Below are 53,193 nucleotides of genomic sequence, written 5' to 3'. Positions count from 1 at the left end.
CTGGGGCACGCCCAGGCATTGGCCGATATAAGGCTTGAGCAGCCGCTCGCGTTCGCGGTCCGAGAGACTGTCGGCGCCCTTGAGTTCGATGCTCTTGATGGGGAAGCAACGGGTATCGGTCGGCGCAGTCGGCTGGGTCGGTTTCGCCTCCTGGCCGGGCAAGTCCTTGAGCTCTTCCAGACGGCGACGCTGCTCTTCGAGCAAACGGTTCTGGCGCTCGCGGATCAGGTCGGTTTCACCGGGAGTCGGGGCGGCGTGAGCCAGGGTAAGCGGAGACAGGCACAGCAAAGCCAGGCACAACCTCGCCCAATGGGCGGGTGAGAACATGTTCGATCCCTCGATACGGAAGTCACAGCACGCTCGCGAGCTGACCGAAGGTAGGCCTCCAGTGCTGTTTTCGAGGGAGCTAGGCGCTCCAGGCTGCCTCGAAAACCGCTCACGTTGCTGATGCGCAAAACCACGCGCACACAAGACCCTGCATATCGACTTCGGTTCAAGGGTGAGAGAATTTTCTGTTGAAAAAAGAGACGTATCTCACAAGATGCGTCGCAAACCTCGACTGTAGAGGAGCCTCGCAAAGAAGGGGCTGCTGCGCAGCCCAGCGGGAGCAAGCTCCCTCGCCACGGATTTGTCGGCCCGCCCCAGAGAGAGGTCAGCCACCACCGAGCCTGTGGGAGCTGAGCTTGCTCGCGATGGCAGTGGCACATTCAGCATCGTTGCAAGCTGATCCACCGCTATCGCGAGCAGGCTCGCTCCCACAGGGGATTGGCGCCAGACGCAAATACCGGATGCGCCCCGGACAATGTGGGAGCGAGCCTGCTCGCGATGACGGCAGATCAGTCAACATCAGTACGAGCAGTCTCGCTTCCACAGGGATTTTCGACAGGCCTGCACCAAGGAAAGGCCGCGGCGAGGGATCGCATAAACTTTTCTTCACCCTGCGCGCGGCTGTTATTCGGTAAAGTCCCCTCGCTCATTCAAGAAACTAAGGTTTAGCCCGCTCTCCCGCGGGCTTTTTTTTGTCTGCGATTCAGGCGGAGGGCTGTACGTCACCCAGCTCAGGCAGGCGTTGCGCGCCCTGCGATGAAGCCCTGGTCGATACAGGTTGCTCTAAGGCCGCTCGCCCATAGAAGGCCAACGCCATCAGCCAACAACTCAACCAGACGAAGATCCCCGCCCAAAAGGTGTGGGACATGTAGTGCCATCCCTGTAGGACTCGCGTTGTGCCATAGACAAACCCCAAGGCCAGCGCCCCGTACATCAGCGCTTTCGAGTGACGCCAGCGATAGCGGCGTGCGACGAAGTACAGCGCCAGCATGGTAAAGCCACCGGAGGCATGTCCGCCGGGCCAGCAGCGGCCGTCCCCGGCGACCTTCAGCAGGTTGAAGTTCTGATACCACTCCTTGTGTTCGATCTTGCCGGCGTACTGGGTGGTTTCCACCGGGCAGTACACGCTGGTATGGCCCTTGAGGTAATGAATGACACCGGTACTGAGGGAAAAAGCGAAGACGACATAGAGGAAATCACGGCGGTGCCTGTGGGCAAAACGCAGCGGCTTGCTCAGCCTGAGTTTGTCCAACAGGCGCAGCAGCCCTGGGCGCTTCTCCGGCCTGAATATCGGCCAGAAAAACGACAACAGCGCACCGACGATGGCCGCCTCGCCGGTCCAGTTGGGTATCACCCTGGCCCACTTATGGGTGATTTTTTCGAACAAATGCACATGCTCCAACGGGAACACCTGGTGCACGGGGTCGTAGAAGAAATCGCTGATGGCGATGTCGATGCGGGTCATGTCGAACAACAGGAACACCACTGCGGCACAGAGCAGGGGAATTCCGAGATTGAGCCCATAGAAACGGGCGCGAGCAGACGTCAGCATGGGCTGTCCTAATCGTGGGAAAAGTTACTGAAACGTCACCGAGCGCCAGTCAGACGCTTCGATAAAACCGAGCAACCGAGGCGCTTGTGGCTCGGCGGTGGAAACAAACAGCGACGCGCCATAGCCAAACGTCGAGGTCGGTCGCTTGAGCGAGGTTTCCAATGCCTGCATGCATTCGCTATGGGTCACCAGGATCAGGTTGTGCCCGGCCACCTTGTGGGCCAGGGCGTTGCGCAACAGATCACGCCGGCAGTTGATCAGCCAATCGTCGCCAGCGCTCACCTTGTTGAACATGTACCCCGCCGTCTGGGCCGTGCGCGTGGCCGGACTGTTGTAGATGTCGGTGTTGTCCAGGCCCAGTTGCTCGAACCGGGCGCCAAGACCTACCGCGACGGCACGGGCCCGGTCAGTGATGCCGGCAGGATCGTTGAGGCACGCGGCCTTGGAGTGATCGCAGCGCTCGACATGGCGTACCAGTACGATCATTTCACCCTTGGCCCAGCCTTCAGCCAATGTCCGGGCGCCGGCGACGTTGCCATGGGCCAGGTCCGGCACCGCCGCCGGGCTCAGTAACCAGAGGGTCAATGGAATCACCAGCAGCGCAGCGGCCAGGACGACTGCGGCGTTTTGGTAGCGGGCAAACCGGCTTGTCTCGATCGAGCGCGTCAAGCCGAAAAAACTCAGTCTCAGTTCCACATCAAGCCGCCCCGACGGCATCCACCCCAGTCATTCGATGGCGTGACAGTAGAGACGGCGGCGTAGGCAGGCAGTGAAAGGGATGTGAAAAAAAGCTTGATACACGCGCCTGAAGATTCGCTGATGTGCAGGATCCCGGGAAAAAAACTTTCAGATATCGAACCGGCGGCCGATACAGGCCTGTTCTCTATTTTGCTGGCTTAACAACAACAATCTTCCAGCCAACCGACGATCAAGCAGCACAACGTTCCTGGAGGAATTTGATGAATAGCTGGTTTGGCAACATTAGCGTCAACATGAAACTGGGCCTGGGCTTCGGCCTGGTGCTGCTCCTGACCTGCATCCTGGCCGTGACCGGTTGGAACAGCCTGGGCGGGCTGATCGACCGCAGCAACTGGATGAGCGACATTACCCAGCTCAACGCCGGGCTGACCAAGCTTCGGGTCACCCGCTTGCAATACATGCTGACCAACGGCGACGAGACGGCCGCACAGAATGTGCAGACCACCCTAGATGGTTTCGTGGCGCAACAGAACGCGCTGCTGAGCAGCTTCAAGAGCCCGGAAAACGTCAAGCTGCTCAAGGCGCAGAGCGCGACCATCGGCGCTTACCAGACGTCCCTGAACAAAATGCGCAGCGCCTACCGCACTGGCAACACCGCCCGCGACGCCATGGGCGCCAACGCCGAAACTGCCTACAAATTGATCGAAGCGATTGGCGCCGACGTGGCGCAAATGGCCGCTGGCGACGAGCGCTTCGAACAGTTCCAGGCGATCACCCAGGCTAAGCAGGCGTTCATGCTCGCCCGCTATGAAGTCCGTGGCTACACCGCCAACAGCAATGCCGATACGGAGCAGAAAGCCGTCGCCCAACTGGACGCCGCCATCGCTTCGCTCAAACCGCTGAACCTGCATTTCGCCAGCACTCGTCAAGATGAGCTGCGCCAGCTGGAAACCGCCCTGAGCCAATACCGCAGCGCCTTGCAGGCCTTCAAGTCGGCCACTGCCGATGCTGTGCAGGCGCGCAAGGAAATGACCGAGCAGGGCGCGACCATCGTCAACCAGAGCGAACAGCTGTATCAGATCCAGCTGGACCGCCGCGACGCCGAAAGTGCCCAGGCCCGTACACTGCAACTGATCAGTACCTTGCTCGCCCTGTTGGTGGGCATCATTGCCGCCGTGATCATCACGCGACAGATCACTCGGCCGCTGAGCGAAACCCTGACCGTGGTCGAACGCATTGCCAATGGCGATCTGTCCCACAACGTCATCGTCACCCGCCGCGATGAACTGGGTGTGCTGCAACAGGGCATTGCCCGCATGGGCGTGACACTGCGCGACCTTATCAGCGGCATCCGCGATGGCGTGACCCAGATCGCCAGCGCCGCCGAAGAGCTGTCCGCCGTCACCGAGCAGACCAGCGCCGGGGTCAACAACCAAAAAGTCGAGACCGATCAGGTCGCGACCGCCATGCACGAAATGACCGCCACCGTGCAGGAAGTGGCCCGCAACGCCGAAGAAGCCTCCCATGCAGCGGCCGCGGCGGACGGCGAAGCCCGTGCCGGCGATCAGGTGGTCAACGAAGCCATCGCCCAGATCGAACGCCTCGCCAGCGAAGTGGTACGTTCCACCGACGCCATGACCGTGCTGCAACAGGAAAGCGACAAGATCGGCAGCGTCATGGACGTGATCAAGGCCGTGGCCGAACAGACCAACCTGTTGGCCCTCAACGCAGCGATCGAAGCGGCGCGCGCAGGTGAAGCCGGTCGCGGTTTTGCGGTCGTCGCCGACGAAGTCCGTGGCCTGGCCCAACGCACGCAGAAGTCCACCGAGGAAATCGAAGGCCTGGTGGCCGGCCTGCAGAACGGCACCCAGCAAGTGGCGGCCGTGATGAACAACAGCCGCAGCCTCACCGACAGCAGCGTGGCCCTGACCCGCAAGGCTGGGGTATCACTGGAGAACATCACCCGCACGGTGTCGAACATCCAATCGATGAACCAGCAGATCGCCGCCGCAGCCGAACAGCAAAGCGCCGTAGCCGAGGAAATCAGCCGCAGCATCATCAACGTGCGCGACGTCTCCGAACAGACCGCCGCTGCCAGCGAAGAAACCGCCGCCTCCAGCGTTGAACTGGCGCGACTGGGCAATCAACTGCAGATGATGGTCAGCCACTTCCGGGTTTGATCATGAAAGAATGCCCGTTTCCGGTGGGAGACGGGCGTTCTGTGTGAGGAGGGTTCCCCTCACCTCACGCATTGCCCTTTCGTACACACCCTCCGCCCTCGTCCTACCGATTTCTTTTTACCGCTCCTGTACGGTTTTCCCCTGGATAAGCACCTTCAGTGCGAACAGGAGATGAACCACACATGGACGCAAGTAACGACTCGCTGTTGCACAGGCTCGTCGCCTTTCCCAACGGCGAGGACACGGTAAAAGCCAGCTTCAGAACAGCCATGGAGCGCATGGGGTTGAAGTCGGTCTTCGACATCGTGCGCATGGGCAAGGCGCCGTTCGCCCTTGAGTTCGCCAAGCACTGCGACGCGGATGCCGGACAGGCCTACGACCGCGCGGCAAGCTATGCCCAACAGATCGGCCGCCTATATCAGGAGCAGCAGATATCGTCCAGCGATGCCCCGCGTCGCGTTCGGCGTGGCCTTGGGGCGGAAGCGACGTCACATTCCGTCAGCTACCAGTCGCTGTTCAAGGAGAATTGGGATCAGTTCTGCAAGGACGGCGACATCGCAGCCATCGATTCACCCGTGGCTTACCTGCGGGCGCTGTATCTGTTTGCCGGGCAACTGGAAAACGCATCGTCATCACCCCACAAGATCTCTCTGGCGCAACGGCGCCCGGACCTCAAGGAGCTGATGCTCGATCAGCAGAGTGCCTTCGTCGCGCAGCCGATGCTTGGCATCGTCAATGACACCCTGCGCAGCGCCATCGAGACGCACCTTGCCAACTCCGGCAAGACCGTCCATCGGGTCCTGGCGAGCGAACACTATCCTTTCTCCCTGCCCTACAACCTGCATCATCACCAATGCCTGCTCGGGCTGGGCGCAGGCAAACCGACGCTGGGTGAATTGAACTACCGGATAAGCCTGAGAGTGCCATTTTCACCCGGCGACTCCGCTTATGGTCGCGTTTCGCAATCCCGTGTCGAGGCACAAAAACTGCTGTCAGGGCTCAGTCCCGAGCAACAGAAGCTGCTGCTCGCTCCGGCCAGTTCGGATGGTGAGCTCAGCGTCCTGAAAAAAAATTATGGTACTGAAGAGGTCGCTCGCCTGCATGAACTCAAGTTCTTCAAGGAACGCACCGGATTGACCACCGAACAGGTCGAGCAGTTGCTGGCGCAAGGCAGTCACCGCCCACGCAGCTCGAACAACAGCCCATCTTCCACTCTTTCCAATTATGGGGCCGGTTATATCAACGGCCCCGAGACGACACCGGCCTTGGCGATTGTCCAGCCTGCAAATACCCTTGGCGGTACGTCCCGTGAACGTTTCGCCCGCATGCAGCGAATGATCCGGCTGCACCGTTGGACCGGTATTCCAGTGACAGAACTGGACACGCTGCTCGTCAACGCCTTGCGTTCGGAAGACAACGACACGATGACACTCAATGCCAATACCCTGCGCACGCTGGGCGTCTATCGCTATCTGAACCGGCGCCATGGCATCGCCCCGGAAGAGTTCGCTTCGCTGCTGTACGAACTGCCAATTTCCGCTTGCGGTCAGCAAGTTCCATTGTACGACCGGGTGTTCAATCGAACCCAATTGCTCGACCAACCTCAGACAAAACACCTGGACCTAACGGACCCCAAGACGTTCAGCTACCTCGGCGCCGGCCTTGGGCTGGCCATTACCGAGGATTCGCTGCTGTTGCTGGCAAGGCAGATCAAGAAGCATGGCTATTCGTTAGGATACAATCTGCCCACTGTCTCTTCGCTCTATCGCCAGGCCCGCATCGCGCGGATGTTCGGCTTATCCCCCCTTGAGTGCACGATGCTGGCCCGGGTAATGGGCACAAAGCGCTTCTGCGAAACCTTGGTGACCGGGGAACTGAACGCCACGCCGTTGACGTCCCCCGACATTCTCGACGGTCTGATGGATCTGGACTGGGCTGTCGACTGGCTCAAGCAGAACAACCGTGACGTGATGCAGTGGTGCCGCCTCTTCGACACAGCCGAAGATGACCTGCCGCTGAATCAACACCTGGAAAAGCGCCTGGCGGTCCTGCTGGCGGAGGCTGCCAAACCTGGTGATCAGCAGCGCTTGGTGGAAATGCTGCTGCACGACCTCGTTGACTTGTCCGCCGAATACGTCCCTTGCGCGCTGCAAATGGCCGGCACCACTGCTGCGTCGATTGTCGATGCCATCAAGGCGTCGCCGGGAAAAATGCCCCCGTCCCTGGCCTCGCTGTTGCGCGCAGCTCAAGCATGCCAGGAACTGCACTTGAGCAGCGACACACTCCAACGATTGATCAGCACCCCGACGTGGCTGGCTTCAGACAACCAGGGAACGCTGACGCCTCACACGCTGTACCTGCTCGAACGCTTCAGTCATTGCGCTCGCCATCTATCGCAGTCGGAAGCACCGCTGCTGCATTACCTGCAGCTTGCCAACCAGCAGGATCCGGAAGCAGACGCCGACCGCCTGTTGGCCAACCTGCTGAATTGGGACAGTACCGAAGTGAGCCGCCTGACCACACAACTGCCAGAGCGCCGCGCCAGGTCAATGGAAACTGTGGACTGGGTCATGCGCTGCCAGGCCTGCTGCCAGCAGACCGGGCTGTCGGCAAGCCTCCTGCTCAAGGCCGCCGCACTGAACGCCGACAGCGAAACCGCGGACTGGCGCACCGTCGGCGAGGCGCTGATCGCAGCCTGTCACTGACCCGCCCTTCTTCAACATTCAAGGATTGAATATGACCGTTGCGATTAAAAAGCAGCTGGACGAAAGCCTGCGCGATGCGTTGCTGGCGCTGTACCTGAACAAGATCGCGCCCAACGACTCCATGATCCAGAACCTGAAGCTCAGGACCGCCGAGGACCTCTACGAATACTGGTTGCTTGATGTGCTGGTCAGTCAGGACGTGCCCACCACCCCCGTAGCGTGTGCCATTGCCAGCCTGCAGCAGTACATCAACCGCATCCTGATGAACCTGGAGCCCGGCTACCAACCGACCAGTATCAGCGCCGAGCTCAGGCAGACATGGCGCGATGAAATGCATCAGTACCCTATCTGGGCCACTCATCAGAAGCTGCTTTACTTCCCTGCGACTTATCTCGACCCCGCCCTGAGAGCCAATAAAAGCGCCAATTTCGAGCAATTGGAAAATGCCCTCAGTCAGAACCAGATTCAACCCGGCACCGTTCAATCGGCGATCATGGCCTACCTGGTGCGATTCGAAGAAGTCGCCAACCTGAATATCCTCAACGGCTACATCGATGGCGAGGATTTCGCCAACAGCACCTACTATTTCATTGCCAAGTCCCGCACCGAAAACAGCTACTTCTGGCGTTCGCTGGACATGGCCCAGCGCCCGTTCGATGGCACGCCGCCACAACCACCGGCCACCGCGCCCAAACGAGACCAGCCGGATCCATACGCCTGGTCGGACTGGGAAAAAGCCGATGTGCCCATTCCTGAGCATGCGGCCGAACACTCGGTGCGGCCGGTCTGGTTCAACAATCGCCTGTTCGTGACCTGGGCAGAATGCATCCATCAGGATCCCTCGGCCTCAAGCCACGCCCCTTTGGATGTCAGCACCCCTCCAGCGGGCCAAAGTCACCCGCTCTTGCGCTTGAGCTACTGCTTCAAGAAACAGGACGGCAGTTGGAGCACGCCGCGGGTGGGGTTGCAAGGTTATTGCGAGAACAAGACGCTTGGCGGAAAGGACGTCGGAGCGATCAAGGCATTGATCAGCACAGTGGCCGTGCATCAGCGCGACGCACTGTTTCTCGCCTTGTGTGTGTATGAGCCCAAGACAGACTCGGCCATCAGGACTGGCAACCACCTGGCTTTCATCAAGACGACTTGCATCGATAAGAACCTCACCCCTGCGCCGGGTAGCTCAGACACCCGTGCCCCCGGAAAAACATTCCTGGACGCTGCCGCACAGCGTATCCAATCAATACCTTCCACAGATGTCGAGCTTATAGAAACCGGCCTCCCCAGCGACATGGCGCCTACCATGTCGGATTTCGAAGGCGCCTATCGCGATAGGATCCGCATCACCGACGTCAAGAACGGGCCCACGTTCACACTGCGCATGACTGCAACCATCAACCTTACCGGCCTGGGAGCCGGGGGCAATGGTTTTATATCGCGCAATTCAATGCGGCTAAGAATATCTAACGCCCCCAGTAAATCTCCTCACGTGAACAGCTTTTTGGTATTTCCTGCCCAGAGCCTGCCGCAAACCCCTTACATGAAGCTTCATGGAGGGTCATCCCTTCGTTTCCAAAAAGCCCCGTTCAATTTCGACAAAAGCGTCAACGTTTTCTTCACAGACACGGCCGATGCGCTTCGAGACATTGAACACTCGCCCGGTATCAAGCTATCCCTGGATACCAGTCTTGAAGGGAAATTCATTTCCACAGAAGCCGTTAGACACCTGATCAAGGTGGGTCGGCAAACCAACGACAGCTCTCATAACTCGGGAACAGAAAAAATAACTCTGAAAGCTGAGGGTTCCGAGTCGCTTGAAGTCAATGGGGTCACCGTTTTCCGTGACGAACCGTTAGACAAGCAATATGTCGTCTTCCGGCAACCGCCCGTGTCAGGAAGCCAGCCGCTGACCTACGAAGACCTGATCGTCATGGCAGAGTCCGTCCCCTCGGAACATCTGGCGGAGTCCTTTGAGTTCACGTGGCCTTGTCCTGATCTCGGCAACGACGACGCCACCTTCTTTTTGGGTGTGGCATTCGTCCATCCCGTCGAACCGGCAACGAAGATCTATTCCGTTCTCAAGGCTTTCAGGCTGAAACGCCCTGAGAGGCGCCGGCAACCTCCGACCATTACCCACGTCACGACACCCGGCCTGGGAACCACCCAGTACATCGACTTCGCCCACTCCGCGATCAAGAACAGCGACGCCAAAAACCAACCGCGCCCACCGATCCGCTTGAACACCGTATTCGCCGCCGAACTGATCCGTCGCAGCGAGAACAGCCTGGATGAACTGTTCGACGGAGCCACACAACACCTGCCGGAACCCCCGATACCCGGCGACTCGGTCAACGTAATGGATTTTCATGGTGCCTATGGCCGTTACTTCACCGAACTGTTCCTCCATGTGCCATGGCTGATCGCCCATCGCTTGAATGTCGAGCATCAGTACGAGGAAGCCGAACGCTGGCTGCGCTACACCTTCGATCCGGGTCGCAGCAGGGAGGAATGCTGGAGGAGCGCGCCCCTGGTCGATAACAGCGTGCCGTCATACGCCAATCGGGCGCCCCATGATCCGCACCAGATTGCCCTCAGTCATCCCGTGCACTTCTGCAAAGCGCTGTACTTCCTGTACCTGGACATCCTGATCAACCGAGGCGACGCCGCGTACCGCACAATGACGCCTGACGGCCTCAGCGAGGCAAAGCTCTGGTACGTACGGGTGCTCGACCTGCTGGGCCCGCGTCCGGTCGTTCGACTGGCCGCCCCCTGGACGGCCGTCAGTCTGCAGACGTTGGCCGATACCCCCGATGACGGTCTGCGTACCTTTGAATACTCAGTGACCCGCCTGACCGATAATCGTGCACTGTTCATCCGCGAAGGCAGCTCGCGATCAACCCTCCCGGCTATCGACAGTCCGCATCTGCATTTACCGTTCAATCCGCAACTGCTCGAGTGCTGGGACCTGGCCGAAAGCCGCCTGTACAACTTGCGGCACAACCTCGATATCACCGGCAAGCCGCTGCATTTACCGGTCTTTGCCGCCCCTCTGGACTCGCGCGCGTTGATCGGCGCCAGCAGCCTGAACATTACGGACAACGCAGCCCCAAGCCTGCCGAGCGCCAACATCCCGCACTATCGCTTCACCGCCATGCACAACCAGGCCCAGGCGGCGGCGGAAAGTCTCAGCCAGTTCGGCGCCGTCCTGCTATCGCTGATCGAACGCAAAGAACAGGCCCAGTTGCAGGAACGCCAGCAACAGCAGGCCTGGGACCTGGCGAAACTGTCTGTCGACCTGCAACGCCAGGCGCAGAATATCGACCGGCATAACCGCCAGGCGCTGCTGGCCAGTCGGGCGATCGTCCAGGGCCGGCTCCGCCACTATCAACAACTGCTGGAGAACGGCCTCAGTGAAATCGAGACCGAGGCCGGTAAGTTGTATTTGAGCAGCGGCTCCTCGGAATTCGATGCCTCGAAATCACAGGTTGTGGCGGGCGGACTGATGCTGGCGCCGAACATTTTTGGTTTCAGCGTCGGCGGTAGTCGTTGGGAAGGTGCGCTGCACGCGGCCACTGCCATCGCCCAAGGCAACGCTATCCAAAATCGCACCGCCGCCCAGAACCTCGACCGCACGGCACAATTCACCCGTCGCCGGGAGGACTGGGCCCTGGCCAGCGATCAGGCGCGGCTCGAGCTGGCCCAGATTGACGCCCAACTGGCCTCTTCCGCCGAACAGGAAACCGCCACGCGCTTGCAACTGCGCCTGTCTGAATCGAGTCTGAGCCAAGCCAAGGCCAACTACGATTTCCTCAGCAAACGCTTCAGCAAGACGCAGCTCTACCAATGGCTGAACAGCCAGTTCGCCACATTCTACCGTCAAGCCTACGACGCAACATCGGCGCTGTGCCTGGCGGCTGAAGCGTGCTGGCAATATGAGCTAGCGGATTTCAACACACGCTTCGTCCAACCCGGGGCCTGGAATACCACCTATCGGGGGCTTGGCGCGGGCGAGCAGTTGAAGCTGAGCCTGTTGAACATGCAGGCTCACTACCTGCGACGTCACGCGCGAGAGCTGGAAATCCGCAAAACGGTGTCGTTGCGACAACTGAAGGAGCAGGCTCCGAACAGTCCTATCAACCAGGATTGGGCGCAAGTTCATGCGGCCTTGAAGAAAGGCCAGTGCGAATTCGAATTGACCCGGGAATTGTTCGAAGACGACTACAAGGACCAGCAACATTACCTGCGACGCATCAAGACCATCAGCGTCTCCCTGCCGGCGGTTGTCGGCCCTTATGAAAACATCCGAGCCACGCTGACTCAAACCGCAAGCAGCGTGTCCATGTCCCCTGGCAAGCATGCAGACATCATGGAGAGCCGACGCGCCAACCAACAGATCGCCCTTTCGACGGGTGTCGATGACAACGGTCTGTTCACCTTGAATTTCAACGATGAACGCTACCTGCCCTTTGAATACACCGGCGCAGTTTCCAAATGGCAGTTGACGTTTCCAAACCCCGAAAAACAAAAGAATCTGCTTGAGTCGCTGACCGACGTCATCGTGCATGTGAGCTACACGGCGCGGGTAGGAGGAGGTGCCCATGAGTGAACAGAACGCTCTGCCGGTATCCACACCATCACTGCCCAAGGGCGGCGGTGCCATCCAGAGCATCGGCAAGGGTGTGGGCGCTGTCGGCGTCCATGGCAGGGCGACCTACGAGATTGCCCTGCCGATTTCGCCGGGCCGAGGCTTTGCCCCGCCGTTGTCCCTGAGCTACGCCAGTTCGGCCGGTAACGGTGTGTTCGGCATCGGCTGGGCACTGTCATTGCCCAGCGTCGCGCGAAGCACCCGCCATGGCGTCCCGGCCTACACCGAGGACGACGAGATCATCGGCCCCGGGGCTGTGGAATGGTTGCCCGAACGAGATGCCGAGGGAGTCGTCCGCGCGACGCACATCCACCGCTACAACCATCTGGAGCTGGGCAAGCGTTACGCGGTAAGCCGCCACTTCCCGAGAATCGAAAGCCGCTTCGACCGGATCGAACATTGGTCGTCGGTGGGTGACAAAGCCGGCTTCTGGCTCGTACACGGCGCCGATGGCAGCCTGCATGTCTTCGGAAAAACTCTCCCGGCGCGTCGAGTCGATCCACGGGATGCGGACCGTGTCGGCGAATGGCTGCTGGAAGAAAGCCTGAACGCCCACGGCGAGCACATCCTTTACCACTACAAAACCGATACCAACGCCCAGCGTTACCTGAGTCGAGTGAGCTACGGCAACGTCCAGGCCGATGCAGACCTTTACCTATGGCACCCCAGCCGGCTGGAGGCTGTGCAATGGCACTTCGAACTGGTGTTCGACTATGGCGAGCGAAGCACCGGGTACGAACACATGCCGCGCTATGAAGGCGGGCAATGGCTGGCCCGTGGCGACGGATTTTCCAGCTTTGCCTACGGCTTCGAACTCCGCACCGAACGCCTATGTCGCCAGGTGCTGATGTTTCACCGTTTTACGGATGAATGGGGCCCGGATCCGGTACTGGTGCGCCGCTTGCTGCTCGACTACCGCCAGACGCCCCTGGGTTATCACCAGTTGACCAGTGCCCATGACCAGGGATTCGGCGAGTCGCAAACCGCTGATAACCATCCGCCGGTTGAGTTCAGCTACAGCGCGTTCACCCTCCCGCAGGATCCCTCTGCCTGGCAGCAGTGGCAAAACATGCCGGGGCTCGACGAAGCCCCGGCTTATCAATGGGTGGATCTGTACGGTGAAGGCGTCCCCGGCCTGCTCTATCGGGACGAGGCCTGCTGGTACTACCGCGAGCCCATGCGAGCCAAGACTGACAGCGATGACATCACCTACGGCCAATGGCGAGCGTTGCCGCGACTGCCCATGACTGACCCGGCCAAACCCGTGCAGCAATCACTCATGGACCTTACGGGCGATGGTCGACTGGACTGGGTCGTCGCCCAACCCGGGGTGAGCGGTTTCTTCTCCCTGGGACCGGATCGGAACTGGACGGATTTCGCCACGTTGAAGGCATTCCCTCCCGAGTTTTTCAACCCGCAAGGGCAACTGGCCGACTTGATGGGGGCAAGCCTCTGCGACCTGGCGTTGATCGGCCCTCGTAGCGTGCGACTGTACGCCAACCGGCGGGAGAACGGTTTTGCCACCGCCCGTGAAGTGGCCCGCGACGTCGAAGACGACGCCCTCCCGATCATCAGCGCGTCCCCCTGCGAGTTGGTGGCGTTCAGCGATGTCCTGGGCAGCGGTCAGCAGCACTTGGTGCGCATCCGCCACAACGAAGTGAAATGCTGGCCAAACCTGGGCCGTGGACGCTTCGGCCAAGGCATCGTGCTGGGTTCGCCGGACCTGCCGTACGACCGTTTCGATGCCTCGCGGATCCGTCTGGCGGACCTCGACGGCTCCGGCGCCACCGACCTGATCTATCTGCAAGCACACCAGGCACTGATCTTCATGAACCGTGGCGGAAACGGCTTTTGCCCGCCCATCGCCCTGCCCTGGCCCGGAGACATGCGCTACGACCACTTATGTCAGGTCAGCATCGCCGACCTGCAAGGACTCGGCTGCGCCAGCCTGATCCTGAGCACTCCACACAGTGGGCCTCAACACTGGCGTTACGATTTCGTCAGCGCAAAACCCTATCTGCTCACGGGCACGAACAACAACACTGGCGCAGCCAACCGCATCCGCTACCGCAGCTCGGCGCAGGAATGGCTGGATGAAAAAGCCGAAAGAATCGAAGCCGGCCTGCCCCTCACTTGTCATGTGCCTCACGTTTTGCACTTGGTCTCGAACCACACTCAGGTGGACGAAATAACCGGCAATCGATTGTTCCGCCAATATGTTTATCGCCAGGGCTACTACGACAGCCAGGAACGGGAGTTCCGTGGCTTCGGCCTGTTGCTGCAAACCGACCATGAAACCCCTCGCGACGGCACAGACTCGCAAGGCTTCACTGCGCCCTGCCTGAAAATGAGTTGGTTCCACACCGGGCAAACCCCGGACCTGCCCCGGACCTCGTATAGCCAGGCAGACCCGTTGGCCGTCGCGCTGGGCCGCACAGTGCTCTGCGAACATCAGCCGGACACCGGCAGCGACACTCTCGTGGACTCGCCCACCGCTGCAACCGTTGTGGAGATGTCCCGGGCCCTGGGTGGCCGACTGGTGCGGAGCGAGGTCTTCGGCATCGATGCGCACCTGAACCGCACGACGTTGTATTCGGTGGAGGAGAACCGCTACGGGGTACGGTTGCTCCATGCGCCCGAGGGCAAACGGCGCCACGCGCGAATGCTGCCGCTGTTGCTGGAGAGCATCCGTTACCAGTACGAAGGCCAGACCGACGACCCGCAATGCCAGCACACCATCAACCTGCAGTACGACGCTTACGGCGGATTGACCCACAGCCTGGACGTCCATTACGCCCGACGTAAAACCGCCGGCGATCCTCCGCCGTTCAGCGACCCCGATCAGCAGCGATGGTGGCGCGATGCGCATGATCCGGCGCAACAGTTTCATCACCTGACCGAGACCCGCGCCGAATACATCCACCTGACGGCTCCCCAGGCCTGGCGCCTCGGTCTGCCTTATCGCCGACGCAGCCATGCCTTGAGGAAGGCAAAGGCTCCCGCGGCCGATGGAATGAGCACACGGGACATGACCTATGAAAAGCTCAGCGAACTCATACGGGAACCGAACTGGATGTCCGGGAGTGTCCTGACCGGCCTGTCTATCCAACGCTACCGACACGCCACCAACGCAGAGGCCCTGCCAGACGGCACCGCTCATTTCGAGGCGCTGAGCGATCACCTGGAAACCGCCGAGCTGGACGAGATCGCTCTGCGCGCCTTCCATCTGTTGCCGCAGGCCCAGCGCCCCAAAGGAAAGCTGCTGGAAAGAAGCGGTTACCAGCGCATGGAGCTGTTTCTACCCGGAACCCCGCCAGACAAAAATATCTGGTCAATCAAAAGCAACTTTGCGACCTACGCGCCACTGGAGGGCTTCCACAAGGTCCAGACCTTCCAGGCGAGCAAAAGCCACGGCGTGACCGAGTACAGCTACGACCGCTATCACTGCTTCATCACGGCACTCAAGCTGCCTGACGGCTGTGTCACCCGGACGCAATACGACTACCGCTCACTTCTGCCGTGGCGTATGACTGATCCCAACGGCAACACCCAGGAAAGTCTCGCCAATGCCTTTGGCCAAGTGTTGGCCAGCACGTTCTATGGCAGCGAGAACAACAGCGCCGCAGGTTTCAAACCGCTCGCGCAGTTTCAACGGCCGCGCTTCAGCGACCCGACGCGGGCGATCGAACACAGCAGAGAAGCCTTGCAGGACGCGGCCACCGCACTCTACTACGCGCCCTTCAGTTGGATGGGGCAGGTCTCCAGCGCTGCGTTGGCGGACACGGACTGGCTGGCGCGCTGCGTGTTGAACGGTGACCTGCTGCCCAGCGGGCACATCTGTGCATCAGCCCGGGCGCGACTGGCGGAACTACCGGCTCCTGTTGCCGACGACCTGAAGCTGAAAAACGAAATAGCAGCCTCGGTGTGTGAACCGGTGCATGTCGCCGTCCTGGTGGCCGACCGTTATCCCGGCGACCCGCAGCAACAGATCCGCGTCAGCCTGACTTGCTTCGACGGCTTCGAGCGCACCCTGCAAAGCAAGCAACAGGTCGAGGCAGGCATGGCCTACGTCGTCGACACCCAAGGTGCGTTGACACTCAGTGGCGAAAGACCACTGGAACAGACCGCCGCGAGGCGCTGGCGCATCAGCGAGCGGGTGGAATACAACAACCTGGGTTTGCCGATCCGCCTCTACCGACCCTACTTCGCCGACGGGCATCGCTATATCAACGACGTGTCCCTGCGTCAGTTCGGTCATTGCGACCAACAGTTCTACGATCCGCTGGGCCGGCCCTCCCACATGCGACTTGCCAGCCGTGGGGGTGTCGCCCTCCTGCGCCGACATACTCGCCACCCCTGGTACACCTTCGACGAAGACGAGAACGACACCCTGGAAGAGATCACGGCCGAACAGGACCCGACCACCGGAGATGTGGCATGAACCCGCGCCTGCACCGAAAAACACCGACGATCAATGCCGTCGACAACCGAGGGCTGCCCGTGCGACAGGTCGCCTACTGCCGGCGTCATACAGACGAACTCGCCCAGGCGCGCATCACCCGCCAGGCCTTCGACGTCGCCGGACGCCTGGTTGCACAATGGGATCCGCGCTTTTCCAGCGATGCACCGCAAGCCAACCTGACCACCGTCTACAGCCTTTCCGGCAAGCCCCTGCGGGTAGACAGCGTCGATGCTGGCTGGCGCCTGAACCTGCCGGGTGATGCCGGCCAGATCCTGCGTTGCTGGGACCAGCGTGGGCACCGCTGGCGCACCCTCTATGACGATCAGCTCAGGCCAACCGAGATTCATGAACAAGGGCCGCAGGAAGGACAGCGCAGGCTCGAGTGCCTGCGCTACGGCGACAGTTCTCCAGCCGCAGCGGCACACAATCTCTGTGGTGCCCTGACCCGCCACGACGACGGCGCGGGCAGCCTGTTCATCAGCGACTACGGGCTATGCGGCAAACCGCTAGGCCAGGTCAGGCGCTTCCTGGTGGATGATGCTTCCTCTCATTGGCCAGCCGATGAGAGGGACCGTGATGGACTGCTGGAGCCCGGAAATGGCTACGCGACGAACTGGCGCTACGACGCACTGGCCGCCCTCATCCAGCAGTCGGATGCGACCGGGCACCAACAGCGCTACGCATTTGATATCGCCGGCCAACTGAAGTCCGTGAGCCTGCAGATAAAAGGCACCGGGCCTGAGAAGACGCTCATGAGTGATCTGGTCTACAACGCCTCCGGCCAGGTCGAATCCCAGACGGCCGGCAATGGCGTCATCAGCCGTGCCGTGTACGACCCGGCCAATGGCCGACTGATCTCGCTCACTGCCTCAGTGTCCGGCAGCACCTTGCAGGACCTGCGCTACCGCTACGACGCCGTGGGTAACCTGACGCAAATGGAGGACAAGGCCCAACCCGTGCAATTCGGCAGCAACCAGCGGGTCGACGCCATCAGTACGTTCAACTACGACAGTCTCTACCAATTGATCACCGCGACCGGCCGTGAAGCAGCGGGGCAGACCGGCAATCCCAGCCTTCCTGCATTCGGCCGAGTGCCATTCGATGCCCGGCAACTGTTCAAGTTTACCGAGCACTACGAGTACGACGCCGGCGGCAACCTGATCGAACTGCGCCATGTCCGCGACCGCAACCACTACACACGGCGCTACAACCTGTCCGCCACGAGCAATCGTCTCCTGTCCTGGAACACTGGCGACTCAGCTCCTGCCGTGGCCGTTGCTTTCGATGACAACGGCAACCAGCAAGGGCTCGGTCCGGGCCAGGAGTTAGAGTGGAATTCCCGCAATCAACTCGCCAAGGTAACGTGGGTCCGCCGTGAAGACGGACCCGACGATAGCGAACGTTATTGCTACGACAGCAATGGGCTAAGGGTACGCAAGATACAAACCACCCGTGCCGCGACGGTGACGCACACTCGGGACGTCCGCTACCTGCCCGGCCTGGAAGTGCATAGCCGTCACAACGAGCGCCTGGAGGTCATCACCGTGCAAGCCGGCCGTTGCAGCGTGCGCTATCTGCACTGGACCGAAGGACGCCCGGCCGGTATTGCGGCCAACCCGTTTCGCTACAGCCTCGACGACCACCTGGGGTCCAGCACCGTGGAACTCGACGACGAGGGCCGGCTGATCAGCCAGGAAAACTATTTGCCATACGGTGGAACCGCGTGGGCGGCTTCCCGCTCAGCCGTGGAAGCCGATTACCGGACCCTTCGCTACTCCGGCAAGGAGCGCGACGCCAGCGGCCTGTACTATTACGGACAGCGTTACTACGCACCCTGGCTGCAACGCTGGATAAGTCCCGACCCGGCCGGGGCGATCGACGGGCTGAACCTGTATTGCATGGTGGGCAACAACCCATTGCGCTACACCGATCCGAATGGCCACGACAAAGAAGACGTCAACCTCAAGCAGGAGATAGCGGTTTACCCTAATATCCTGTCTGCGATAAACAACCGGGTCAGCACCTTGAACTACCAGCTGTACAACAGCATGAGAACGAAAGACATCACCAAGCGCGTTTTCCAGGCCTACGGCTACAACGCCTTCAAGAACCTGGCCTCGCTGGGTGCCGGCGCCCTGGCTGCGCCAGCCGGGTTGGTCGGCTCATGGGCAGCCATGAGCGGCATTGCGGTGGGAATCGATACCCTGGCCGGCAAAGTAGATGCAACACGGCACCTGCCCGCTTCGGTTTATCCACAAGTCAGCCGACTGGACCCCGAGGAGATCGAGCACGAGGGCAGGACGGCCTTCTACGACCTGAATGCAAAGTCCCGCAAAGCCATAAAGGACCTGGACCCGCGCAATACGACCGGACAAAAGAAACTGTCATTGATGATGACCAGTTTCATCCTGACCAAGGTACTTCGGATTCCCGGCGCATGGATCGCCAACTTCGAAGCATCCACCCAGGCAACCAAGACTTCCAACGGTATACCGGGACAAAAGATCCAGCGCTTGGACAATGCACTGCTTGAACTCGATAAGCATCTGGAACATGACGCCAAGGCCATCGATGCAGCATTCGATACGCTTGGGGTGGAGGAGTTTTATACCCATGGCGCGAAGGGATTGCTGGATCGAACCCTGGACCGGATGAGCAATACGACGGGCACCGCCAGCGCTCGAACAGTGCGCCGTACCGAAATACAGCAGCAGATCCGCGTCACTCGGGCAAACATACAACACGGACGGGAACTGCTGTTCAGACTCAACCAATACAACCAATCACGGGGCCGATATGCGATTGTCTAGCGTGCGGGAGGCAAACCCTGGGTCAATCAATCCAGCAACATCCGCTACGCGGCAACGCTTCAGGTACTGATCGCATCGATGAACACCGACCGACTTCCAAACGGATCGACCATCGCCATGTCCTGGCTGCCCAGGGCATGGCGTGGGTCCGTGGGCGACGAAGGCAATGGCCTGGCGAGCCATTGCGCCTGATTCATGAACCTGCCTGTCCCGCTCTCGCCAGGAACCGCCCTTCCCGGCGCCCGTTCGCCTGCCCATCGCTGTAGCTCAGAACGCCGTTGATCCACACTCCATCGATACCGTCGGCAGCCCGTTGCGGCTCTATGAAATCTGCGACATCGCGAATGGTGTGCGGATTGAACAGCACCAGATCCGCCCAATGCCCCTCACGAATTTCACCGCGTTCTTTCAAGCCGAAGCGCGCCGCGGAAAGCCCCGTCATTTTGTGCACGGCGGTGTGCAACGGAAAAAGCCCGACGTCACGACTGAAATGTCCCAACACCCGTGGGAAAGCGCCCCACAAGCGCGGATGGGGAAATGGGTCTTCGGGCAAACCGTCGGAACCGATCATCGACAGCGGATGCGCGAGGATCCGTCTGACATCGGCTTCGTCCATGCCGTAGTACACCGCGCCAGCGGGCTGCAAGCGTCGCGCCGCTTCCAGCAATGACACACCCCATTCGCGGGCAATGTCGACAAGGTCGCGACCGCCCATCGCTGGATGAGGCGTCGACCACGTGATGGTGATGGGATGGGCATCGGTCACTTGCTTGAGATCCAGCGTCGATGAGCTCGCCGCGTAAGGGTAGCAATCACAGCCGACCGGATGGTCTCCGGCGGCTTTTTCCAGGGCTGCGAGCACCTGCGGACTACGCCCCCAATTGCCGACACCGGCACATTTGAGGTGGGAAATAATCACCGGGCTCTGTGCATGGCGTCCGATCTGGAAGGCCTCGTCCATGGCCTCGAGCACCGGTTCGAATTCGCTGCGCAGGTGAGTGGTGTAGACCGCGTCATAGGCCTTCAACTCTTCAGTCAATTGCATGACTTCATCGGTAGACGCTGAAAACGCGTTGGCATAGGCCAGGCCGCTGGACAAACCCAATGCACCGTCCTCCAGGCTTTCGCGCAATTGCTGACGCATGGCGGCGATTTCTCCCACGCTGGCCGTGCGCAACAAATCGTCCATATGGTTACTGCGCAACGCCGTGTGGCCCACCAGCGCAGCGACGTTGACTGCCGGAGCCGCTGCTTCCACCGCGCCACGATAATCGCTGAAGCGTGGGTAAACGAACGCCTGGGCGCTGCCGAGCAGGTTCATCGGGTCCGGCGGATCACCCCGCAGGCGCACCGGTGAAGCACTGATGCCGCAGTTGCCGACGATCACCGTGGTCACACCCTGGCTGAGCTTGGGCAGCATTTGCGGTTGGCGGATGACCATGGTGTCGTCGTGGGTGTGCACGTCGATGAATCCCGGCGCCAGCACGCGACCAGCGGCGTCGATCTCAGCCATCGCCCGGGCTGCACCCAGGTCGCCGATGCGTTCGATGCGCCCGGCACGAATCGCCACATCGGCGGTGTAGCCGGGCGTGTCGCCGCCATCGATGACCAGCGCATTGCGGATAAGGGTGTCGTACAGCATGTCAGTCTCCCAGCGGCAGGTCATCGTCGCCGCCGCGGTAGTCGTCCAGGGCGAGCTTGACTCGCCGCAGGCGCTCTTGATTATCTTCAGGGTTGGCCAACGCAAGCTCAGTGGCAAGCACATCGATAGCCAGCAGCATGCCGTAGCGTGCCGCCGTGGGCTTGTAGATGAACGAGGTCTCCGCGCCTTGCAGGGGCAGCACGACGTCGGCCAGCCGGGCCAGCGGGGAATCGGCCCGGGTGATTGCCAGGATCGCCGCGCCGTAGCTTCGCGCCAGTTCAACGGCACCGAGCAGTTCCGGGGTGATGCCGGTGAGCGAGCAAGCGATGACCACATTCGCCTCGCTCAACGAGGTGGCGGTGATGCGCATCATCACCGGGTCGCGGCACACGGCAATCGGATAGCCGAAACGTACCAGCCGCACCTGCAACTCTTCACTGCACAACGCCGACCAGCCACCGAGCCCGAACGCATGGATCATGCGTGCCTTGCCGAGCATCCGCACGGCATCGGCGAATCGTGTCTCTTCGAATGCCGACAGATGCTGACGCAAGGTGGACTCGATATCGCCAACAATCTGCCCATAAAACGCCGATTGCTCGGGCGCGCCTGCGGGGTCGAGAAAACGGCTGCCGACACCGCTGGCCTGGGCCAGTTGCAGGCGCAGATCCCGCAAGTCGCGACAACCGACGGTCCGGGCGAAACGCGACAGCGTGGCGCTGCTGACGTCCGCACGCCGGGCCAGGTCGTCCAGGCTGGCGGAAGCGGCAAATCCTACGTCGTCGAGCATCAGCCTGGCGATTCTTCCCTCGCCGGCGCTGAAGGAATCCTGACGGGCGCGGATCTGGTAGAGGATGTCCATGACGGTTCCTGTGTGGTTGCGTGGCACTCAGAGCAAACGCGCGAGCCCAAGGGTCAGGCCGAAGGCGACCAGGGAGATCAGCGTTTCCAGCACGGTCCAGGTCTTGAAGGTTTGGGCAACAGTCATGTTGAAATATTCCTTGATCAGCCAGAAACCGCCGTCGTTGACGTGGGAAAAGATAACCGACCCGGCCCCGGTTGCCAGCACCAGCAACTCGGGATGGGGATAGCCCAGGCCGATCGCCACAGGCGCGACAATGCCCGAGGCGGTCGTCATCGCCACCGTGGCCGAGCCGGTAGCGACACGCATCAACGCGGCGAACAGCCAGCCCATGACCAGTGGCGACAATTGGAATTCCTGGGCCAGTCCGACGATCTGTTGCGTGACCCCGGCGTCCACCAGGATCCGGTTCAAACCGCCCCCGGCCCCCACCAGCAACGTAATGCTGGCAGTGGGTGCCAGGCACTCGTTGGTGAACTTGAGGATCGACTCACGGTTGAAGCCCTGGGCCAGGCCGAGGGTCCAGAAGCTGAGGACGGTGGCCAGTAACAGCGCAATCACCGAGTTGCCGATGAACAGCAGGAACTGGTTGAAGCCGCTGCCCGGCGTAGAGATCAGGTTGGCCCAGCCACCGATCAGCATCAGGATCACCGGCAGCAGGATGGTCCCCAGGGTGATGCCGAAACCCGGCAGTCTGGCGCGGGGTTCGCGGTCGAGAAACTGTCGCTCCAACGGGTTCTCTGCCGGTAGTTGGATGCGCGGGACGATGAATTTTGCATACAGCGGGCCCGCGATGATGGCGGTGGGGATGCCAATCAGGATCGCGTATAGCAAGGTCTGCCCCACCGAGGCCTGGAACGCCTGCACCGCCAGCATCGCCGCCGGATGCGGCGGCACCAGGGCGTGGACCACCGAAAGTCCGGCGACCATCGGCAACCCCACCATCAGGATCGACACGCCCACGCGCCGGGCGACGGTGAACGCGATAGGCACCAGCAGCACAAAGCCGACTTCGAAGAACAATGGCAGGCCGACCAGGAAGGCGATGCACACCATCGCCCAGTGGGCGTTGCGCTCGCCGAAGCGCTCGATCAGGGTCTGCGCCATCCGCTCCGCACCGCCGGACTCGGCCATCATCTTGCCGAGCATCGTACCCAGGGCCACCACCAGCGCGATGTGCCCCAGCGTCTTGCCCACACCGGCCTCATACGCCCCCACCACCCCCGACGGCGGCATCCCTGCCAACAGCGCAAGGCCGATGGAGACCAAGGTGATCACGATGAACGGATTGAGCCGGTAGCGGGCGATCAGGACGATCAGCGCAATGATGGCGATGGCCGCGTAGACCAACAGCCAATAACCGAAAGCAGGTGCCATGCGGTACTCCTTGAACAGGGTCACGTCTATGAGTTGTGAAACTCATAAATCATTTCGAGGCATGATCTTCAAATACTTTGAAAATAAATTTCGTGTACGAACAAGACGTGTCGCTGACAGGCATTGCGACCCAGCGTCGATGAAAATCCCATAGCAAATTTTCATAGCTTGGCACCGGCCCCTGTGGGAGCGAGCCTGCTCGCGATAGCGATGTGTCAGTCAACCTCAATGCAGATTGACCAGGCGCCATCGCGAGCAGGCTCGCTCCCACAGGGAAATTTCCGTACTATCGCCTTCTGCTTTTTGCACCACGTCCCCCGGCCCCTCAACCGGCGCCCAGTCAGGTAAACCATGAAACCAGCACGCCTTCGCGCCGACGTCCTCGCCGGCCTCACCACTTCTTTTGCCTTGCTCCCCGAATGCATCGCCTTCGCCCTGGTGGCCCACCTCAACCCACTGATGGGGCTGTATGGCGCTTTCATCATCTGCACCCTGACCGCACTGTTTGGCGGCCGGCCTGGCATGGTGTCGGGCGCGGCGGGGTCGATGGCGGTGGTGATCGTCGCGCTGGTGGTGCAACACGGCGTGCAGTACCTGCTGGCAACCGTGTTGCTGGGTGGGTTGATCATGGTGGCTTTCGGGCTGTTGCGGCTGGGCAAGCTGGTGCGCATGGTGCCGCACCCGGTGATGCTCGGCTTCGTCAACGGCCTGGCGATTGTCATTGCGCTGGCCCAGCTGGAGCATTTCAAGAACGGTGAAGCCTGGCTCAGTGGCGCACCGCTGTACTGGATGGCGGGCCTGGTGGCGCTGACCATGGCCATTGTCTACTTGCTGCCACGCCTGACCCGTAGCGTGCCCCCAGCCCTGGTGGCGATTCTCGGGGTCGGCCTGGCGGTCTACCTGCTCGGCCTGCCGACCCGCACCCTGGGCGACATGGCGCACATTGCCGGTGGCTTACCCGACTTTGCCCTACCGGATATTCCCTGGAACCTGGACACCCTGCAGATCGTGCTGCCCTATGCGGTGATCATGGCAATGGTTGGGTTGCTGGAAACCCTGCTGACCCTGAACCTGACCGATGAAATCACCGAAAGCCGCGGTTATCCGGACCGCGAGTGCGTGGCGCTCGGCGCGGCGAATATCGCCTCCGGCCTGTTCGGCGGCATGGGCGGTTGCGCGATGATCGGCCAGACAGTGATCAACCTCAGCTCTGGCGGACGCGGTCGCTTGTCCGGTGCGGTGGCCGGGGTGATGGTGTTGCTGTTCGTCTTGTTCCTGTCGCCACTGATCGAGCGCATCCCGCTCGCTGCGCTGGTGGGCGTGATGTTCGTGGTGTCGCAGCAGACCTTCGCCTGGGCCTCGCTGCGGGTGATCAACAAGGTACCGGCGAATGATGTGCTGGTCATCATCGCGGTGACCGTCATCACCGTGTTCACCGACCTGGCCGTGGCAGTGCTGTGCGGCATCATCGTCGCGGCACTCAACTTCGCCTGGCAACAGGCCCGGGAGCTCTACGCCGACACCCATCTGGAGGCCGATGGGAGCAAACTCTATCGCCTGCATGGCACGCTGTTCTTTGCCTCGACCACGCCGTTTCTCAACCAGTTCGACCCGGCGAATGATCCGACCCAAGTGACCCTGGACTGCCGTCACCTGCGCTTCGTCGACTACTCGGCCATCGCCGCACTGAAGACCCTGCGTGAACGCTACGGCAAGGCCGGCAAACACCTGCGGGTCTTCCACCTCTCGGAGCGCTGCAAGCAGATGCTCAAGCGCGCCGGCGTGCATCACGACTGATGCAACTGTGGGAGCGAGCTTGCTCGCGATAGCGGTCTACCAGCGGACTCAATATCGACTGGCCCGGCGCCTTCGCGAGCAGGCTCGCTCCCACAGGGGAAGTGTGCTGGACCGGGATAGTTTGGTCACCGCAGAGCAACTGTGGGAGCGAGCCTGCTCGCGATAGCGGTCTACCGGCCAACTCAAGATTGCCTGGCCTGACGCCTTCGCGAGCAAGCTCGCTCCCACAGGGCGAAGTGCTACGTCTTACACCATCTCGTTGAGAATCCACTCCACCACCGACGTCCGCGTCGGTGTCCAACCCAGCAGTTCGCGGGCATGCCTGCCTCGCACGCGGCTGTTGGAGCCCAGGCCGTAGTTGGCCATTTCATAGCCCCACTCGGCCTCGGCATCGGCCAGCGGCCAGTCCTGTGGTTCGCCAAGGTTCAGTGCACGGGCCATGGCCGTGGTCATGTCGAGGAACGAGGCCTCGCCGCTTTCGACGAAGTAGAACGTACCGGGCCGGTTGCGGGTCAGGGCAAGCCGGTACAACTCCACTACATCCTCGATGTGCACGTTGGACCAGATATTCCGCCCCGGCCCGACATGCCGCACCACCCCGCTTTTACGAGCCTGCTTGAGCAGGCGCGGCAGTTGCACGCTGTCGCGTTTGACACCCAGGCTGTGGCCGTAGATCAAGGTGTTGCAGATCACCGCCGAGTTCACGCCATCCTTTGCTGCGTCAAGGACGAGGTTATCGATCGCGACGCGGGCAGCCTTGTCGACGGTAGGCTCCGGCAGGTTGTTCTCCTGGTAGATGTCAGCACTGGCAAGACCACCCGAAGCATCGCCGACAATGCTCGAACCGCTGGTATGCAGCAGAACCTTGTTCGAGCCCCTGAGCCCCTCGAGCAGCGCTTCGACCGCGCCACGATGGTCGCTGCTGGCGGCGTTGATCACCGCATCGGCGGCGCGGGCCTGTGTGGTCAGCAGCGCGCTGTCCTCCAGGGTACCGATCAGCGGGTTGATACCCAGGGCGGTGAGTTCGCTCGCTTGCTCGGCGCTGCGCACCAGGCCATTGACTTGATGCCCGGCCCGAACCAGCCCGGTGGCGATGGAACCGCCGATGAAACCGGCAGCGCCGGTGACGAATACGTTCATGGAATAACTCCTTGGCAGGATCAGTGATGGAACGAGTATCGAAGACTGATCCTTGGCGAAACAGTCCACATTGCCCAAATCACTCTTGCCTTGAAGTCACGAATCAACCTGCAAATCCCGCGAGGCGTATTCGGCGAGCTTGTCCTGGATGAAGTCCAGAAAACACTGGATGCGCAGCGCCAGTTGAGAGTTGCGGTAGTAGACGGCGTTGATCGGCTGGCGATATCCGCTGTTCGCTTCGGCCAGCAGCACCTTCAATCGGCCGGCACGGATGTCGTCACGGGTCATGAAATCCGACAAACAGGCGATGCCCTGCCCTTGCAGCGCCAGGTGGCGCACCGTTTCGCCACTGGAGGCGCTGATGGCCGCCTGGATGGGCCAGCGGTCGCCGTGAAGATGGCGCAAGGGCCATTGGTTGAGGCCATCGTTCTGGGCAAACCCCAGCAATGCATGCCCAGTCAGTTCGGCGACGGTGGAAGGCGTACCGTGCTGTTTCAGATAGGCGGGGCTGGCCAGGATGTGCAACGGGCTGCAGCCCAGGGGGCGGGCATGTAGCGTCGAATCGGTGAGCGCGCCGATGCGGATGGCGATGTCCGTGCTCTGCTCCAGCAGATCAATGATCAGGTCGTTACTGTTGAGCTCGAGTTGGATGTCCGGGTAGAGCCTGCGGAACTCGTCGATGTGCGGCACGATGGCATGCAGCATGAACGGTGACGCAGCATTGATCCGCAACCGCCCCGAAGGCGTTTGCTGGCGAGAGGACAAGCGCTCCTCCAACGCCTCCAGCTGGTCGAGAATGCCTTTGGCCTGTTCGAAGAAATACCGCCCCTCCTCGGTCAAATCCATGCGCCGGGTGGTGCGGTTGATCAGCGTGGTGTCGAGCTTGGCTTCCAGCCGGGACAGCGTGCGGCTGACCGCCGAGGGCGTCTGCCCGACCTGCTCGGCGGCGGCGGAGATCGACCCGCACTCGATCACGCAGACGAAGATCTGCAACTCGTCGGATCTGGCTTTCACAAATGTCCTCTCATGGAATGCACGCTCAATGTGGCGAGGGAGCTTGCTCCCGCCGGGCCGCACGGCAGCCCCACAGATCCTGGGAGCGCTCCGCACTCCAGCGGGAGCAAGCTCCCTCGCCACGTGCATCGTCGCGGTCAACTAAGTCCCGATAGTAGCCGGATTACCGCGAAAGGCCGAACACCTCGATCAAATGCTGTTCATACCGCGCCACATCGCCCTCGACGTTCGGGCGCTTCATCACGTCCACGCACAGGAAGGTCGGCAAGGCGGCCATGCCGAGGAACTGGTTGGCCTTGTGGAAGGGGAAGTACACCGCATCCACACCCTTGCCTTCGAAGAAGTCGGTCGGATCGTCGAAGGCCTGCTGCGGGGCGTTCCAGGTCAGCGACAACATGTATTGCTTGCCCTGTATCAGGCCACCGCTGCCGTACTTCTGCGAGGCGTCGGAGCGGGTACGGCCGTCGCTGGCGTAGAGACTGCCATGACCTTCGGTGAACACTTCGTCGATGTACTTCTTCACGGTCCACGGCGCGCCCATCCACCAGCCCGGCATTTGATAGATGACGACATCGGCCCAGAGAAACTTGGCGACCTCTTCCTTGATGTCGTAGCCACCGTCAATGAACGTGCTTTTCACGTCCAGGCCACCACGATCCAGCACGCTGAGGGCCGTGTCGTGGAGGGTCGCGTTATAGCGGCCGTCGGAATGAGCGAACTGTTTACCACCATTGAGCAGCAGGACTTTTTTCATGGGGAGCCTCATCGGGTTCCACGACGAGCACCGTCGAAGGGCCGCCGAATGGAAAGGTTGAAAATGATGGGGGGCAGACTACCGATGAGCCTCGCGCGGAGTAAGCGCTGCAGCGGCAAAACTGATTTGATCCATACGCACGAATCAACAGCCGATTGTTGCCTTAGAATTCAATCCACTTTCATTTCAGGAGACTCGCGATGAGCGAACTGCACGGTTTCATCCTCCACGCCAAGACCCGCCCGGAAAAAGCCGAAGCCTTCGAAACACTGTTTCGTGCCTACGTCGAGCCGAGTCGCGCCGAACCGGGCTGCATCGAATATCACATGCTGCGGGACCAGCAGGACCCGACGCTGTTTATCTTTTATGAAATCTGGCAATCCCAGGCCCACCTGGACGTGCATTCGAATCTGCCGCACATGAAGCAGTTCTTCGAACAGCGCATGGACTACCTGGAGCGCGACTTCGAGATCCGCCGCGTCGAGATGCTGAGCCCGTCGTCTAGCCGCTGATCAGCAAGTGGGCACCGAGTCCGCCAAGGCCGATAAAGAACACCCGCCGAAACAGTCCGGCGCTGATCCGCCGGCGCAGCCATTGCCCCAGCCACATCCCCAGCAGTGCCGGTACCAAGGCCAGCAGCGATGCGCCCAGTTCCCCTCCGCCCAAGGCGCCGCGCCACAACAGGCCGGCCGCCAGGGCCAACGTCGACACCGTGAAGGACAGACCCAAGGCCTGGACCAGTTCGTCCTTGCTCAAGCCCAGTGCTTGCAGGTAAGGCACCGCCGGAATGACAAACACCCCCGTGGCAGATGTGATGACGCCGGTCAGCAGACCGCAGAGCGGGGCGAGCCACGACTCAACGCGCCCATCGACCCGCAGCGTCGGCAGCGCCAGCCCGCTCAGGGCATACACCAATAGTGCGCCGCCCAAGGCCCGTACCATCCAAGGCCCGCCGGCCATGCCGATCCACAAGGTGCCAAGGCCAGTGCCGATGAAAATCGCCAGCAGAAGCGGCCACAAGCGCCGGATCAAGGTGTGCAGGTGACCGCCGAAGGCCAGTTGCCAGAGATTGGTCAAGGTGGCCGGGATGATGAGCAATGCGGCAGCCTGCACCGGAGCCATAGCCAGCCCGAGCAAACCCATGGAAATGGTCGGCAGGCCAAGGCCGATCACACCCTTGATCGTACCGGCCAGCAGGAAAGTGGCGATGACCAGCAGGGATAGCGCTGGGCCCAGGGTCTGATAGAAAGCGATGAATGTGTTCATGGGGCTATCCTGGGCCCAGGCGGGTTGTTTTGAAATCTGCCATATACTTAGGCAGCCTCTTGTTCGGCAAGAGGCTGGAGACTTTGTGGGCTAGTGACGCCATCGCGAGCAGGCTCGCTCCCACAGTGAACAGCGTGAACACGAGATTTGTGTACTCCCGAAACCCTGTGGGAGCGAGCCTGCTCGCGATGGCGATCCATCAGACACGACAAAACCCGGCACAGGATTCCCCCATGCACTTCGACCTCACCGACCTGCGCCTCTACCTGAACATCCTCGACACCGGCAACATCACCGCCGGTGCAGCCCGCAGCCATCTGTCCCTGGCGGCGGCGAGTGCGCGGGTCCGTGCCATGGAGGCGTCCCTGGGCACCGAACTGCTCGAACGCGGGCGCCGTGGCGTAACGCCTACACCGGCCGGCAAGGCCCTGGCGCAGCATGCCCGGGTGTTGCTGCAACATGCGGAGCACTTGCAACAGGATCTGGCCGAGTACGCCAGGGGCGTCAAAGGCCGGGTACGGCTGCTGTGCAACACCAGCGCCATGAGCGAGTACCTGCCCGAGTTGCTGGCCACTTTCCTCAAGGACCACCCCAATCTCGACATCGACCTGCAGGAACTGCCCAGCTCGCGCATCACCCATGCCTTGCGCCAGGGTGCGGCAGACCTGGGTGTCGTATCCGACGCAGTCGACACCGATGATCTTCAGACCCGGCCCTTTCGCAACGATCCCTTGGTATTGATCCTACCGTCCGAACACCCGTTGGCCGACGGCCGAGTCGTGAGTTTCAGCGAGACCCTCAGCCATGATTATGTCGGCCTGCCCCCCGCCAACGCCCTGGCGGTGTACCTCGAAGAGCAGGCCCTGCACATCGGGCTACGCATGCGGATCCGTATTCGTGCCGACGGTTTCGATGGGGTGATTCGCATGGTGGCCCATGGCGCAGGTATCGCCATCGTGCCACGGGCCGCCATCGAACGTCGCCCTGCCGAACCCTCGTATCGGTGCGTGCCGCTGCACGAGACCTGGGCACAACGGGCCCTGCTGTTGGCGGCGCGCAATTTCGAGGCGTTGCCGGCCTACGCCAAGGCGCTCGCGGTGCATCTGTCCGAGCATTGATTTGCGTTTCTGGGTAGCTCGATGTCGAGCACAGACAACTGAAAGAACGCAGACGCCTATAGGGTGCCTCTTCAGCTTACGTCCAATGCCCGGAGTCCACATGACCGCACCTATCACCGTCCTGCGCGATACCCATCCGCTGCCCGTACTCGATGCCTGCAAATGGGAAAAGCTCGAAGGCGACCCGCACACCGTCAACCTCAACGCCTACACCAGCGAAGATGGCAACAAGATCATGGGCACCTGGATCTGCACGCCGGGCAAATGGTACGTGGAATATGTGAAGTGGGAATACTGCCACTTCCAGGAAGGCTACTGCATCATCACCCCGGAAGGCATGGAACCCATCCACCTGCGGGCCGGCGACATCTTTGTCATCGAGCCAGGGATGAAAGGCACCTGGGAAGTGGTTGAAACCGTGCGCAAATACTTCGTCTTTGCCTGACGCGGTTCGATACGCCTGCGGCCGATGCGCTGTGCTCGCCCGATGCGAACACAGCGCAGTGCCGCAACCCGCCGCTACACCGTAACGTTGATGGCGCTGATCTTGCCGCTTCGGTACGCCTCCAGTATCTGATGGATGCTGGACCGGGCCTCTCCCCTCGCCGTGAAAATCCCTCCACAGCCGCGGTTCGCGGCGGCATAGCTCTCATCGTCCATCAGGATCCGGTGTGCCTGCTTCAGGTTCCAGAACGGAACACCGGCAAACAGATGGTGGGTCAGATGATAGTTATCGCCATGCATGCCGATGAACAATCTTTCGGGCAGGGTCGGAAAGCGATTGCGCGTCAGCTTCACCTCCTCCTTGTACACACCGAACATGCCGAAGTGCTCGGAAATCTCGGAGAACCAGCCGATCACCTGGAAGGCCGTGAAGTAAGGAATCAGCCAGAACAGGACATAGCCCCATGGACCGGCGAAATAGCTCAACAGCAGCAGGATGAGCCCATGCACCGCCAGAAGCTTCACGCCCTGTAGCGGGTTGGCGAGGATGTCACCGGCACGATTCTTCACCAGGTAGAGGAAGTACTTGTAGGTGTTGACCAGCGTCACGCTCCTGAACAGATGCCGGGACAGGAAATCCAGGCGATCCTGGGCTTCATACAAGCCGGATTCGATGTAGAAGCGATGATCGGGATCCTTGTCCTGATCGCCCAGATGGTGGTGATGCATCTGGACATGGGAGCGACGGTACGCTTCGTAATTCTGGAAGATCGGATAAGCCAGTAAATACTCGCCGACCCACTTGTTGAGCACTTTGCTCTGGGCCAGGGTCATGTGCGCCGCTTCGTGCAAAAGCGATGCGAGAGCGCGCTGTCGAGAGCCGATGAACAATAGCGCCAGCGGATACAGAAAGTGATAGCGATGGCTCAGGAAGATAGCCGAGGCAATGACCATCAAGTCCGCGCCAAGGGCAACCAGCCAGTGCCAGTTATCCTTGTGGTACAGGGGGCGCAAGCGCTGCTTGAGTTCAGGCGAAGGATTAAACCTGGTCATATCGTTCATCAGAATTCCCTTTCTTGATTCAACGTAATCACTGCGGAAACCACGATTCCTGCTTAAAGCTTCGTGCCCCGTGCCGGTTATATCTGCTCCAGCAAAGCGATGAATTCATCAGCCTCGCGAACACTGTTCCGAGCATTGATGGAGATTCGCACGAAGCGCTCATGCCCCTGCTTCAACATGAAGTAAGGAGTATGAGAGGCATACCCCGGCCAACAGTTGACTCCTCGGGCGCGCAGGTAGCCGACGACTTCCGTCGCCGCACAGCGGGCATGAGTAAAAGCGATGATTCCTTGATGATGCGTACCCGGCGCAATCAAGTGGACGTCGGGCATCCGGGCCAGACGCTGGAAAAGACTTCGGTAGAGCTCGGACTCTTCACCGCAGGCACTCGACAGGCGTTCCTTGATCGCCTGGTTCAAGCCCACCACTGCCGCGTTGTTGCGTTCGGCAAACTCGAAACCACGGGCATCGTCGAGACGCCGATGGACCACCCCGGATACATCGACACCGGCCCGGCCCAGATCGGTAAAACGCGGCTGCGCAGAGGCCAGGAAGCGCTCGGAAAGACAGGCGAATCCCGTACCTCTCGGACCACAGAGAAACTTCCTGCCGGCCGCCGTCAATACGTCGCAGCCAATGGCCCGCACATCCAGTGCGAGCATGCCCGCCGACTGACAGGCGTCGACAAAATACAGGCAAGGGTAATCGCGCAGAATGTTACCCACTGCGACCACGTCATTCACGATGCCGCAGCAGGAGGGCACATGGACGATCGAAACCAGCTTGACCTCAGCGCTCATGTTCCGGGCCAACCATTGCAGGTCCAGGTTGCCATCGGCCGATAGCGGCATCACCTCGACCACCACCCCGTGCAGGCGCTGCAACGTAGACAATGCGATCAGGTTGCCCGCATATTCGTAAGGCGTGACCAGGACCCGTTCGCCCTCGGTCCAGGTCAGCGACTCCAATGCGGTCACCCAGGCCTTTGTCGCCCCATCGAACAACGCGATGTAGCGCGCCTCGGTGCCGAGCAACAGGGCGATGTTTTCATAGACTTCGGTGTCCAGTACCGGTGAATGGTTCAGCTCGGTTTCATAGGCGCCCAGCTCGAACTCTTCCTGCAAGTAACGCTGCATCCGATCCAGCGTCTCGCTGGACATAAGCCCTGAACCGGCCGTGTTGAAATGAATCATGAATCCCCCCCGCGCCTGGAGCCCAGGAAGTAGAACAAGCTGGCCGCGACCACACACAGCGACAGGACGTAGAACATGGTCTGGGGCGCATACCACGACAACACCGCCCCACACAGTACGGGCCCCAGCGCCGCCCCCAGGTTGGACAGGTTCTGCGCGCCGTAGTACACGCCCCGCATGTCTTCCGGTGCGATGTAGTCAATGAACAGATATTCCGCCGGGATGATGATGATTTCCCCCACGGTGAAAATGATCATGGCCACCACCCAGGCCATCCAGCCCTGGGCATAAGCGAAACCCAGGAGCCCGGTGATGAAGAACAACATGCCCAGCAGCAACATGCGCAACAGATTGTTCTGATGGATCCTGGAGCCGATCAGGTATTGCAGGCCGATCACCACGCAAGCGTTGGTGGTGACCAGGTAATTGATGATCCGGTAGGTGTTTTCCGGGTCGCTGGTCACGATCAGGTATTGCGAGAGATAGGCGGTGAACTGTCCGAATACGATCGCACTGAGAACGCCGCCGATCGTAAAGCAGACCAGCCGGTAATTACGTCCCAGATGAACCAGCACACGAGCGAAATCATTGTTCGGACGCTCCGCGCTTGCGCCCTGGGGAAGGCGTTCGCCCAACACGCTGTACAGCCCCACGAACACCACGCCGATCATCGCCGAAACTGCAAAGGGCAAGCCGGGGCTGACCTTGGCGAACAACACGCCCAGGAACGGACCGATGGCGTAACCGACATTGGTCAGCGTGTACTTCATGGAAAATACGCTTCCCCTTTTATCGGCAATCACCAGGAAACCGATGCCTGACTTCACGGCGATATCGATCACGGCATAGGACAGGTTCACCATCACAATGGCGATGATGAAGGGCACCAGGCTGGCAACCTGATAGGCCACGGCAAACGCCAGGGCAAACAAGGTGGCCGCACCGAGCAGGATGCGATAATTGGAAAACCTGTCCACCAGGAAACCGCCGTAGACCCCCAGCAGGGAACTGACGATCAACGCACCGCCTACCACCAGACCGATGTCCGTCACGCCCAGGCCGAACACCTGGGAGCAATAGACCACCAGATAAGGCAACGCCAGTGCTCGGGCAACGGTCAGGATAAATGTCGCCGACAGCAGCAGAATCACAGGCCTCGTATAGACCTTGGCCCCGTCCTGCACCACCAGCCCTCCCGAAACGTCGTTCATGCCAGCATGGCCCTGTAGACATCGGGCTCATCCTCACGCAGCAACTCGATGCTTTTCTGAATGGCCGCGCGATCCTGACCGAGGATGAAAACGTGGCCCGGGCAGTTTTCCAGGGATATGGTTTCCTTGAGCATGCCCTCATCCTGGATCTTGATGCTGTGCACCCCGGGGATCGCCTTCCACCGCGCCAGCTCGGGCGCCCTCTGGATCTGGCCGGCCTGCCGAGCGATCAGAAACACGCAGCTCGAATGGAAGTAGAGCCGGGTTCTCGGCCGCTGACGGTAGTCGAGAAAGGCCTGGGGGTTGACCAGCGAGTCGATCCACAGACTCAACTGGTTGTGCCCCAGGGCGCGGGTATAAGCCGACAGATCGATACCGCCCGGCATACGTGCGGCGGTTTCAAGCAGTACAGGCTCATCGTCGACAATCATCAGCTCGCTGTGACCGACCCCTTGGCGGATACCGAGCGCGTCGAGCACGGAAAAAATGTAACGCGACAGGCGTGCGTAGACATCGGCATTGTCTACCGGACACATCAACTGGTTGTAGTCGTGCACTGGCGAATCGCCAATCCGCGTGCGATAGACGCGGATGATTTCGCTGACATAGTGCTGGCCGTCGACACTCACGGTGTTGACGCAATATTCGATATCCACATCGCTGGACTTGCTCGCCGACAGTTCCGACTTGAAATCCGAGTTATCCAGGTACTGCTGGACCAGGACTTCTTCGTTGCTCTCGAGAAAAAGATTCCGGCTCGACTTGATCGCCTCGAATGCCCGCTCGACCTCGCTCTCACAGGTGCAGATATGGATATTGTCGGAGCCGGCGCTTTTGATCGGCTTCAACACCACGGGCAGGATCGTGTGTTCTTTTATCCACTCCTGAATGGCCGCCAACGACCCCGACTTGAAATGCCTGATCGACCGCACGCCGGCCTGCTGCAGCGCCTCATGCATTTCAAACTTGTCGCGCCAGCGAATGGCGTGGCGTGGGTCATTGCGTCGCGTCACATCAAACAATTCGGCCAGGTGAGCGGCCAGCTCCACCCCGAACTCGCAACCGGCCAGCACGAACTGGACCGAATAGTCGGACAAGGCCTGGCGCAACTCGGCATCCGAGCTGTAAAGAATGTCTTCGATAAAATCGGCGGGGCGAAACCAGGGTTTGTAGAACTCGTTGACGTTGGCGGTCGAACGCAGGTGCACGCAGTCGAATCCACGGGAGATGAAGGCCGGCGCGATCAGGCTGCCGATCGAATAGGCATCGACGATCAGGACGACATTTTTCTTGTAGATCACTTGATCGTCTCCCCGGCCTGGCTGAGCGCACGGACAGCGTCCTTGATAATCCCGGCGGCTTTGTGGATATCGTCGCGGGTAATGTTGATATGCGGCATGAAGCGCATTTCCCTGGCGTTATAGGGCAGCCCTCCCACGCCCTGCCTGCGCAGGTAGCCCGCGAACTGCAGCGGGGTAATCCCCAGCGAAGCGATATCCAGGGTCACCATGTTGGTGCCCTTGTAGCGAGCGGGCGCTTCGTCGATGTCGTTGAGCAGTTGATGCAACAGCGCCGCGTGCTCGTGATCTTCGGCCAAGCGCTCGACATGATTGTGCATCGCATAAAGCCCGGCGGCCGCCATCATGCCGGCCTGATGCAAATCGCCGCCGAACCATTTGCGGTATTTCTTGGCTCGCTGTATCAGTTCTTCGGAACCCACCATGATCGAACCGATCGGCGCGCCCAGCCCCTTGGACAGGCACATGGACAACAGATCGGCGTTGTCGGTATACGACGTCACGTCAATGCCCGATGCGATGGACGCATGGAGAATGCGTGCACCATCCAGGTAACGATAGGCGCCGATATCCTGGGCATAGGCAAAGACATCGTTCATCTGCTGCAAAGGAAAGATGGCGCCGCCTTTGCAGCCGAGCGTGTTCTCGATCACCACCACCCGCGGCAGGGCGTAGTTCTGGCTCCAACGGCATTTGGAAGCGTGGAGTTTTTCCAGGTCACTGACTGTGAACAACCCGTTGTCATGGGTTGAAAGCGAAAAATTGACCCCGGAAAACGCCGACGTCGAGGCGGATTCATAGAAGTTGATGTGGTAGGAGGCGTCCAGGAAGATCTCGTCGCCCGGATTGGTCATGGCCTTGATAGCCAACTGGTTGCTCAACGTGCCGCCAGAGGTGAACAGCGCCGCTTCCTTCTGGAAGTATTGGGCACAGTATTCTTCCAGCGCTCGCACCGTCGGGTCTTCACCGAAGCAATCATCGCCCACTTCAGCCTGATAGATCGCCTTGCGCATGCCTTCCGTCGGCTTGGTTACCGTATCGCTTCTGAGATCGATAAACATGAAATGCTCCGTTAATAACCTGCGCCAAAGACAATGCGAGAGGGGTCGTAGAAGTCGGCCAGGGCCTCGAGGACATTGACAGGCGACTCCGCCAGCCGATGCAGGAAATGCAGGTACCAGCTATCGCCGTAGACCGCCGCGATACGACAGGCCAACCCTGCATCCTTGGCTTTGCGCAACGTCTCGGGTTGTACGCCGTGAAGCATTTCCAGTTCTTCGATGCGGGAGTGGAAACCCTCTTCGAAGAGGCGCTTGATCAGGTTTGGATCTTGCGTTGCGCAACTGACCGGAACCCCGGCGTCGAGGATCTCGGCCAGCAGTTTCAAATAGCGCTCATCCAGTTCAGTGCCCCGGGGAAGAGCGACTTCGGGCGCTTCGTTATAAACGCCCTTGACCAGCCTGATCTTACGGCCATGACCAATAAGGCCAGGTAAATCATTCACCGTTCTATGCAAATGCACCTGCACGGTAAGACCGACATTGGAATGATCGGGAGCCAGTTGGGAATACACTTCCAGGATCTTATCGACCGCCGAAGAGTGCTCCATACTGATCATCACGGGAATATTATGTTGCGCTGCGGCGGACAAGATTGCGGTAGCGTTGCGATAAGCAGTTTCCTGGGATATCAGCATGCCTACCGCACTTAAATCGAAACCTAACTGGGGAGTTAATTTGGCTTTAGCGAAAGTCTGGATGGACGTCAGATATTCATCGACAAAAGACTGTACGACGCGCGGGTCATGATTTTCTTCGCCAACATATTCGACACCGAGCCGGTAACCCTTGTTGCAGAGCAGTTGCAGCTTGGCGGGGAGCCCTTCCAGACTCGGCGAGACTATATATCGCTGGGCGGCCCGTTCGAATAACCTGAAGAACAGCGAGTCTTTGCTGAAAGCGTCTCGACACTCTTGATTCAACGCCAACTTTTTAAGGCCGGCAGAGGTAAGTACGCATGTATCCTGCGAAGGCATGGGTATCGCTCCTTGATATGTATCGCTCGTCCTGAGCGCCGAGTATTGTGCAATGATTTATTTCTGTCAACACTCCATAAACACAATAAACCCGACTTAATTCACTGGAGTTCCATGGATATGAAACACAGGAATAAGCGGGACGCGTTATACATTAAACCGGGTTTATTACAGCTTCACTAAAGCAACAGCATCGTGGCGAGGGTTATTCATCCCCGCCACGATGCAGCGCCTCACGCGCTTATTGAGGCTTACGATAGCTGTTAACGATGGCTGAGAAATCCTTGCCGCCCTCGCCTCTCTGGCTCATCGCCTGATACAACTGCTGCGCCACTGCGCCCAGCACCACAGGTTGGTGAACCTGCCTTGCGGCTTCGGTGGCCAGGCCCAGATCCTTGAGCATCAGGTCGGCACCGAAACCACCAGTGTAGCCACGGGAGGCGGGTGCCGTTTCGATCACGCCCGGCCATGGATTGTAGGTATCCGAACTCCAGCAACGTCCCGTGGAACTGTTGATGATGCCGGCCAGCACCTGGGTGTCGATCCCCAGGGCGTCGCCCAGGGCCATGGCCTCGCTGACCCCCACCATCGAAATTCCCAGTAGCAGGTTGTTACAAATCTTGGCGATCTGGCCGGTGCCGACTTCGCCGCAATGGACGATGTTACGGCCCATCTGCGCCAACACCGGCTGCAAGCTGGCGAACAACTCGGCGGTGGCACCGACCATGAAGGTCAACGTGCCGGCCGCCGCACCACCGGTGCCACCCGAGACCGGCGCATCGGCCATGGCCACGCCTTGTTTGGCGGCAGCGGCCGCAACGTCGCGGGCGGTCTGCGGGTCGATCGTGCTGCAATCGACCGCTGGCGTGCCGGCGGCGATGCCGGCCAGCACGCCGTCCTCACCCAGCCACACACTGCGCACATGGGCGGCGGCCGGCAGCATGGTGATCACCAGCGCCGCGCCTTGGGCAGCATCGCGGGGCGAGGCGCTGACAGTGCCGCCCAATGCCGCGAGTTCGGCCAGCACGGTCTGGTTCAGGTCGAACAGGTTCAGCGAATGGCCGGCCTTGAGCAGGTTGCGCGCCATGGGCGCGCCCATGTTGCCCAGGCCGATGAATGCGATGTTCATTGTCCGACTCCTTAGCGCAGATTGATGGTGGTGTTCACACCGTCATTGACGCTGTCATCATCGAACCAGCGCGCGGTAACGGTCTTGGTCTGAGTGTAGAACTGCACCACCTGTTTGCCGTACGGCCCCAAGTCACCGAGTTTCGAACCTCGGGAACCGGTAAAGCTGAAGAACGGCACCGGCACCGGAATCGGGATATTGATCCCCACCTGGCCGACGTCGATTTCACTCTGGAACTTGCGCGCCGCCGCACCACTCTGGGTGAACAGGCCGGTGCCATTGCCGAATGGGTTGGCGTTGACCAGGGCAATCGCCTCGTCGAGGGTGTCGACTTCCAGCACCACCAGCACCGGCCCGAAAATCTCTTCGGTGTAGATCCGCATGTCGGTGGTCACGCCGGAAAACAGCGTCGGCCCGACGAAGTTGCCCTGTTCGAAGCCCGGCACGCTGACGCCCCGGCCATCGAGCTCCAGCTTCGCGCCCTGCTGCACGCCACTCTCGATCAATTCGAGGATCCGCGCCTTGGCCCGCTTGGAAATCACCGGACCGATGTCGGTGCCCGGCTCGCTCCCGGCATTGACCTTGAGCTTCTGCGCCAGCGCTTTCAGTTCCGGCAGCCATTGCCTGGCCGCGCCCACCATCACCACCACGGAGGTCGCCATGCAACGCTGGCCCGCCGCGCCGAAGCCGGCACCCACCAGAGCGTTGAGGGTTTGTTCGCGGTTGGCATCCGGCAGCACCACCGCGTGGTTCTTGGCGCCCATCATCGACTGCACGCGCTTGCCATGACGCCCCGCCAGGTCATACACATGGGTGCCGACCGCCGTCGAGCCAACAAAGGAAACGGCTTTGATGTCCTTGTGGGTGCAGAGCGCATCCACCACATCCTTGCCGCCATGCACCACGTTGAGCACCCCAGCCGGCACACCGGCTTCGACCGCCAGCTCGACCAGCAACATGGTTGACAGCGGATCCTGCTCCGATGGCTTGAGGACAAAGGTGTTGCCGCAGGCGATGGCCATGGGGAACATCCACAGTGGAATCATCGCCGGGAAGTTGAACGGGGTAATGCCCGCACAGACACCGATCGGCTGGCGCAGCGTATAGGTGTCGACGCCACCGGCAACGTTCTCGGCAAACTCGCCCATCTGCAGGGTGCCGATGGAGCAGGCGTGCTCGACCACTTCCAGGCCACGGAAAATATCGCCCTCGGCGTCCGCGAGGGTCTTGCCCTGCTCGGCGCTGAGCACGGCGGCGATGCGCTTGGAATGTTCGCGGATCAGCGCCTGGAGCTTGAGCATGATGCGCATCCGGGCACCGATCGGCGTCAGCTTCCAGGTCTGGAAGGCACGTTGGGCAGCAGCGATGGCGGCATCGACTTCCGAGGCGGTGGCAAACGGGACCTTCGCCAGCACTTGCTGGGTGGCCGGGTTGACGATGTCGTGCCATTCGCTGGAACGGGATTCAACCCACTCACCGTCTATCAACAGCTTGACGGTCTGCAGGGTGGTGTCACTGGGCGTGAGGGAAACGTTCATGCTGGCCTCCGGGATTGTTCTTATAGAGAGCGTTGATTCAGCAGAAACCAAGGCGCAAAGACACCCTTGGTGATGAGACGATTTTTGGAGTATAGATGTGCAAACTTCTAATAAGAACGCACATAAAAACCGGTCCATCATGCAAAAAAACATCACCTCCCTCGGTTCGCTGAACTGGGACGACCTCAAGTTTTTCCTGGAAGTGGCCCGCACCCGCAAGGCCAGCACCGCGGCCAAGCGCCTCGGCGTCGACTACACCACGGTGTCGCGCCGCATCGGCTCGCTGGAAGCTTCGTTGGGCACGCTGCTGTTCGAGAAATCCCGGACCAACGGCTTCGTGCTGACCGCCGAAGGCCAACGCCTGCTGAGTTATGCCGAATCGATCGAAAGCACCCTGCACATGGCCTGTGAACAGGTATCCGGATCGGGCGTCGCGCTGTCCGGCCACGTGCGCATGGGCTGCACGGAAGGCTTCGGCAGCTACTTCATCACGCCGCAATTGAGCCACTTCGTCGACGCCTATCCCGCCATCTCGGTGGACATCCTGCCGCTGCCGCACTTCATCAGCCTCTCCAAGCGCGAGGCCGACATTGTCATCGCCCTGGAGCGCCCCGAACATGGTCCCTACGTGTGCTGCAAATTGTGTGACTACCGGCTGCAGCTCTACGCCACCCAGCCCTACCTGGACAACCACCCGCCCATCCAGCGTCCGTCAGATCTGAGCAAGCATTCGTTCATCAGCTATGTGGACGACCTGGCGTTCAGTTCGGAGCTGCTCTACCTGGCAAACGTGCTGCCCGACGCCAGCGCCCACCTGCGCAGCACCAGCGTGATCGCGCAGTTCGTGGCGGCGCAGCAAGGGCGCTCCCTGGCGATTCTGCCGTGCTTCCTCGCCGCCCAGGATCCACGGTTGCTGCCGGTACTGCCGGAGGACATCACCATCACCCGGCAGTTCTGGATGTACTGCCGGGAGGATTTGAGGAAGCTGAAACGGATTACGTTGTTGTGGGATTACATCAGGGAGGTGACCGAACAGAATCAGGCGCTGCTGATGGGTGAGAGTCGGGAGATGGTGTTTGCCGATTAGTCGGCAATGACCACGATGGCCACGCGACGGTTCTCCGTCCGGCCTTCGACCGTGTCGTTGGAGGCCACCGGTTTGCTACTGCCCAGGCCGCGGGATTGAACGTTCTCTTCGCGCATGCCAACGCCGACCAGCACCTTGCTCACGCTATTGGCCCGACGTATCGACAGTTGATCGTTATAAGCCTGGGAACCCGATGCGTCGGTATGACCATCGACGCGTACCCGTTCGATTCCAGCGCCCAGCAGCGCCTTGCCGATTCGCTCGACGATCTCGGTGCTGGCTTCATTCAGGCTTTCCACGTCGCTGCCAAACAGCACCTTGCCCGACAGGCCGAACGCCCAACCCTCGTCGGTCAGTTTGAATCCTTGCTCCTTGAGCACGGCAATCTGCGCAGGCGTCAGGCCTTTTGGCGGGGCCGTCTGGCAGCCGCTCAGGGCCAGGACGGCCATGAACAGAAATGAAATGAATAGATGCAGGACAGATTGAGGGTATGAACGCACGCGTCAGCTCCTGGTGTTGAAGTTAAGCAACGGGGTACTCCGTCCCCGTCGAATGTTGGCCGCCTCGGGCAAGGCGCTTGGCCTGGTACATCGCAGCGTCGGCGGCATGCAGCAAAGCGCCCGGAGTGGCGCCATGATCGGGATAGACCGCAATGCCGACACTGAGGGAAGTCAGCACCGAAGCATTACCGGGCAATTGAATCGGTATTTCCATACTGGCGATGATCTTCTCAGCGATCCGTTCGGCGTCCTCGATCTTGTGCAACGGCGCAAGCAGCACCGCGAACTCGTCCCCCCCAAGACGCGCCACCAGGTCATCCTCACGAAGCTGGGCACGGACCCGGGTCGCCACGGCTGTCAGTACGGCATCACCGGCAGCATGGCCGAAATTGTCATTGATGCCCTTGAACCGATCACTGTCCAGGTACAACACAGCCACTTGCTCGTCGAGCTTGCTGGCATTGCGCAAGGCTCGAATCAGCCGGCCCTCGAAAAACGCCCGGTTCGGCAGTCCGGTCAGGCTGTCGTGGCTGGCTTGATGGGCCAGGGTTTCGTTCTCGCTCTGCAGATGGGTCTGCCAGGATTCGAGTTCGGCGAGCAGCGCGTTGAAGTCGTTGCCGAGGTTATCCAGTTCGGCGATGGCAGCCGGCGGTACCCGTCGGTCCAGGGCGCGCTCGCTGCGTGCCGCGTGGGCCACGTCCGCCAGGCTGCGCAAGGGACCGGTGATCGCCTGCAACTGGCGCCTGGCCAGATAAAGCGCCACCCAGGCACTCACCGCCGTGCACACGATGATCCCCGCCAGGCCGCTGAGCAAAAAGCGCAACAGACTGCCGCCATGCCCCGCCAGATGGACACTGCCAACGGCTTGCCCTTGATGAAGGATCGGCACGCTGATGGGTTTTTCCAGGAAGGCCTTGGCGATATGCATCTCCAGTTCCGACAACAGACCGGTTTCCGGTCGCTGCCAATGCGCCAACAGACGACCATGCTCATTGAATACCCGGGCGTCGGCGACCTCTTCGGTGGTGGCAATCAATGCCAGCGCTTCGGTGGCAGCCACCGAGTCATCGAACACCACGGCCGCCTCCACCGTGTAGTTGATAGACCGTGCGATCAAGTGCAGGTTGTGATCGGCATAGACCCGTAACGCAAGCACTCCCAACAAAGTCAGGGAGACACTGGCCATGGTCACTGCCACCAGTGCAACGATCAGATGGCCACGGCCGATGACCGAGCCCAGGGTGGGACGGATACGCGGGGCTGGCAGGCTCATGGCGCTGCTGACCTGCGACGTGAAAGCTGCAGGACACTCGGATGGATGCGTACGCCGCTGCGCGCGACCGAATCGAGGTTGACCTCGAACGCCACCTGCTCATCGCCCACCCGCAGACAGAACAGACTGCCCACGGTGCATTGGTCACCGCCTTCGCTGATGCTCAATACCGGTTTGCCGATCAAGGAGGCAAACAGTTGGGTGTGTTCATCGGCAGTCAATCTGCCGACATAGACCGCGTTGCATTCATCGGCGATGCCAGGGTAATCCGCCAGCAAGCGTCGCACATTCACCGTTCGGCCAGTGGCTTGGGTGGTGCCTTTGACCAGATCGTCGGTGTATTGAGTCGGACCGACAATGCAAAGCTGCAGCTCGGTAGGTTCTATGGGCCAACGGGCATAACTGAGAATGCCCAATACGACTTGGGTCACCGCCTCGGCCCGCATCTGCGCGTGACTTACGGGCTCCTGATTTTCAGCCATCAGGACAGGCGACAGCAAACACAAAAAACCGGCAAGCAGATAATGCCTCCAGTCCTTGGCGCGCAGTGCTTGCTGAACAGCCCCACCCATGGCAACTCTCTTGATCGATCCAATAAACGTCGGAACGATAGCACAGTGCCAAAAAGCCAGCGAGACAACGTCTTACGGCGGTTTCCGACAAAAATACGACGTCATTAAAATCCCTTGCCCTGAGCGTCTGCTCACTCAGCTGCGCGGCTCCAGATCCAGCATCAACCCGCTCAGGCGCTTGACCTTGCGCCGAACCGCTTCCTCGAATATTCCCGGCCGTGGCTCGATCAGGCTGAACCACTGCTTGGCCCGGGTAATGGCCGTGTACACCAGCTCCTTGGTCAATACCGGATTCAGCGCATCCGGGAGAATCAGCGCCGTATGACTGAACTCCGAGCCCTGGGATTTATGCACGGTCATGGCATACACGGTTTCCACATCATTCAAGCGGCTGGGCAGGACGAAGCGCACACCGCCCTGTCCGTCGTTGCGAGGGAAGGCCACCCGCAGGACCTGCCTGCCCGCCTCCGGCCCATCGCGCTCGGGCAATTTGAGGGCAATCCCGATATCGCCGTTCATCAAACCCAGACCATAGTCGTTGCGAGTCATCAAGACCGGACGCCCCTCGTACCACTGGTGATCGCTGTCGATAAGACGGGCCTTGAGCAGCGCCGCGGTCACTCTCTGGTTCAACCCTTCGACGCCCCACGGGCCTTTACGCACAGCACAGAGCAATTGGAAAGCATCGAATGCAGAGAGGACGTCCCGGGCCCACTCGATCCAGCAGGCATCTTCCAATGGACGGGACACCGCCGGCCGTCGTTGTCGCAGCAGGCTCAGGTAATGCCGATAGCCCTGGGGGCCTTCTGCCTGGCCTTCAAGCAGCAAGCGCTCCAGCGCCCCATCATGCTCGCCCTTCAATGCCAGGGAAAACAGATCGGCATGGCGCTTGCCCACCAGCAACTGGCGCGCCTTTTCGGGCTGCTGTTGGTTGACCCATCGAGCCAGTTGGCCGATACCACTGCCCTCGCCAAAGCGACGGGAGTGCCGGAGCATGACCACCTGCTGGGCCAATGGATGAGTGCCATCGATGTCTTGCTGCAAATCAGCGGCAGACAGGTCTTCGCCGCTGACCGACTCAAGCCAGGCGCGGGTTCGGGCGTTGTACCAGCCCTCCTCGGCATCCCGACACAAATCCGCCAGGACCGCACCGGCTTCCACCGAAGCCAACTGATCCTTATCCCCGAGCAGCACCAACCGCGCATGAGGCGGCAGCGCATCCAGCAGGTTGGCCATCATCTCCAGGTCGATCATGGACGCCTCGTCGATCACCAACACGTCCAGCGGCAACCGATTCCCCCCATGGTGCCGAAAATGTCGGGTCCCCGGCCGGCTGCCCAGCAACCGATGGACAGTGGTCACGTCGCAAGGAATCCGCTCGCGCACGGCATCGGGGACATCCAGGGTCCGGACCTGCTGGCTGATGGATTCGGTCAGGCGCGCCGCCGCCTTGCCGGTCGGCGCTGCCAGGCGGATCCGCAGCGGCTTTCCGGCTTCGACGGCGGGGGCCTGGAGCAGTGCCAGCAAGCGCACGACAGTGGTGGTCTTGCCGGTGCCCGGGCCGCCGGTCACGATGCTGAAGGCACCCCGGGTCGCCAGGGCACAGGCCAGTTTCTGCCAGTCGATGGGACCTGCGGCCGCGGCCGGCCCGAACAGTCCATTCAGGCGCTCTCCCAGGTCGACAGGGGCGACCTCCTGTTCGGCCAGCCGTTGACGCAACGCCTCATCGATCCGCCGCTCATAGGTCCAATAGCGCCGCAGATAAAGGCGTTTACCGGAGAGGACCAACGGGCGTTGCCGTGCTTCCTCACGCTCATCTACAGCCAGGGCTACCAGGGGGCTGGAGGCCAGGGTCTTGCACCAATGGGCGCCCTCCAGGTTCTGCAGTATCTGCGATGGCAACAGCATCACACCGGTTTGCGAATCTCCCTCGGGGGGAAGCGACAAGGCAAAATCCGGCTCCTTGAGCGTTTCGAACAGATCCAGACAGACATGCCCATGGCCCAGCTGATGACTGGCCAGCGCCGCCGCGAGCAGCACCAGTGGATCGTCGGCGGGCGCCAGCTCATGAAGGAACGCGACGAAGGCCTTGTCCAGGGCGCGCAACCAACCGCGCTCGACCCAGCGCGTCAACAACAGCAGCAGATCGTCCGCACGGTCCAAAGGCGCCAGTTCGGCCAGGCTTTCGTCATCCGACGATGTGGGCAGCAGATCGACAAAGGTCCGACTCATAGCAATTCCCCCTGTACCCAGGCCGGCTCGGCCTTGGGCTCGGGCGCCCCTTGGAAAAGTCGATCCAGTTGTTCGATCAGTGCTCGCGCAGGCTTGGTGAAATAGACCCCTTGACTGGCCGCACGGGTGCCACGGAGGAACAGGTACAGCGCACCGCCGACATGTCGGTCGTAGTCATAGTCAGGTAGTCGCGCCTTGAGCTGACGATGCAGCGCCAGCAGGTACAGTACATATTGCAGATCGTAGCGATTTTCGAGGATCGATTGCTCCATGGCCTGCGGGGTGTAAGCCGTGTCATCGCTCCCCAGCCAATTGGATTTGTAGTCCGCCACGTAATATCGCCCTTCATGCTCGAAGGTGAGATCGATGAAGCCCTTGAACATACCGTTGAGCAGCACCGGCTCGGCGGCGACGCGGGCCACACCGCCATGGGTGAGTCGGCAAACCAGCTCATCGAGCTTGAGCACATCGACCTTGTGGCTGGCGAACCAGAACTCCATCTCCACCTGGAACCGGGTCAGGTGTTCAAGCACCACCGGCGGCTGATCGTTGCCGATGCGCATAGGCATTGCTATCAAGTGCTGCAGCCAATCGTTGAGCGTCGTGATCCAGCCTGTCCAGCCTCGACGGTTGCAACGCCGCGCAATGGCGTCCTCGATGGCCGTTGGAGCGACGGCAAACCCTTCTCCAGCGATCCACTCCAGGAGGCCGTGGAGGAACGTACCGGGGTTGGGCCCCCGAGGGAAACGGTGGATGTCACCTCCGATGGCGACCACTTCCCTGGGCGCATCAGGATCAAGCCGCTCATCGTCGAACAGTTTCTGGGCCTGGGGATCTTCCGGCGCCGTGTCGCTGCCCTCACTCAGGGTCTCGCCGATGCGCAAGGCGCTATAGGAGGCGATCCACCAGTTTTCGCTGGCCTTGCGCACCGGTCTCAAGGGGTCGAGCAGCACGGCTTCGTTGCGCGGAGGCCGATAGCGTTCGTCGGTGGCCTGAGGCATCTCCTGGTAACTCACCGCAGCACTGCCTTGCTGCAGGTCTTCCAGCCAGCGCCGCAACTGCGCCGACTCGGGCAGCGGCACACCGCCGCCCAGCAGATAGCCCAGCGCCGACAGATGCAGGATCGAGCTGCTGTTATTACCCCGCTTGAGATCGGCAACCCCCAGCCAACAGGCATGTTGAGCGCGGGTAAGCGCCACGTAGAGCAGGCGCAGGTCCTCGGCCAGACGTTCGTCATCAGCCTTGGCGACCAATTCGGCGGAAGGCTTGAGGCTGATCTGCGCCTTGCCGGCTTCATCGTGGTAGTGCAGGGGCAACCGGCTGCCATCCACCGGCTTGGTCGAACAGATGAACGGCAGGAACACCAACGGATACTCCAGCCCCTTGGACTTGTGGATCGTCACCACCTTGACCAACTGCTCATCGCTTTCCAGGCGCAGGATCTGTTCTTCTCCAGCCTGACCGGACAAGGCCAGGTGCTCCGACAGGTGCCGGATCAGGGCCTGTTCACCGTCCAGTTCACCGGCGGCCTGCTGCAGGAGCTCGCTGAGATGCAGCAGATTCGTCAGCACCCGCTCACCGTCATCGCGCATGATCAAGGCCTGGGGCAGCTCGAAATCATGCAGCAGGCGCCGCAACATGGGCAGCACCCCCTGGGTGCGCCAGACCGTACGGTAGCCACGGAACTGCATGACCCGCGCTTCCCAGGCCAACTCGTCCTGGTTGAGCCGCTCCAGTTCCGTGAGCGGCAGATTCAAGGTGATGCTTGCCAGTGCGGCCCGCAATGGGCGCTCAACATCCGGCTCGGCACAGGCCTTGAGCCAGATCAGCAAGTCCCGTGCTTCCTGCGAGGCAAAGACCGAATCCTTATCGGACAGATAGACACTGCGTACGCCCCGCACGGATAACTCGTCCCGCACGGCCTGCGCTTCTTTACCGTCCCGCACCAGGATCGCAATGTCTGCCGGCAACAGCCCACGCAGGGCTTTTCCTTCCTCGATGAAGCCGTCGCGCCCCGACTGGCCGCCGTTGAGCAGCGCGGTGATTTCACTGGCGCAGGCCGCCGCCATTTGCTGTCGATAGACCGCACCTGAGAGCGGCTTGTCCGACGGCAGGAGCCAGATATTCAACGCTGCGAGAGGCTGACCCGCGACTTGCAGGGCCTCCTTGCGGCCTTGGGCATCAACGGGCAGAAACGGCACAGGGTTCCTGTTGGGCGCCTCGCGAAACAGGAAAGCCCCTCGCCCGCTCGGGCGGGATTCGGCGTTCTGGAAAATATGGTTAACCGCGCCCACCATGGCGTGGCTGGAACGGAAGTTGGTTCCCAAGGTATGCAACCTGCCGGCGGTCGCCTCACGGGCACGCAGATAGGTATGGATATCGGCACCACGAAAGGCATAGATGGCCTGTTTCGGGTCACCGATCAGGAACAGTCCCGTCTCCGGGTTGTTGTCTTCGATGCGATAGATGCTTTCGAAGATCCGGTATTGAACCGGGTCGGTGTCCTGGAACTCGTCGATCAACGCGACCGGAAACTGCTCGCGTATCAGGCTCGCCAGGCGCTCTCCTCCGTCGGCCAGCAACGCCGCGTCCAGCCTCAGCAGCATGTCGTCGAAGCCCATCTCCGCGCGTCGACGTTTCTCTGCCTCAAACCGCGCGCCTACCCATTGGGCCGCATGCTGCAACACCGCTGCATCCGGAGTGGGCAAGGCCTCCAGACTGGTCTTGAGACTGGCCATGGCCTCCAGCCCGGGATGGCTGGGTACTTCGCCTTTCCAGGCCTCGGCCATGCCCTCGGGGGTCAGCCGCGTAAACCCGGTACCGATATCCAGGAGTTCGAGGCTCTCGTCATCCACCCAGGCGGAGATTTTCTGAAACCACGGCTCGAAGTAGCGCGCCTGCATCTTGCGCCCGTCGACGCTCTTGTTGGCAACGCCTTGCTGGCAGATCTCCAGCAGCTCCACCGCCCATTGCCGCCATGGTGCCTTGAGGTCGAGCAACGCGGCACTGCGCTCCTGAAGCGATGCCAGGATGAGCTCGGCAGGCTCAAGCCCGTCAGCGCTCTCACGCTCGCTGGAGAACAGCCCCCGCACCCGCGGCAACAGGGCAGCGGGCCCTCCCCAATGGGTGCGCACCCAGTTCAACGCTTCACCTTGCATCGAGTAGCAGAACAGCCGCCAATAATCGCGCAGCACTTCGCCGAGTAGTTCGCTGTGATCGGTTTCCAGGGTTTGGGTAAACAGGCTGCCACTGTCGAAGGCATGTTCCCGCAACATCCGCTGACACCAGCTATGGATGGTCGAAACCGCCGCCTCATCCATCCATTGCGCAGCAATGTCCAGCCGATTGGCGCAACCGGGCCATCGCGCTTCGTCGAATTCGTCGCGCAATTGGGCAATCAGGGAGTCGGGGGCCGGAATCTCATCACGAAAGAAGCGCGCCGCTTCGGCCAGGCGCGTGCGGATACGTTCGCGCAGCTCCTTGGTGGCGGCGTCGGTAAAAGTCACGACCAGGATTTGTGGAGGCAGCAGTTCGCGCCCGAACCCGGTTGCCGGGCCGCCATGCCCCAACACCAGCCGCAGGTATAACGCTGAAATGGTAAAGGTCTTGCCAGTGCCCGCACTGGCCTCGATCAATTGGCTCCCCCGCAGGGGAAAAGCCAGGGCCAGAGGTGTCTGCCGACTCATGATTGAGCCTCCTCGCCGATCGCGGAAAGCCACGGCGCGTCGAACAACGGCCGATAAAGCGCATCGCACCAGTCAGGAAATGTCTCGTCCGCCACGAGGGCATCGAAATCGACAAACTGCCGCGCCAGGGCCGGACTCTCCCGTCGCTCGCCTTCAGAGGTCAGCCCGTCGCCTTCGTAGGCTCTTCGGGCCGCCGCCTCGGCTTTATCCGGGTCCGTCTGGCCAAGCCAGGCGAAGGCTGTTTTCACCGCGATCGGCAGTGGCTGGCGCATGCCCGACTGCCAGGCCTGCAACAGGTCGCTGAGCAGTCTTCTCGCCACCGGTTCTTCAAAAGGTGCCAGCAGCAAACTGTCATCACTGGCCACCAATGCGGTGGTCATCGACAGCCCGCTGGCGCACGCCACGAGATGATTGACCCAGGGACGTATCAGGCGGTGCCACTTGCGGGTCCTGACGGAGCCGATGCTGTTGGGTATGGTGGTGATCGCAAGGACCGCGCCGTCGGAACGCTGGTGCAGGCCACTGAGCCATCCTTCGACACTGACATCATGCAATTGGAGATTGACAGGCACCGCGCTGGTCAACGGCGTGGGCCATAACGCCAGAAGCTGCTGATATCGCTGGAGCAGATCCGGTAGAGGCTCGATCAGTTCGCGTTGCATGTACTCCCCGAAACCCGCCATGGGTAACAGGCCGCTATTCTGCAGGCGCCTGGCATGGGCCTCCAGGGCCAGATCCGGCTGGTCCAGGCGTACCAGGGCGGCTTCCAGCAAGCTGTCGCTCAGGCTGTAGCGTTGGAGGGCATCGAGCACGAAGGGTTCGTCATCGGCCAACGGGGCTTCGATGGCCTCGAAGAACACCTTGAGTCGCTGGCTGAAAAAGTGACGGACGGGGTTGCGCAGGAAGTCCTGCAATTGTCCGAGGCTCAAGGGCTCTTCCTGAACATAGGGTTCCAACACCTGGGCATTGCCCGCAGGGGCCAGGTTGTCTTGGAGCATCCGCCACTCGCTGGCATAGCTGAACAATTCACTGCCCTGGAGGAAATAACGGGCACTGAACGGTTGCAGGGGATGCTCCTGGGTCAGCGCCTCGAGAAGCTCCTGGCTGTCGTCCGTCAGTCGCCAGCCACTGGCCAGGTGATCCCGCAACTGACCGATCAACACCGATGCGGGTCGCTCGCTGTTATCGCGGATACTGCGCCCAACCCAACTGATATAGAGTTTTTCCCGGGCCGACAGCAGCGCCTCCAATAGGAGGTAACGATCGTCCTCACGCCGGGAGCGATCGCCGGGACGATAGTCGCTCCCCATGAGATCGAAATCCAATGGTGGCTGGGCTCTCGGATAATCACCGTCGTTCATCCCCAGCAGGCACACCAGACTGAAGGGGATTGCCCGCATCGGCATCAGCGTGCAGAAGTTGACCGCTCCGGCGAGAAATCGCTGGGACAGCCGACCTTGATCCAGTCCTGCCAGCCAAGCCTCGCGTACCACCGTCAACGGTAATTCATCCTGCAGCCCAACCGACTCGCAGGTTTCCAACCACGTTTCGCGCAGGTCCTCGAGCTGGGCCAGCAGATAGTCGTCATGCTCACTGTCCGCCTGGAAAAACAACTGCATCAAGTCACGCAAACGGGAGCCCCACACCTGTGGAGATGCGGGCTCGGTGAGCGACTGGTGGGCGACCTCCAGCGCGTCCAGTAATGCGGCCAGGGGCCCGATCAACGCCGCGTCAAGGCCACCGATTTCGTCATAGGGTTCAATGCCTTCATAGGCGTCCGAACTGCCGACCGCATACCCCAACAGCATGCGTCGCAGACCAAACCGCCAGCTGTTCTGCTCAAGCTCGGCGGGCAGACCGAGCCCGGCGCGATGTTCGGCGTTCATGCCCCAACGAATACCGGCACCCTCGATCCAACGGTGCAGTGTCGGCAAGTCGGCCTCATTAATGCCGAACCGCTTGCGCAGGGCCGGGACATCCAACAAGTCGAGGATTTCGCTGACGGGGAAGCGGCTATCGGGCAGCTTCAGCAAATGCTCGACGGCAATCAGCAGTGGATCACGTCCACGCTGCCCCTGGTCGGTCAGGGTGAAGGGAATGAAGCGCGGATCCGTCCTGTCGAGCTGACCGAACACGGCACGGATATGCGGAGCATAACTGTCGATGTCCGGGACCATGACGATGATGTCCCGAGGACGCAGCGTCGGGTCCGCGCTGAAATGGGCCAATAACTGGTCATGCAGGATTTCGACTTCGCGTTGGGCGCTGTGGGCGACATGGAAACGGATCGATCCGTCTCGCTCCGTATTCACGGCAGGCCAGCGCTCCCGGGTTTCAGCCAGGGGGCGCAGCTCAAGAATGTCATCCTGCAACTGGCTGAGCAGGGTCGTGGGGTTGCCATCACTGAACAGGTCGATCCGGCCATCGCGAAACACCGAGCGATAGCGATTGGGATCATCGTAGCTGTCGAGCAGGTTGATATAGTCACGGCCCTGCTTGCCCCATGCCGCGAGTAACGGATGAGCATGTTGATGCAAGGATTGTGGATCGAGGATTGCGGGCATGCCAGCCTTGCGTGCCTGACGCTTGTACTGGTGGCGAAGCAGGTCCTTGTCGGCCACGATGTCCGCCCAATGATGACGACAAGGGTTATGGACACACAGCAGGACCTGGCTGAACCGCGAAAGACCGGCCAGCGCCTCGAGGGCCTGCGCCGGCAGCGAGGAAATACCAAACACGATCACCCGTGCAGGAAGTCCTTTCGGAGCGGCTTCCAGGCTATTGATACGCTCGATGTACCGTTGATGGACGCCCGCACGGCTTTGAGCCATGCCTTCTTCTCCCACATCCATCAACAAGGCTCGCCACAGCTCGGCTTGCCAGCAATTAGCAGGCGCAAGCGCCTTGATTTCGCCGCGAACATTTCTCGTCTGGTGCCGGCCCTCTGCCCAGTCTTCGAGCCAATCAGCCCGGTACACCTGATACTGGTCGAACAAATCGGCAAGGCGTTCGGACAACTGATAGCGCTTGCGTAGGTCAGTGTCGTGGGTGAGGAACCGCCGCAAGGGCTCGAAATGAGGCTGCTCGATCAACTGCGGCAAGAGGCGCATCAGTCGCCAGGTGAGGGGGGCTTTATCCAGTAGGGACTTGGCCGGAATCTCATCGCGCCCCAGGACCGATCGATAGAGTTGCCACATGAAACTGCCGGGCAGCTGTACATCAATGGCTGCCGCAATGCCGCAGCCGCCGGTATCGTCGTCTTCCGGATCCTCTGCCAGTGCCAGCTTGAGCCATTGGGCAATACCGTTGCTCTGTACCAGTGCGATTTCATTCTCAAGCGGGCCCAGCGGATAACGTCGCATCAAGCTGATGACCAGGCTGCGCAGTTCATCAAGGCGATTGCCATGAATCACCATGAAGGCTGGGCTGAGGGACGTTGCGTCCGGCATAAAGGCATCCTTGAAAATGCAAAAAGCTAGGGCCGAACCTTAGCATTGTCGGGGGGTTGTAGCAGCCGGGAACGGTCCGCGCTTGTCGTAAGAACTTTCCTGCGGGCAAAACAAAACCCCTACCTGCGTCAGCAGAT

The 53,193-nt window shown here is 60.8% G+C and carries 35 protein-coding genes and 1 pseudogene; 11 read left to right on the top strand and 25 right to left on the bottom strand.

The genetic code is table 11. The features are described from left to right. The 3 genes from N005_RS00565 to pmrG form a co-directional block, all read right to left on the bottom strand. The coding region (locus tag N005_RS00565; RefSeq protein ID WP_047698424.1) for a POTRA domain-containing protein at positions 1–327 on the bottom strand (327 nt) is incomplete at its 3' end. Positions 328–1,030: 703 nt separating this feature from the next. After that, complete coding sequence (locus N005_RS00560; protein WP_052126337.1) at positions 1,031–1,879, bottom strand: phosphatase PAP2 family protein; 849 nt, start codon at positions 1,877–1,879, stop codon at positions 1,031–1,033. 24 nt (positions 1,880–1,903) lie between these two features. Further along, on the bottom strand, positions 1,904–2,575 hold the full coding sequence (gene pmrG / locus N005_RS00555) for a lipopolysaccharide core heptose(II)-phosphate phosphatase PmrG (RefSeq protein ID WP_047698436.1): 672 nt from the start codon (positions 2,573–2,575) through the stop codon (positions 1,904–1,906). Positions 2,576–2,838: 263 nt separating this feature from the next. On the opposite strand from pmrG, the pseudogene N005_RS29885 reads away from it, so the two are divergent. The 6 genes and pseudogenes from N005_RS29885 to N005_RS00530 all read left to right on the top strand — a co-directional run. Then, positions 2,839–3,852 (top strand): annotated as a pseudogene (locus N005_RS29885) (methyl-accepting chemotaxis protein); the annotation flags it as partial. A 42-nt stretch (positions 3,853–3,894) separates the two neighbouring features. After that, positions 3,895–4,758 carry a methyl-accepting chemotaxis protein gene (locus tag N005_RS29880; RefSeq protein WP_406822784.1) on the top strand — a complete coding sequence of 288 codons (864 nt, stop codon included), beginning with the start codon at positions 3,895–3,897 and terminating at the stop codon, positions 4,756–4,758. Positions 4,759–4,940: 182 nt separating this feature from the next. After that, complete coding sequence (locus N005_RS00545) at positions 4,941–7,463, top strand: Tc toxin subunit A (protein ID WP_047698421.1); 2,523 nt, start codon at positions 4,941–4,943, stop codon at positions 7,461–7,463. A gap of 31 nt (positions 7,464–7,494) precedes the next feature. Then, entirely contained in the window at positions 7,495–12,066 is a 4,572-nt protein-coding gene (locus N005_RS00540) for a Tc toxin subunit A-related protein (protein WP_047698420.1), read from the top strand. Further along, the gene (locus N005_RS00535) at positions 12,059–16,546 is read left to right on the top strand and encodes a SpvB/TcaC N-terminal domain-containing protein (RefSeq protein ID WP_047698419.1); all 4,488 of its coding nucleotides are present in this window, start codon (positions 12,059–12,061) and stop codon (positions 16,544–16,546) included. The genes N005_RS00540 and N005_RS00535 overlap by 8 nt, the downstream gene beginning before the upstream one ends. After that, positions 16,543–19,377 (top strand): RHS repeat domain-containing protein, encoded by a 2,835-nt coding sequence (locus N005_RS00530; RefSeq protein WP_081993194.1) that lies wholly within the window; start codon positions 16,543–16,545, stop codon positions 19,375–19,377. Before N005_RS00535 ends, N005_RS00530 begins: the two co-directional genes overlap by 4 nt. 59 nt (positions 19,378–19,436) lie before the next feature. Here the strand turns inward: N005_RS00530 and N005_RS29300 are convergent, their stop codons facing one another. The 4 genes from N005_RS29300 to N005_RS00515 are packed head-to-tail and all read right to left on the bottom strand — an operon-like array spanning position 19,437 to position 23,258. Beyond that, on the bottom strand, positions 19,437–19,574 hold the full coding sequence (locus N005_RS29300; RefSeq protein WP_154673549.1) for a hypothetical protein: 138 nt from the start codon (positions 19,572–19,574) through the stop codon (positions 19,437–19,439). Then, a complete protein-coding gene (locus N005_RS00525; RefSeq protein WP_047698417.1) occupies positions 19,571–21,019 on the bottom strand; it encodes an N-acyl-D-amino-acid deacylase family protein in 1,449 nt (482 codons plus the stop codon). The genes N005_RS29300 and N005_RS00525 overlap by 4 nt, the downstream gene beginning before the upstream one ends. 1 nt (position 21,020) lies before the next feature. Then, positions 21,021–21,881, bottom strand: coding sequence for a MurR/RpiR family transcriptional regulator (locus N005_RS00520; protein ID WP_047698415.1), 861 nt, complete (start codon positions 21,879–21,881; stop codon positions 21,021–21,023). Positions 21,882–21,908: 27 nt separating this feature from the next. Continuing rightward, positions 21,909–23,258, bottom strand: a complete 1,350-nt coding sequence (locus N005_RS00515; protein ID WP_047698413.1) for a GntT/GntP/DsdX family permease — start codon at positions 23,256–23,258, stop codon at positions 21,909–21,911. 351 nt (positions 23,259–23,609) lie between these two features. Between N005_RS00515 and N005_RS00510 the strand changes: the two genes are divergently transcribed. Beyond that, positions 23,610–25,055: a SulP family inorganic anion transporter gene (locus N005_RS00510; protein ID WP_047698411.1), complete on the top strand. Its 1,446-nt coding sequence runs from the start codon at positions 23,610–23,612 to the stop codon at positions 25,053–25,055. Between the two features lie 246 nt (positions 25,056–25,301). Here N005_RS00510 and N005_RS00505 read toward each other — a convergent pair whose 3' ends face one another. From N005_RS00505 to mdaB, 3 genes are all read right to left on the bottom strand, one after another. Continuing rightward, positions 25,302–26,195 (bottom strand): NAD-dependent epimerase/dehydratase family protein, encoded by an 894-nt coding sequence (locus tag N005_RS00505; RefSeq protein WP_047698409.1) that lies wholly within the window; start codon positions 26,193–26,195, stop codon positions 25,302–25,304. A 96-nt stretch (positions 26,196–26,291) separates the two neighbouring features. Then, complete coding sequence (locus N005_RS00500; protein ID WP_047698406.1) at positions 26,292–27,209, bottom strand: LysR family transcriptional regulator; 918 nt, start codon at positions 27,207–27,209, stop codon at positions 26,292–26,294. Between the two features lie 163 nt (positions 27,210–27,372). Continuing rightward, positions 27,373–27,963, bottom strand: coding sequence for an NADPH:quinone oxidoreductase MdaB (mdaB, locus tag N005_RS00495; protein ID WP_047698405.1), 591 nt, complete (start codon positions 27,961–27,963; stop codon positions 27,373–27,375). Positions 27,964–28,163: 200 nt separating this feature from the next. On the opposite strand from mdaB, the gene N005_RS00490 reads away from it, so the two are divergent. After that, positions 28,164–28,475 carry a putative quinol monooxygenase gene (locus tag N005_RS00490; RefSeq protein ID WP_047698403.1) on the top strand — a complete coding sequence of 104 codons (312 nt, stop codon included), beginning with the start codon at positions 28,164–28,166 and terminating at the stop codon, positions 28,473–28,475. On the opposite strand, the gene N005_RS00485 is transcribed toward N005_RS00490, so the two are convergent. Beyond that, on the bottom strand, positions 28,465–29,229 hold the full coding sequence (locus tag N005_RS00485; RefSeq protein WP_047698401.1) for a sulfite exporter TauE/SafE family protein: 765 nt from the start codon (positions 29,227–29,229) through the stop codon (positions 28,465–28,467). The two genes, N005_RS00490 and N005_RS00485, sit on opposite strands and share 11 nt — an antisense overlap. Positions 29,230–29,462: 233 nt before the next feature. Between N005_RS00485 and N005_RS00480 the strand changes: the two genes are divergently transcribed. Together N005_RS00480 and N005_RS00475 are read left to right on the top strand one after the other, a co-directional pair. After that, positions 29,463–30,347 (top strand): LysR family transcriptional regulator, encoded by an 885-nt coding sequence (locus N005_RS00480; RefSeq protein ID WP_047698399.1) that lies wholly within the window; start codon positions 29,463–29,465, stop codon positions 30,345–30,347. 100 nt (positions 30,348–30,447) lie between these two features. Next, a complete protein-coding gene (locus N005_RS00475; RefSeq protein ID WP_047698397.1) occupies positions 30,448–30,792 on the top strand; it encodes a cupin domain-containing protein in 345 nt (114 codons plus the stop codon). A 74-nt stretch (positions 30,793–30,866) separates the two neighbouring features. Here the strand turns inward: N005_RS00475 and gntB are convergent, their stop codons facing one another. The 8 genes from gntB to N005_RS00435 all read right to left on the bottom strand — a co-directional run bounded on the left by gntB (position 30,867) and on the right by N005_RS00435 (position 40,257). Beyond that, positions 30,867–31,853 carry a guanitoxin biosynthesis L-arginine gamma (S) hydroxylase gene (gene gntB, locus N005_RS00470; RefSeq protein ID WP_047698395.1) on the bottom strand — a complete coding sequence of 329 codons (987 nt, stop codon included), beginning with the start codon at positions 31,851–31,853 and terminating at the stop codon, positions 30,867–30,869. Positions 31,854–31,930: 77 nt separating this feature from the next. Next, entirely contained in the window at positions 31,931–33,046 is a 1,116-nt protein-coding gene (locus tag N005_RS00465) for an aminotransferase class V-fold PLP-dependent enzyme (RefSeq protein WP_047698393.1), read from the bottom strand. Further along, the gene (locus N005_RS00460; RefSeq protein WP_052126336.1) at positions 33,043–34,257 is read right to left on the bottom strand and encodes an MFS transporter; all 1,215 of its coding nucleotides are present in this window, start codon (positions 34,255–34,257) and stop codon (positions 33,043–33,045) included. The genes N005_RS00465 and N005_RS00460 overlap by 4 nt, the downstream gene beginning before the upstream one ends. After that, entirely contained in the window at positions 34,254–35,558 is a 1,305-nt protein-coding gene (locus N005_RS00455; protein WP_047698391.1) for a hypothetical protein, read from the bottom strand. The genes N005_RS00460 and N005_RS00455 overlap by 4 nt, the downstream gene beginning before the upstream one ends. Further along, positions 35,555–36,616: a threonine aldolase family protein gene (locus tag N005_RS00450; protein ID WP_047698390.1), complete on the bottom strand. Its 1,062-nt coding sequence runs from the start codon at positions 36,614–36,616 to the stop codon at positions 35,555–35,557. Before N005_RS00450 ends, N005_RS00455 begins: the two co-directional genes overlap by 4 nt. Positions 36,617–36,627: 11 nt before the next feature. Continuing rightward, on the bottom strand, positions 36,628–37,590 hold the full coding sequence (locus N005_RS00445) for a proline dehydrogenase family protein (protein WP_052126335.1): 963 nt from the start codon (positions 37,588–37,590) through the stop codon (positions 36,628–36,630). 241 nt (positions 37,591–37,831) lie between these two features. Next, a complete protein-coding gene (gene mmsB / locus N005_RS00440; RefSeq protein WP_047698388.1) occupies positions 37,832–38,719 on the bottom strand; it encodes a 3-hydroxyisobutyrate dehydrogenase in 888 nt (295 codons plus the stop codon). A gap of 11 nt (positions 38,720–38,730) precedes the next feature. Further along, on the bottom strand, positions 38,731–40,257 hold the full coding sequence (locus tag N005_RS00435; protein ID WP_047698386.1) for a CoA-acylating methylmalonate-semialdehyde dehydrogenase: 1,527 nt from the start codon (positions 40,255–40,257) through the stop codon (positions 38,731–38,733). 139 nt (positions 40,258–40,396) lie between these two features. Here N005_RS00435 and N005_RS00430 point away from each other — a divergent pair, with 139 nt between their 5' ends. After that, complete coding sequence (locus tag N005_RS00430; protein WP_047698384.1) at positions 40,397–41,344, top strand: LysR family transcriptional regulator; 948 nt, start codon at positions 40,397–40,399, stop codon at positions 41,342–41,344. Here the strand turns inward: N005_RS00430 and yfiB are convergent. The 6 genes from yfiB to recC all read right to left on the bottom strand — a co-directional run bounded on the left by yfiB (position 41,341) and on the right by recC (position 53,056). Further along, positions 41,341–41,844 carry an outer membrane lipoprotein YfiB gene (gene yfiB, locus N005_RS00425; RefSeq protein ID WP_047698382.1) on the bottom strand — a complete coding sequence of 168 codons (504 nt, stop codon included), beginning with the start codon at positions 41,842–41,844 and terminating at the stop codon, positions 41,341–41,343. The two genes, N005_RS00430 and yfiB, sit on opposite strands and share 4 nt — an antisense overlap. Positions 41,845–41,866: 22 nt before the next feature. Beyond that, positions 41,867–43,117, bottom strand: a complete 1,251-nt coding sequence (gene dgcN, locus N005_RS00420; protein ID WP_047698381.1) for a diguanylate cyclase DgcN/YfiN — start codon at positions 43,115–43,117, stop codon at positions 41,867–41,869. After that, a complete protein-coding gene (gene yfiR / locus N005_RS00415; RefSeq protein WP_052126334.1) occupies positions 43,114–43,689 on the bottom strand; it encodes a regulatory sequestration protein YfiR in 576 nt (191 codons plus the stop codon). The genes dgcN and yfiR overlap by 4 nt, the downstream gene beginning before the upstream one ends. Before the next feature lie 135 nt (positions 43,690–43,824). Further along, on the bottom strand, positions 43,825–45,921 hold the full coding sequence (recD, locus tag N005_RS00410) for an exodeoxyribonuclease V subunit alpha (protein WP_047698379.1): 2,097 nt from the start codon (positions 45,919–45,921) through the stop codon (positions 43,825–43,827). Continuing rightward, positions 45,918–49,607: an exodeoxyribonuclease V subunit beta gene (gene recB, locus N005_RS00405; RefSeq protein ID WP_047698377.1), complete on the bottom strand. Its 3,690-nt coding sequence runs from the start codon at positions 49,605–49,607 to the stop codon at positions 45,918–45,920. Before recB ends, recD begins: the two co-directional genes overlap by 4 nt. Then, positions 49,604–53,056 (bottom strand): exodeoxyribonuclease V subunit gamma, encoded by a 3,453-nt coding sequence (recC, locus tag N005_RS00400; RefSeq protein ID WP_047698375.1) that lies wholly within the window; start codon positions 53,054–53,056, stop codon positions 49,604–49,606. The genes recB and recC overlap by 4 nt, the downstream gene beginning before the upstream one ends. Positions 53,057–53,193 lie beyond the last annotated feature (137 nt).

Origin of the sequence: Pseudomonas mediterranea CFBP 5447 (assembly GCF_000774145.1) — a bacterium.
Lineage (GTDB): Bacteria > Pseudomonadota > Gammaproteobacteria > Pseudomonadales > Pseudomonadaceae > Aquipseudomonas > Aquipseudomonas mediterranea.
This window is presented reverse-complemented; position numbering and strand designations above follow the sequence as displayed.

What these genes read in the sequence shown, in the direction of transcription:
- N005_RS00560 (WP_052126337.1), bottom strand. Translation starts at nt 1,879, where the DNA reads ATGCTGACGTCTGCTCGCGCCCGTTTCTATGGGCTCAATCTCGGAATT.
- N005_RS29880 (WP_406822784.1), top strand. Translation starts at nt 3,895, where the DNA reads ATGGGCGTGACACTGCGCGACCTTATCAGCGGCATCCGCGATGGCGTG.
- N005_RS00545 (WP_047698421.1), top strand. Translation starts at nt 4,941, where the DNA reads ATGGACGCAAGTAACGACTCGCTGTTGCACAGGCTCGTCGCCTTTCCC.
- N005_RS00540 (WP_047698420.1), top strand. Translation starts at nt 7,495, where the DNA reads ATGACCGTTGCGATTAAAAAGCAGCTGGACGAAAGCCTGCGCGATGCG.
- N005_RS00535 (WP_047698419.1), top strand. Translation starts at nt 12,059, where the DNA reads ATGAGTGAACAGAACGCTCTGCCGGTATCCACACCATCACTGCCCAAG.
- N005_RS00530 (WP_081993194.1), top strand. Translation starts at nt 16,543, where the DNA reads ATGAACCCGCGCCTGCACCGAAAAACACCGACGATCAATGCCGTCGAC.
- N005_RS29300 (WP_154673549.1), bottom strand. Translation starts at nt 19,574, where the DNA reads ATGAATCAGGCGCAATGGCTCGCCAGGCCATTGCCTTCGTCGCCCACG.
- N005_RS00525 (WP_047698417.1), bottom strand. Translation starts at nt 21,019, where the DNA reads ATGCTGTACGACACCCTTATCCGCAATGCGCTGGTCATCGATGGCGGC.
- N005_RS00520 (WP_047698415.1), bottom strand. Translation starts at nt 21,881, where the DNA reads ATGGACATCCTCTACCAGATCCGCGCCCGTCAGGATTCCTTCAGCGCC.
- N005_RS00515 (WP_047698413.1), bottom strand. Translation starts at nt 23,258, where the DNA reads ATGGCACCTGCTTTCGGTTATTGGCTGTTGGTCTACGCGGCCATCGCC.
- N005_RS00510 (WP_047698411.1), top strand. Translation starts at nt 23,610, where the DNA reads ATGAAACCAGCACGCCTTCGCGCCGACGTCCTCGCCGGCCTCACCACT.
- N005_RS00505 (WP_047698409.1), bottom strand. Translation starts at nt 26,195, where the DNA reads ATGAACGTATTCGTCACCGGCGCTGCCGGTTTCATCGGCGGTTCCATC.
- mdaB (WP_047698405.1), bottom strand. Translation starts at nt 27,963, where the DNA reads ATGAAAAAAGTCCTGCTGCTCAATGGTGGTAAACAGTTCGCTCATTCC.
- N005_RS00490 (WP_047698403.1), top strand. Translation starts at nt 28,164, where the DNA reads ATGAGCGAACTGCACGGTTTCATCCTCCACGCCAAGACCCGCCCGGAA.
- N005_RS00485 (WP_047698401.1), bottom strand. Translation starts at nt 29,229, where the DNA reads ATGAACACATTCATCGCTTTCTATCAGACCCTGGGCCCAGCGCTATCC.
- N005_RS00480 (WP_047698399.1), top strand. Translation starts at nt 29,463, where the DNA reads ATGCACTTCGACCTCACCGACCTGCGCCTCTACCTGAACATCCTCGAC.
- N005_RS00475 (WP_047698397.1), top strand. Translation starts at nt 30,448, where the DNA reads ATGACCGCACCTATCACCGTCCTGCGCGATACCCATCCGCTGCCCGTA.
- gntB (WP_047698395.1), bottom strand. Translation starts at nt 31,853, where the DNA reads ATGAACGATATGACCAGGTTTAATCCTTCGCCTGAACTCAAGCAGCGC.
- N005_RS00465 (WP_047698393.1), bottom strand. Translation starts at nt 33,046, where the DNA reads ATGATTCATTTCAACACGGCCGGTTCAGGGCTTATGTCCAGCGAGACG.
- N005_RS00460 (WP_052126336.1), bottom strand. Translation starts at nt 34,257, where the DNA reads ATGAACGACGTTTCGGGAGGGCTGGTGGTGCAGGACGGGGCCAAGGTC.
- N005_RS00450 (WP_047698390.1), bottom strand. Translation starts at nt 36,616, where the DNA reads ATGTTTATCGATCTCAGAAGCGATACGGTAACCAAGCCGACGGAAGGC.
- N005_RS00445 (WP_052126335.1), bottom strand. Translation starts at nt 37,590, where the DNA reads ATGCCTTCGCAGGATACATGCGTACTTACCTCTGCCGGCCTTAAAAAG.
- mmsB (WP_047698388.1), bottom strand. Translation starts at nt 38,719, where the DNA reads ATGAACATCGCATTCATCGGCCTGGGCAACATGGGCGCGCCCATGGCG.
- N005_RS00435 (WP_047698386.1), bottom strand. Translation starts at nt 40,257, where the DNA reads ATGAACGTTTCCCTCACGCCCAGTGACACCACCCTGCAGACCGTCAAG.
- N005_RS00430 (WP_047698384.1), top strand. Translation starts at nt 40,397, where the DNA reads ATGCAAAAAAACATCACCTCCCTCGGTTCGCTGAACTGGGACGACCTC.
- dgcN (WP_047698381.1), bottom strand. Translation starts at nt 43,117, where the DNA reads ATGAGCCTGCCAGCCCCGCGTATCCGTCCCACCCTGGGCTCGGTCATC.
- yfiR (WP_052126334.1), bottom strand. Translation starts at nt 43,689, where the DNA reads ATGGGTGGGGCTGTTCAGCAAGCACTGCGCGCCAAGGACTGGAGGCAT.
- recD (WP_047698379.1), bottom strand. Translation starts at nt 45,921, where the DNA reads ATGAGTCGGACCTTTGTCGATCTGCTGCCCACATCGTCGGATGACGAA.
- recB (WP_047698377.1), bottom strand. Translation starts at nt 49,607, where the DNA reads ATGAGTCGGCAGACACCTCTGGCCCTGGCTTTTCCCCTGCGGGGGAGC.
- recC (WP_047698375.1), bottom strand. Translation starts at nt 53,056, where the DNA reads ATGCCGGACGCAACGTCCCTCAGCCCAGCCTTCATGGTGATTCATGGC.